Below are 57671 nucleotides of genomic sequence, written 5' to 3' on the forward strand. Positions count from 1 at the left end.
ATAAGCTTTGAGCAAGATATGATCTATTCTACGGTAACTGTTTTAGCAAGATTTCTAGGTTTGTCAGGATCGAAACCTCTTCTAACTGCGAGATGATATGCTGTAAGCTGGTACGGTATCACGTATGGTATTGATGCTGCAATTGTTCTCATTCTAGGCATTGGAAATGTGAAGTCTGAGAGTTTTGATAGCCTGTCATAGTCTCTAGGCTGGATGCTTATGATCATGGCATTTCTAGCTTTCATTTCTTCAACATTACTTATTATAGGATCATGATCTCGGAAGCCGAATACTGTGAAGAATACTGGAAAATCTTTCTCGACCAAGGCTATAGGACCATGCTTACTCTCTCCAGCAGGATAAGCCTCCGCATGAATATAGGCTATCTCTTTAAGCTTAAGAGCACCCTCCATTGATACTGGCATAGAAGCATCTCTTCCAAGCACGTAGGAGCTGGTCTTACTCTCTAGAATCTCCGCAAGCTTCTCAGCCATTCTATCGATCTCTCCAAGACTCTTCTCAATATACTCAGGCGATGAAAGAATCTCTCTGATTAAAAGCTCTCCAATACCTAGCCCCATTCCTCTCGCGATTTCTCCAACAAGATATAATAGTGATGCAACTTGTGTTGTGAAAGTCTTCGTAGCTCCTACACCGATCTCTGGTCCTGCTCTGGTGTATAGTACATAATCAGATTCTCTAGGTATAGCACTCTCGATAACATTAGATATGGCGAGAACCTTTGCACCTCTTTCTTTTGCTATTCTCACAGCCGATAAAGTGTCTATAGTCTCGCCACTCTGACTTATAGCTATTAACAGATCTTCTTCTTTGAAGACTTTCTCGTAGAGAGCTATCTCACTCGCTATGAAAGCTGTTGAGGAGATGCCGAGATAAAGTTTCAGAGCATAGTCTAGCACAAGTCCTGCGTGGTACGAGGATCCAGCTCCTGTTATGAAGATCCTATTAGACTCTCTGAGGATTCTCATGATCTTTGGAATCTGATCTTTTAAACCCGCCAGAGTCTGGAGAATAGCCGTGGGTTGCTCGAATATTTCTTTTAACATGAAATGTCTGAAACCTCCTCTACTAATCATCTCAGGCTGCCATTCCACATATCTGATTCTCTCTGAGATATTCTGAGACCTTCCATAGAAATCCTCGATGTAAACTTCTTCAGGAGATATATAGCCTAGCTCTCCATCTCTGAGAACAATAACTCTGCTAGTATACCCTAGAACCGCGGGTATATCGCTTGCGATCATATTAAACTCGCTGCCTAAGCCTATTATCAGAGGAGAGAGATTTTTCGCGAAATATATTCTCTTATCCCGGCAGTTTATAGATAAAAATGCGTAAGCACCTTTAAGATTTGATACAGTTCTTCTGAGAGCTTCTAACATGTCTCCTGTTTCTTTATAGTGTTTCTCGATAAGATGTGCTATTAGCTCTGTATCTGTATCACTTCTAATCTCATGCCCTTCCTCAGATAGGATCTCTCTCAACTCCTGATAGTTCTGGATAACACCGTTATGCACGACAAGTATGCAACCATCGCAATCACTATGTGGATGTGCATTCTTATCAGAGGGAGGACCATGGGTAGCCCATCTAGTATGACCGAATCCGCAGATACCATCATGCTTGCTGAACTCAAGTTTTTCGTAGAGCTCATCTATCTTCCCCTTAGCTTTTCTAACAATAAGATCTCCTTTCGAGGTTATGAGAGCGTATCCTACAGAGTCATATCCTCTATACTCTAGTCTTTTAAGAATCTCTCCTATGATCTCGCCAAGTCCTCTACCTAGAACTCCTTGTCTAGCCAGAGTAACGCCTATGATCCCGCACACTCTAAGAACCTCTATAATTTAAATGAGGAGGGGGTAAATATATAGGGTTCCTCAGATTATGCTAAGGTGTTTTATATGAGAAGAAACACAAGATACGGGAAAGGATTCGAGGATTATCTAGAGGCAATATACAGGCTTAAGCTGGCTGGTGCTAAGATTACTGTGACTAGTATAAGCAAGGATCTCAATGTCAAACCTTCTTCAGTAGTCGAGCAACTGGAAAAACTCTCCAGAATGAAGCTTATAATATATAGAAAGAGATCTGAGAGAAGACCTATTATAATGCTCACTAAAAGAGGAGAGAGAATTGCTAAGAAGATCTATGATAAGCATAGTGTTCTTAAGAAGTTTCTTATGAACATACTCAAGCTACCAGAAGAAATAGCTGAAATAGATGCATGTTCTATAGAGCACTATCTTCACAGAGAAACTGTAGAGAGACTCTCAAAACTCTACGACTTCATGATTGAAGAGTTCTCAAGAAATCCTACTCTACTAGATAAATTTACCGAAATACTAAAATCCTCGAACAGCGGAAAAACTCTAAAAACTAGTGGGATAAACCCTGAGGCATCTGGTGGAGGTTTGGATCAGTGGAAATACTAGAGATAAGAATACTTCCAAAGATATTTGATCTCATCTCCGCTCTTTAGAAGATCTAGGTTTTCAGATATGAAGATTATTTAAGGGATTATACTAGATAACTTCTTAGAAAGTCTCTCAGGCAGGTCAGAGGTGGTCTTGCTTAAGCTCTAAATCTAAGGTGGATCTTGTTAGAGCAGGTATTGTAACAGTGCTATATGCAGGACTTACTCTGGTTCTTCAGCCTATAAGCTATGGTCCTGTTCAGGTGAGGATCTCTGATGCTCTTAGTATTCTACCGTACATACCCTGGTACGGTTTCAACGCGGTTATAGGTCTTACTCTAGGTACTCTGATAGCTAACATGATCTCTCCCTACGGCTTTTACGACATGATCTTAGGAACTCTAACAAACCTCATATACTCTCTAATAGCATGGGTTCTCGGAAGGATTTTATACCCATCTCTCTGGGGGATGGTGATAGTGGTTTTAGAAGAGATTATTATAACAGCTTTTATGATAGGATACGTGCTTCTCCACATAATATATCAAGTTCCTCTTGAGATAGCATTTCTCGGTGTTCTGATTGGAAGCTGTATTAGTCAAGGTGTTCTAGGTTTTTCGCTTGGATTATTAATTATTAGAAGGGGTAGACAGAGATAATAATAGAATCAAGAGATCTATGGGTGACTCTCGGGGGTAGTGATATTCTCAGAGGTATCAGCTTTAGAACTGAAGAAGGTCTTATAATGCTAATAGGATCCAATGGATCTGGTAAAACAACACTTCTGAAAACACTTGCAGGATTAATAGAGAGTTTCAGAGGATCTCTGAGAATCAATGAGAGAGATATAAGAAGTATGAAGAGAAAAGAGATAGCAAGACTCATAGGCTTCGTATGGCAGAATCCCTACTACGGCTTTATAGAGCCTAGAGTCTATGACGAGATAATCCTGATAACCAGGATTCTAAATGAAAAGAACTATGATAAAGAGATCATAGAAAGACTTGTAGATCCACAGCTCTTCAACAGAGACCCTTTTACTTTGAGCGGTGGTGAAGCTAAGAGAGTTTCTATTGCAAGCATACTTATAATGGATCAGCCTATATGGCTTCTTGACGAGCCTTTCGACTATCTTGATATGAAGGGCGTGATAGATCTGATAGATTTAATAAGAGAAAAAAGACGGAGAAAGATCATCATAATATCATCTGTTAACACAGGATACATAAGATTGATTGAGCCGGATAAGATAATGCTACTTGAGAGAGGAGAGCTAAAGTATTTTGGAGATGCAGAGCATATTGAAGATAAGATCTTAGAGAGTTCTGGTGTTATGTCTAGGAGGATGATATGCGGTGAGTAGAGTTGCTGATGAGATTCTAGGGAGTCATCTGAGGAGAAGCCTTCTTCATAGTAGAAAACTTCTTTCTATTAAGATTCTGTATCTGATAATCTCTATATCATTGTACATGCTTAGATTCATTCCTCTAGAAATTCTAGTTATAGTAGCTAATTCTCTTCTAATAATAATGATCAGAGCATATAGAACTCTTGCTACGGCATCCTTCTCATGGGCTATGCTTTCACTTATAATAATATTAGTAGACATGATCTCAGGCACTATCTCATCTATGGTGTACTTTAACCTCCTCTACAGCTATGCTACTCTCACTACTATACTACTATTCTATCTCACCACACCACCATCTCATCTGAGAGATGTATTTGGTATGAATATCTTCACCCTCTCATACTCTCTTCTAAGAAGTTTTCTAAGAGATCTGATAGAGATAATAGATTCATATAGAGTGAGAGGCTTAGAACTAGGAATCTTCAGGATCCATAGATACACACCTCTCCTCTACCAGTCTCTAGAGGTGGCTTTGATTAGAGAAGAGCTTCTAAGAGATTCTTTGAAAGCTCGAGGTTTTGAACACTAGATCCTTCTCTTCACTATGCTAATTAAATCTTTTTCAGGCTGGTTCTCTAAAAGCATTCTCTCGAAATAATCTTTATAGGTATAGAGATCCTCAAGAGGATGAACACCACTTCTAAACCTGCTCCTCTCTCTAGCTACTAGGAGAGTTGTCGACGCGAATACTATACTTGTAAATCTCGTTGTTGCAGGATCTTCAGGTTTTCCACGCATCATGATAAACTCTTCATATAATCCTCGAGAGCCTCTTGCTCTCACGAGAAGTATCGCTATATCTTCTGCATTGATTCTTAATCTTCTCTCTAGAATCTCTGCGGTGATCCTATAGATCTCTATCTCCTCACCTCCTATACTGATTCTCTCCCTATCTAGAAAGCCGAGATTCTTTAATATTCTGAAGGTCTCTATATGACCCGGCCATCTTAATGTTGCTTCGAACATGTTTCTAGCTTTTATATTTCTGAGCATTGTATGAAGTCCATCACTATAGAACCACTCGAGACTTCCTAAACCCTCTATCTCTATGAATCCTATCTGCTCTAGAGGATCTACCTCTATAATACTTCCATCTCTAACTATTTTTGCAGGTCTCATATACTCCTCCAAAAGATCCTCGGCACTCCAGGTTATAGTGTACCCTATAGGAGGTATATTTCTAGATGGTATTCCTCCAACATATATCTCCAGAGACTCTAGACTCTCCACAATATTCTGAGCATATCCTGCCAGCAGATTACTATAACCAGGAGCATATCCTGCATCAGGTATATAGATCCTGCCACAATCTAAGAATGTTCTCTCGAGATCATATGGATCTGATTGTTGATATGATACATCTATGATATCAACACATCTTGAGGCAGCAGATCTCAGCAGCTTATAAGCTTCTCTAGATGGAAGAGCTATCATTAAAAGATCTATTTCACTGAGGTGTCTTGCTATCTCGTTCACGTCTTTAACAGGTATAAATCTTGTATTCTCAAAATCTCTGAGAAGCTCTAATCTGCTGGGATCTCTATCGAATACTATTAATTCTAATCCTCTCATGTATCTCGTTAGAATCTTCAAACTTCTTAGCCCAACTCTCCCAAGACCTGCCAATCCCAGGGCTTTCATAAGAAACCCTCTTATATAACTCCTTCTAAAACTTTAACAGATTAGAAGTATGAAAACTCCTACGAGTTCAATAGCAGATCGTGTTAGTGGCTCTGAGATTCTGAGGATACTCTCTGAAAACCTTATGATAGACTGGAAGCAGTACACAGCACTAGTAGCTAAGAGATTTAGCGATGGCAGTCTATTCCCCATACTAGTAGGAGTTATACTCAGTCAGAACACTAATGATAGAAACTCTATCAAGGCGTACATGCTGTTGAGAGAGAGAATCGGAGTTAAGATCGAGGATATACTTAGAGCCAGCTTAGAAGAAATAGAAGAGCTTATAAAACCTGCAGGTCTTTGGAAGCAGAAGGCTGAAGCCATCAAAAGATCAGCGGAGGTAATAAGAGATCTAGGTGGTGAAGAATTTCTAGCAAGAGAAGATCCTGAGAAGATTCGAATGAAGCTTCTCGAGATCAAAGGAGTAGGAAAGAAAACAGTAGATGTATTTCTATCGGTAGCAAGAAGAGCACCATACTTCGCAGTAGATACCCATGCCATGAGAATAGCACTGAGATGGGGGCTTGTGAAGAGAAGAAACTATGATGAAGCTTCAAAAGCTCTCAGAGAATATTTCGGGTCAGATAACGCGGAGAAGGCACACCAACTACTCATAGCACTTGGTAGAAGATATTGTAGAGCGAGAAAGCCTTTATGTAGTGAGTGCTTTCTAAAGAGTATATGCCCTAGCTCACCGTATTCGTATAAATAGCTTTCTCGACGAGAAAGGATCTCATGATGATTTCAACTTCTTATCTAAAGATCTGTTTTTCAAAAATAATAGAATTCAAGAACTCTAGAGACAGTCTTAACCGTATAGAAGTAAGGAATCGAGGTTTATCTGAGAAATAGTTTTACATGGTGACTATAGGTGTTCTTCTCTCTTTCTCTCCTTCCTCGGAGGAGACAGAACCCAGTCTTAGAGACATCAGAGGTGTTATCTTACCCTCTTTAAGCATTCCAGCTGCCAGCTCTCTAAAGCTTGAGGTATGCGTTATGTCTAGTTCTATAAGCTTCACAGCTATATCATAGGTAGCCTTCCAAACCTGCTCCAGACTCGGCTTGTCAAGACTTGAGAGTATGACAGGATCCTGAAGCCATTGATCGAATGCTCTTAGAGTTCTTATCATGTGCTGGAATACAGCTCTTGTTGCGAGTACTATCTGAAGTCTGTCTCCTCCTGCTGCGATCTCCTCATTTAATTGTTTGAATGCATCTAGTGTTCTCTTCTGCATCTTAACCCATTCATCTAGGTTAGCTAGTAACATTTGAGCCATACGCAGTGCCTCAGTATTATACTGTGATTAGAACTCTTAAAAGCTCATATGAAATCTCTGTAAAAGACTTTTATAAATAGTTCTGAGAAAGGTAGAAGATTGAGATCAGGATCTCTTCTCCGATCCTATACGAGAACCATCTAACTCTGCTCGCTTGAGAGATTATATGGAAGTCCTCTTAATACCACTTCCTCGGGGATCTGATCCTTATATTTCTTTAGAAACTCTATATCATCTTTCTTCTTCCTATACTCATCTGGAAGCATTCTAGGTATCTCACCTATGATAGGATACCATCTACCACATTTGCTACATATTAGAATTCCCTCGGCAACCTCATATCTGAAGCACTCTTCGCAGGGAGGTTCTACACCTTCTTTTTTGAATTCCTTAATCTCTCTAGAGGTAAACGAGCACCAGAGCTCGCAGAGAGGTTTTCTACCTTTGAAATCTCTCTTGTAAGTATTTCTGCTGAATACTATAAGCTTTAAGGGAAAGTTCTTACACATAGGACATGCTAGAAGGTCTAGAAGTCTGTACTTCATAATCTATCCACCACGGATTTTATCTCGCCTAGTATTCTCTCAGCAGTCTCTCTCGACAGAGCCTCGATCATTATCCTTAGCACGGGTTCTGTACCTGAAGCTCTCACTAGAAACCAGTAGTCTCTTCCTATAACCTTGACTCCGTCAACCGTTATCTGTCTCTCCCCGGAGTACATTCTCTTAAGCTCTTCAACCACCTTCTCGGTCTTAGCAGGATTTGTCGGAGACTTGGTTTTTATAACATATGTCTTGGGAAGCTCTGACATAAGCTCGTCTAATCCTCTTTTCTCAAAAGCCATGTACTCTAGCATTAGAGCTGTTTTAGCTCCTCCATCTCTAACATACTGATGCTCTGGATATATGAATCCTGTGTTCTCTTCAAATCCGCACAAGCCTCCTCCCAGTCTGAGAAGTTCTCTAGCAATAACTACAGATCCTACTCTTGTCCATACTACTTCAACTCCATATGGTTTGAGAAGATCTTCTACAAGCATAGATGAGGAAACAGCTGTCACAACCCTCTTAGGCATCTTACTCCTTCTATTAAGAAGTATATGCTTCGAGAGTAGGATAGCATCTCTATCGCCCCAGTAAGCCTCTCCAAATCTATCTACAAACATAGCTCTATCAGCATCACCATCGAAGGCTACACCTAGATCTGCTTTCAACTCTCTAGTGACACTCCTCAGATCCGTTATAGTGTCTGGGGTAGGCTCATAAAGTCTCCAAGGAATTGGAGAGGGGTCTGCATTAATTGTGAAAACCTTGACGCCGAGTCTTCTAAGTATTTCTGGAGTTGTAGCAAGCCCAGAACTATTGGCAGGATCCACTACAACCTTATAATTCATAGAGCGGATCCTGTCTCTATCCACGAGTTCTACTACTTTCTCCACATAGTACTCGTTGACATAGTCATCTCTAGCCATGCTATACTGAACCTCGGTCCAGGGTATTTTTCTGAAGCTCATTTCATAGAATATCTTCTCAATCTCCTCTTCAACTTCTCTAGGAGCTTCGACACCATCGCTCATAACAAGTTTCATACCCACATATTCTGGAGGATTATGACTTGCTGTAACCATCACACCAGCATCATAACCTCTATCTCTCACATTAATCTGTAGAGCTGGTGTAGGTGTTATACCTGTTCCATAAACCTTAACACCTGAGGCGATGAGACCTGCTGCAGCTGCTAGGTATATTGTTTCTGAACCCGCTCTACCATCTCTTCCTATTAGAACTCTGGATCCTTTCTTCAGATAGCTTCCTATAGCCATTGCAAGTCTCATAGCCATGAAAGGATCCATTTCAGCGTTAAATACACCTCTCACTCCATCAGTTCCGAACAATCTCTTCATAGAGCATCCACAATATTTTATAGTTCTTCTTTTAAAAACAGGATTTGGTGTAGGTGTTTAACATATTGAAGCCTTTAGTATGGTTTGACGCTCTCACACCTAAACAGCTTCTTATAGGAGAATCTCTTAGAAGATTTCTAGAGAGATACGGTATAGAACTTCTACTAACAGCGAGAGATTACGATGCTATAAAAGGTCTTTCAGAGGCTCTGAGGATTAATGTAATTCTCTTCGGAGGCTATGGAGAGGATCTCTATGAAAAGCTTTTCTATGAAGGCGAGAGAATCTCCAGATCTGCTCAAATCCTCTCAGAATTCAGAGAGAGAGTTCTAGGAGGAGTTTCATATCCGAACCCTGTAGAAGCTAGAGTATTATACGGGATCGGCAGAGATCTTATAGTTCTCTCAGACAGTCCTCACGCGAGACATCCTCATAGGCTAAGTCTTCCCCTGGCATCTTATCTAGTCTTCTCAGAGTGCATTCCTATAGAATCTTGGAAAGAACACCTCCATCCAGGATTAAGTTTAGAACCTTACAAAGGTTTTGATGAGCTAAGCTGGTTTGAAGAACTTTCCGAAGCATTTTCAAAGAACTTCATAGAAAATCTAGATCTTGAGGAGAGGAATTATATTGTTCTAAGACCTGAGGAGTTTAAAGCCTCATACTATGAATGGGGTTCTAAGAAAGATCTCTGGCTTAAAATATGTGAGAAGATCTTATCCAGAGGTTTTAAAGCTGTTATACTACCCAGATACAAGGATCAGAGAGAATTCTTCGAGAGAAATCTCAGAGATCAGATCTCTAGAGGTTTAATCGTGATACCAGAACCCAGACAAGCTATAGGACCAGCTCTGATCAGGTATTCTGCCGCTGTTTTAACAGGAGGAGGCACCATGGCTAGAGAAGCAGCTCTACAAGGGGTTCCCGGGATCACAACCTTCCCCCTACGCATGGATGTGGATAGATGTGTTGAGAAGCTTAATCTACCTCTCAGATATATCTCAGAACCTGAAGAGATCCTGAGATTCATAGATCTTATATCAAGAGATCCCGACGCGATGAGAGTAGATGTTAGAGAAGCTTTAAAAGATATGAAATCTCCTCTCCCCAGGATCCATGATATCCTGAAGAGAATTAGAGAGAGAATGGGATTATAGGAAGCTCACATATGCTAACTAATTCTAATGAGAAGGTTCTGCTCCGATAATATTTTATCTTGTTCTCCAACATTATAAGTCTTCAGAGGTATTCCGAAACCTATTGTTCTCGTGTTTCATATAACAAGATCTATATATTGCTAGCAAACTCTATCTCTCGCAAGATCATGTGTATATAGATGTGTATAGGAATTAAACCTCTAGAATCCTAGAAGTCTGTCTAGGTATAATGCTATAAATAATATGGCTAGATAAGGACTTAGAAATTTAAATGTTTTTCTAATAGACTTCTTATCAGCTTCTCTCAGGTGTGAGCTCATGATTCTTAGGAGAAGTGATGTCATTATAATAGATGTTATAAGTGTGATCCAGAGTCTGAAGCCGTTTGCTACAAACATTACTATTACAACTCCGAGGATTAGAGAGATCATGAGCATAGAAGCTTTTACAGATGTTTTAAAACCTTTTACAACAGGTAGCGTAGGTATTCCCGCTCTTATGTAATCCTCTATATAGTAGGAGCTTATATACCATATATGGGGAGAACTCCATAGAGCTACTATGAGGAGAAGCCCTATAGAGTTTATATCAGGATAATTAGCATATGCTAGATATCCTCCGAAAGCAGGCATGCCACCTGCAAAACCTCCTAAAACAACACTAAGCCAGCTCTTTCTTTTCATGATAAGCGTGTACACTCCTATATCGATGAGGAAGCCTAGAACTCCTGCTATGAAGAACCATGGTGATATTATCCAGGCGATTAAAAGACCTGCTACTAGAGCTACTCCTGATATAACCGAAGCTTCTCTCTTGCTAATCATATTAGAGGGTATAACCCTATTTCGAGTTCTCATCATTATAGCATCTATATCCGCGTCCAGAACCATGTTGAATCCTGTGGTGCCTCCTACTGTGAGAAAGAGAGATAGTATTATGAGAAGAAGAGTAGGTAGATTTAAATTGTATACCGCAGCTATGAGGTATCCTAATACTCCGACGAAAATTAGAAGAGATGATTGCTTGAGTTTGAAGAGATCATAGATTATGTATATGTAATTCTTTTCATGTCTCGCTATAGAGCTTGATTCCATCATATGTGACTACCTCAGATTAAACTGCTAATGAAGCTATTATAAGTTCTATGTCTTCAAATGAGAAGAGATATAAGTTCTATCTTCAATGCTATCTTCAAATTCACTTATATCTTCTTATTATCTCGTCAGCCAGCTTGGCTGCTCCATCTGGAAACTCTCTAGGGATCTTTTTTCTGCATTCTTCAATTCTCTCAACAAGGATCTCTGATTCGATTCTATCCTCATAGCATACTCCAAGTTTCTCTGCGAGTATTCTAGCATCTTCAGCACCTGCGGTAAGTCTCCAGCCAGGGTTAGGGATTATTATAACAGGTTTTCTATAGGTTAGAGCTGCATCGATCACTGTCTTCCCAAGATGAGATACTACTATTGAAGCTTTCGCTATCCACTTATTTATATCAGGATCGAAATCAAAGACTATCCAATCTCTTCTACTTCTATATATGCTGGGATCTACTCTGCCTGTTTGCAGAACTACATTCTCTAATTTGGTTTTCATAATCGCATCGAAAAGATCTTTAAACCCATATGTTCCTGCAGTAACCACTATAAAACCCTCATCCCTGATCTCGTGCTCAGGCTTCTCATATAGAGGGCCGAAGAAGGTTCCTCTCGGGAGTATCCTCTTCTGCTCCTCCCATTGGAGGACTGTTATATCTGATATATAAGAGAGATACTTAGCTGAGGAGCTTGGCTTAGTGAATCTAACAGAGCTTTCTATGTTGATCACGGGAATCCTATGAATCTTACTAGCTATAGCTATGGGAACGCTATGGTTAGAACCTGAACTTATAAAAACATCTATATCACCAAGTTTTCTAATACTCTCTATAAAAGCTCGAGGAATATTTACAGCAAGCTTTATAAAACTCTCGTTAGGACCTCTAGCTTTTCTGATCTCAACAACTTCTCCATATCTCTCAACCTTACTTCTACTCCATCTATCTCCTGTAGGAATATAGAATATGAGCTCAGATCTTCCTGCAAGCCTCTGAGCTAAGGATACAGCATAACCCGTGTGACCTCCACCGCTCGCGGAAATACCGATCCTCATTTCAACCCCGTGGATATTCTCCACAGGAGGATAATAATTGAAGATTTAGAGGATTAGAATCTCTAGGTATGCGGGTAGGCTTGCATGATGATATAAGCTATTTGAAGTAGTAGAATCAAGTAGATCATATAATCTGTGTAGGTGAGCTTAGCAGATTTATACCTGGGTTTTCTCAGGGATAATCCTCTAACTTCTGCAGATATGCCAGCCCATAAAGCTCTCTCTATGCCTACACTTAATAATGGTATGATCAATGAGAGAGTATCTCTGGGTAGTATAGGAGTTCTTCTAAAACCTCTCTCAACTCTTGAAAGCGAGATCTCATCTAGATCTTTTTTCATCAGCTGGTAGAGTCTGAGAGCATAGAATACTGAGAATACAATCCCTTTAGGAAGTCTCAGATCTCTCTCGAGATCTTTTATAACACTCCTCGGATCTGCTAGCGAGAGGAAGAAGAGAGTTGCTCCAGAGATCATTCCCAACCTCAGGCTTATAGATGCTATAGCATTCAAAGCATTTTCCCTGATCACAATTAGAGGACTTAGATCTATTATGATTCTTCCTGTATTAGCTACTAGAAGAGAGTTTAGAGAGAGCCCTATCATGCCTAAGAAGAAGAGAAGTATTATAAGCCTGAACTTTCTAAAACCAGGTATAAAACCTATGAGCATGTTAAGAAAACCTGGTAGAAGCATTTCCCTTAGATCTCTTACTACAAATGCTAGAAGAGACACTGCGAGAGCGTATATAAAAAGTGTTGTCGAGAGAGGTCTTCTCAAAATCATTTTCCAGCTCCTCTCAAAAGTTCTAAAGCTTTGAAGCAGTCTATCTCCTCTATCTTCCTTTGAAGAGGATTTATGAGTAAAACTCTATCCGCTAGATCTCTTATAATCCTATAATCATGAGTTGATATGATTACCAACCTCCCTTCTCTTCTAAGATTCAAGAGAAGATCTCTAAGTCTCCTATAGAGATCCGGATCAATGCCTGCAGTAGGCTCATCTAGAAGAAGGATCTCTCTATCATATAGGAAGCTTATAAGAAGTGAGAGAGCTTTTCTCTGCCCATGACTAAGCTTAAAAGGACTCTCTCTATAAAATTCCTCATACCAAGGAAATATTCTGAGATAATTTTCATCAGATCTCATAGGAGTTCTTCTGATAGCTGAAAGCTCTTTCTCAACGCTATTAGAGATGAAAAGATAATCAGGCTGTTGCGGCGTGTAAAAAATACTTCTAAGAAGATCTTTTCTCTCAGCTATTCTACTTTCTAGATATATAGAGCCTTCCAAAGGCTTAAGCCATCCGATTATTGTTTTCATAAGTGTCGTCTTACCAGACCCGTTCGGACCTATCAAAGCTATGATCTCTCCCCTGTAGAACTCTAGATCTATGTCTTCTAGAAGTACTTTATCTCTATAGCCTATAGAAAGATTTCTAACTTCGAGTATTTTCTCATTCTTTCTCGTAGCAGAATCTTTATTACAGGATCTGAACTCCTCCATCTCCCTCTCGGGTTCTAGATATCTAGAGAGTTCTCTATCTAGCTCCTCCGATGATATTGAGCTGATGATTCTTCCTCTATCCATGATAAGGATTTTATCTGCTATATTCATGAAGTATTCGGGTTTGTGTTCTATAATTATCGTGGTTCTACCAGATCTTCTGAATTCTTCTGCAAACAATCTAACCTCTTTCACTCCCCAAGGATCTACCGAGGCTGTTGGTTCATCTAATATCACGATCTCCGGGTCATGTATTAAAGCTGATGCAAATGTAATCCTTCTCTTCTCACCGCTCGATAGATTCTCGATCTCTTCAAAAGCTTTCTCATACAAGCTAAGCCTCCTAAGCATATTACCAACTCTGCTCTCAATCTCATCAGAGCTGAATCCTAGATTTTCTAAGGTGAATGAAAGTTCATCCCATGCGGTGGGCATTGAAATCTGTTTATCAGGGTCTTGAAGCGCTAGTCCTATTCTTCTAGGAACTTCTCTATAATCCTCATAATTTAAAGGATCTAATCCTCCTAAATCTATCAAACCTTCTGTGAATCCTCCTAGAAGATTTTTGAGAACTCCTGTTAGTGAGAGCATCAGGGTTGTCTTGCCAGAACCAGATCTCCCTATAATCAGGATGGTCTCACCATCTCTAATCCAGCCTTCAACTTCTTTCAAAACCTCCTTAGACCTATATCCAGCTCTTAAGATATTGAATCTTATCATTGCCAACACCTTTTAAGCATATTATGATAGATAGTCTATAAGCTTCCTATAGCTGGCTTATAAATGTCTAAAGGTCTTAACAATGTGATGAACATGAAAAACAGGTCTAAACAGTTGAACATGAGATATACCTCGGTAGACTACTCTCTTCTAGGTCTTGTAGCCGTTGTTGCAGGGATTATATTCTATGCAACATGGTTTGTATACGAGTTTGGAAAAATCATTGGAGGACCTATAGTAGCCAGGATCATCTCCTACGGACTCTGGTTTATAGGAGCTCCACTAGCTGCAACACTGATCAGAAAACCTTTCTCCGCATTCTTAGGAGAAACACTTGGAGCATTAGTAGAAACATTGATACCAACAGTAGGAGGATTCACAAATCTAATATATGGAGTTGCTCAAGGTTTCTTCTCTGAAATAGCATACATGATATTCGGCTACAGAAGATGGGGGGCTGTGAATGCTGTTCTAGCTGGTGCTCTGGCAGGGATCCCAGCTGTGATGCTAGATGCGATTTTATTCGGCGAGATAGCTCCTCCGAGTGTGATGATCCTATGGTTGCTGTCAGCCGTAACGAGCGGAGGATTATACGGCTTCATAGCCTATATAGCTGTGTCAAGCATCTACAAGAGATAATATGGTTATTGAAGGTCTTCTCTCAATATGGCTAGCTATAGATCTTTTTCGACTTTTTTAGTTTTTTCCAGAGTATTTAATGGTGGTTTCATGGTTCTTATCTTAGGTGAAGAAGATGTTGTCAAAGTTCTGAGCTTTAAAGATGCTATAGATAGTATAGAAAGAGCTCTTCTACTTCAATCAAGTGGTGAAGCTCAGATTATTCCAAGATCTAGGATTTACATGAAGAGCTCAGTACTTCATGTGATGGCCTCATCATTAGAGCCTTTAGATGTGGCAGGTCTTAAAACCTATCTCTCAACACGTGAGAGAACAGTATTCGTAGTACTTCTATTCTCCATAAGTAGAGGAGAGCTCCTAGCGGTAATAGAAGGAGATATACTAGGGAGAATTAGAACAGGTGCTGCGAGTGCCATAGCTACTAAATATCTTGCCAGAGCAGATTCATCGGTACTTGGTGTAATAGGCTCCGGCAGACAAGCATATACTCAAGCTCTCGCTATATCTCGGGTGAGAGATTTTGATAGAATTCTAGTGGTATCTCAAGATGCTTCTAATGCTGAGAACATGGTTAGAGCACTTAGAGAGAAGGGTTTGAAAGCTTTCAGATCTGATTCTATAGAGAGTGTTTCTCGAGAGAGTGATGTAATATCGACAGCTACTAACTCTAGAAATCCTTTTCTAAAAGCTGAGTGGGTTAAGAAGGGAGCTCATGTAAATCTAGTAGGTTCTAATCATCCTTCAAGATCTGAGGCATACCCAGATCTATTCCTAAGATCCAGGCTTATTGTGACAGACTCTATAGAACAGGCTAAGAGAGAATCAGGAGATCTAATAGAAGCAGTTAAACAAGCCTACATAACCTGGGAGAATATTCACGAACTGTGGGAGGTAGTCTCAGGTAGAGTGAGAAGACAGAGCGATGAGGAGGTGACGATATTTAAATCTCATGGAGTAGCTCTGTGGGATATAGCTGTTGCGAGAATCGTTTACGAGAAAGCTTTGGAGAATGGTTTGGGAAGAGAGGTTGATTTTAAAGGTTTTTGGAGAGATAGATTCTTTTAAATTTTAAAGCCTGAAAAGACATATATATACTCATGTGATGTCAACATCTAGGATTATGAGGTGGTCTCTATGAGCTCGGGTATCACTCATGCAGATCCTAAGAAGAGATGGGTTGATAAGATGATGAAGAGTGCTAAGAGATATCATAAGATATGTCCTTACTACGATAAGAAAACAAACGCTTGTTTCCTGAGACTGGGAGGTAAGTGTGATAGAGATGGAAGGTTTGATGCTTGTCCTGTCTTCATAGAGTTTCTAGAGAAGAAGTATGATTCCATAACAAAGGCTGGGAAACCTCTCCCAGTGGACTTCATGGATCCTCTCATAATATCTCCTTAATCTTACTCAAGGGTGTTTTTAATTGAATCTCTTCAGAATCATTGAATCTGTTAAGAACACACCTAGATTAGGATGGGTTCAGAGAGGTATTTCAGCATCTGATGCCGAGACTATCGCGGCTCATACTCTTGAGAGTGCTATAGTATGCCTGGATCTCGGTGAGCATCTTTTAAAAGAAGATTTTCTCTCTCTTGAAGAGATTAAAAATGCAACTCTCATAGCATTGATCCATGACATACCTGAGGGAGTTATAGGAGATCTCAATAGATATGTCTCCAGGCATATAGGAGATATGAAGAAGAAACTTGAAGATCTTGTTATGGAAGAGATCCAGAATGATATATTGAAAGATCTCTGGAAGAGATATAGTGATATGAGAAGCAGAGAAGCTCTTCTATCTAAACTCTGTGATAAAATATCAACATATGTACAGGCTACGAGATATAGAAGGCTTGGGTATAGAACAGATGATATCATAGATAATGCGAGAATCGAAATCAGAGATCTGGGTATTAAGCTTTGTAAAGAGAACTCGAGATGTATTGATTCTATTGAGAGATACATTTCCACAATAGAAGCACAGATCTAAGGAAAAATAATTTAAGCACTATTCTTTAAAGCCTTCTCTAAAGGGTTTCAATGACAGCGTTAACTGTTAGAAGCATCTATCTAGCTCTTCTATCGGTTCTAGACCTTGTATTTATTCTGATTCTAGTACTCGAGCTGGGAGCAGATCCTAGAATGCTTGGTTTGATAGGCATGCTATGGAGCCTGATCTACGTGATATTCTCTCTAATAGCAGATAAACTAGGAGTCAGAGGTTCTATAACACTGATCTCGGTGGTATCATCACTAGCATTTCTCATATCAGTAGTGATTCTATTTGAATACTCCCGCTACTTATATTATATTGTAGCAGGCTACATGATGCACTCGATAGCAACTGCTATGGGAAGAGTTTCGAATAATATCTCGATAAATGAATCTTACTACTATGAAGAGTGGTCTAGCAAGATATTTGAATCTCAGATCTTCCAAAGATTCGCTTATGCAGGAGTATTATCCATCTTAATCCTAGCAGGTTTAAACATCATCTACTCTATATATCTACTACCCTTCTACATTACACTAGCACTACTCTTCCCATTATCACACGAGTTCAGAGGTTTTGAGAGAAGATATAGCTCTATAGTGTCTACACTTGATACAATAAATCATGCAACAAGATTCACAACAGTGACTCTAGGCAATAGCAGTATCTGGCTAGACTATAAGTCTTTCTCCGCAGTATTCGGAAGATATTCGACCGCTAGATGTCTTCTGTCAGCACTACTCTCCAGCATAGCTATAGAGATTCTAATGCTTCCTATACCTGCTGTGATGAAGAGATTCATGGATCTCAGGGAATTGCTTCTCATATATGTTATAATAGGGTTGCTAGGAGGGATCTCATTAATTCTATTAAAGAATCATGATGCAAATCTTCTCTCCTCAGGTCTTATGAGAATAATAGCATTAGGAATTGTATTCCTCTCCATAGGACTTACACCCAGTATAGCGGGTATAGTACTTCTAGGAGTGGGATTTGCGCTGATCAGTATCTCTAATAATCTCTACGTGACAACTGCTCTGAGCATATACAATACTCTATCCCATGGATTTGGATCGGGGATCTTCATAGCAGTCCTAGAAATAGGAGGGTTGGCAGGAGATCTGCTTTTATGGCTTTATGTAGGAGGGCTGAGCTACGAGGTCATAATGCTGATCTCAGGAGCTTTATTCCTTCTCACACTATTGATTCTCCGCTAGATCTCCAGAAGTTTTTCTACGCGATCTCAGATTAATCTCTCGCGAATCTTCTCCTCCTAAACTGATAAAATTATAGATTCACGCTGTTCTAAACCTACTTATAGCAAAGTTTTCCGCGTATACAAGAGTTCTACTATGATAGATCCTTTCTCCCGCTATAGAACATAGTTATCGGTTATAAGAGGGGGAGAGAATATGAAGGTCTAGTCTTTATCTAATAGTGAATGGTAGAAATGAGAATGCAAGAGATAGGATCTGACGGCTCTAAGCATGGCAAGACCTATAGAGATCTTTTGAGAGGTGTCTTACCTGATGATATTGTGAGCAGACTTCCCAGAAGTTTTGACTTGGTAGGTGATATAGCTCTCATAAAGCTTCCCGAGGATCTCATACCTTACGGACCTCAGGTGTCAGAGGCTATAATGAAGATCCATAGGAATGTTAGAAGTGTCTATGCCAGGAGAAGGGTTTCAGGTGTTTTCAGAATTCACGAGCTTATTCATATAGGTGGTGTAGATATTTCTGAGACTGTGTATACTGAGAATGGTGTTAGATTCTATGTGGATGTTAAGAAGATGTTTGTTAATCCTAGAATGGCTACTGAGAGGCTTAGAATTGCCGGTATAATTGATGAGGGAAGCTCGGTTCTAGATCTATTCTCAGGATATGGAGGCTTCTCGCTGAACATAGCTAGATTGAAGAACGCATATGTGGTAGCTGTAGATCTGAATTCTCATGCTATGGAGGCTTTAAAGAGATCTATTGGAATGAACAAGCTTAAAGGTGTTGTAGATCCTATATGTGGAGAAGCTCTTACAATCATGAAAGGCTTGAGAGAAGATTTCTTCGATGTGATAATACTTGATAACCCTACAGAGGTTCTCAAATATGTGGATGCAGGCATGAGACTTCTTAAGAGAGGAGGGAGAGCCTTCATATACACTCTCTCCGAAGATGAGAGCATTCTCAGAAAAAGACTTTCAGAGCTAGAGATCGATGTTATCGAATGCTTCAGTGTCAGAGAGTACTCGCCGGATCTAAGTATATTCAGGTGTAATGCTATTAAGAGATAGCAGATCTGAGAGTGTTGATTTAAATTATAAAACCCTAAAACCAGATCATTATTCTCAATAGTTTTTCGAGAAGTGATTTTAAATCCCTCTACAATGAAGTATAGAGAGGGGGATTTAATAGTTGAGCTTTAAGAAGTATGTGTATTCCTTTAACGAGGGTGATTGGAGAGATAAGAAGCTTTTAGGAGGCAAGGGATCTTCGCTGGCTCAGATGACTCAAATAGGACTTCCAGTACCTCCTGGATTCACTATAACTACCGAGGCATGTAGAGAGTTTTATGCGAGTAAGAGAGATGAGATAGATGCGTTAGTTAAAGAACTTGAGAAGAATCCGCCGCCAGCCGTAAGAGATGAGATTATAAGGAGAATATGGAGTATCATAGATTCTCTAGATCTGCCTAAAGGTCTTATGGATCAGGTTCTAGAATATATGAGATATGTTGAGAGAGAATCTGGAAAGAAGTTTGGAGATGAAAATGGAATGCCTCTACTGGTATCAGTAAGATCAGGAGCAGCTCTTTCAATGCCAGGTATGATGGATACAGTACTCAATCTAGGACTTAACGATAGAACTGTAGTAGCTCTAGCTAGAGCTACTAATAATGAGTGGTTTGCCTATGATTCTTACAGAAGATTTCTTCAGATGTTCGGGAGAATAGTTCTCGGGATTAATGAGAAGCTATTTGATGAAGCTTATAAAAGTGTTGAGGAGGAGTTCAAGAGAGATGCTGAGACGAGATTTAAAGAAGAGCTCGACGAGATCAAAATCCACTATCCGAAGTACAGTCTTAGACTAGATGCTCAGCCTCCTAGAGATGTGGCTCCAAATCTATGGGCTAGATCTGTTGAATATCTCAAGAAACTTGTTGAAGAGTATAAGAAGATCATCAGAAATAACTGGGGAGATTTTCCAGAGGATCCGTATAAACAGCTGGAGCTAGCTATAAGAGCTGTATTCAGATCCTGGATGAATCCAAGAGCTATCTTCTATAGAATAGCTAACAAGATCACACCGGATATGGCTGATTGTACGGCTGTTAATGTTGTGGCAATGGTATTCGGAAATACTGGGTGGAACTCGGGTACGGGAGTTTACTTCACAAGAGATGTTGCCACTGGAGAGAACAAGCCATATGGAGAGTTTCTACCGAATGCTCAGGGAGAGGATGTTGTAGCAGGTATTAGAGTTCCATACGATCTTGAGGAGCTTAAGAGGTTGATGCCTGAGAACTATGAGAAACTAATACAAGCTGGTAAGAAGCTTGAGGCTTTAAACAAAGATGTGATGGATATAGAGTTCACGATAGAGAATGGCAGATTATACTTTTTACAGAATAGAGCTGCTAAGATGACACCTCTAGCGAGAGTGAGAACAGCTGTTGAGATGGCTAGAGAGGGTATCATAAGTAAGGAGGAAGCTATACTGAAGGTACCTCCTGAAACAGTTCAGAAACTACTCTATCCAACCATAGATCCTAAGGTTAAAGCTACTCCCATAGCAAAAGGACTTGCAGCATCTCCAGGAGCTGTGAGTGGTCAGGTTGTATTCGATCCTGATGATGCTGTTCAGCAGGCTAGAGAAGGTAAGAAGGTTATTCTTGTCAGGGTTGAGACTAAGCCAGATGATGTTCATGGATTCTATGCTGCTGTAGGAATTCTAACCTCAAGAGGTGGAATGACATCTCATGCTGCTGTGGTTGCAAGAGGTATAGGGAAGCCTGCTGTCGTTGGTGCTGAGGCTATACTAATAGATTATGATAAGAAGATCTTCAGAATAGGAGATGTTATTGTTAGAGAAGGTGATTGGATTACCATCGATGGTAGTACGGGCTATGTATATCTAGGTCAGGTTCCTACTATTCTTCCAGAGGTTAGAGGAGAACTTGAGACACTACTTAGATGGGCTGATGAGATTAGAAGGCTTGGTGTGAGAGCTAACGCTGATGTTCCTGAAGATGCTGAGATAGCTAGGAAGTTCGGTGCTGAGGGTATAGGTCTTCTCAGAATCGAGAGGATGTTCAGAAAACCTGAAAGACTTGAAGTTCTTAGAAAGGTGATACTCTCCGAGACTAGGGAGGAGAGGGAGAGGTATATGAGAGAACTGGCTGGGATGATTAAAGGTGATTTCAAGGAGATGCTGAGAATAATGGATGGACTGCCTGTAGTTATAAGACTCATTGATCCTCCGCTTCACGAATTTCTACCATCACCTGAAGAGATTTTAAAACAGATCTACGAGACCAGAGAAGAGCTCAGAGAAGCTGGTAGCAGAGGTGGAGATGTTAAGAATCTAGAGAATAAGATAAGAGAGCTTGAGAATCTCTATAGAAGGGTTACAGTACTTAAAGAGCATAATCCAATGCTAGGGCATAGAGGTGTTAGAGTAGGAGTCACGTATCCAGAGATATACTACTACCTAGCAAGAGCCATGTTAGAGGCTACTGCGGAGCTTATTAAAGAAGGCTATAAACCTCATCTAGAGATAATGATACCTCAGGTTGCTCATGTTAACGAGATAAGATATGTGAAGCAGAAAGCCATAATACCAGCTCTAGAAGATGTTGAGAGAGAATATGGAGTTAAGATCCCTGTGAAGATAGGGACAATGATCGAGACTGTGAGAGCTGCTCTAACAGCTGGAGAGATAGCGAGAGAGGTTGACTTCTTCAGTTTCGGAACAAATGATCTCACTCAAGCAACATTTAGCTTCAGTAGAGATGATGCCGAGAACAAGTTCCTGCCTCAATATCTGGATCTAGAGATCCTGAAGATAAATCCGTTTGAATCAATAGACGTAGATGGAGTAGGAAGACTTGTCGAGATAGGAACTAGAGAAGGTAAGAATGCTAATCCTAATCTTGAGGTAGGTGTGTGCGGAGAGCATGGAGGAGATCCGTCATCTATAGAATTCTTCTTCAGAGCAGGATTAGATTATGTGAGTGCATCGCCTTATAGAGTAGCTGTGGCAAGACTAGCCGCTGCTCAGGCAACTCTCAAGTACTCTAAAGGAGCTGAGGTTAAAAAGCTGGTAGGAGAGTAACGGCTCTTCCTTTTTTCATTAATCAAAACCTGCTTCTCTCATGTTTTCAAGAATCAATTCTTGGATTTATCAGAATCCAGATCATAGTATAATCTAATGGAGAAGGATTTCTTCTGATTTCAATTAGTGGATACTGTGAAAAGGATCTGAGCTGAGTATTCTCTTATTAAAGGTGTGTAAGGTGTGTCATATTAATTTATGTGTAATACTATATATGGAGTGTTTATTGTTATGATCAGATATGCTATTATTCCTCTAGGAGGTCTTGGTACTAGACTTTATCCTCTGACTGTTGAAACTTCTAAAGCTATGATAAGGTTTTTGAATAGACCTCTTATAGAGTTTATAATATACAAGCTCGCCTCTCAGGGTGTTAGAGAGATTTATCTTGGTGTGAGTGGTTACGTGAATTACAGGACTGTATATGATTATCTAGGGGAGGGTTATAGAGTAGCTGGAAAGTATAACATGCCTCAGTCTTTTAGAGTGAGATATCAGCCTCTTGAAGAGAGTGTTGGCAATGCTGATTCTGTTAGAATAGTTCTCGAGTACTATGACATAAGATCGCCTGTTCTAGTTGTTCAGGGTGATACGGTTTTCGACTTAGAACTTGTGGATCTGTGGAGATATCATGTGGATAGAGAATCTTTTATGACAATAGCTTTGAAAGAGATCGAGAAAGTAGAGGATTTGAAAGAGTTTGGAGTTGCTATGATAGAGGATGATGGAAGGATCAGAGGCTTCGTGGAGAAGCCTCAGAAACCTGAAGAGATCCCTAGCAAGCTTGTTAACACAGGGATCTACCTGCTCTCGGAGGAGTTCAGATCATTCATATCATCTCCAAGGATTATGGATATGAGATCTAAGGGTTTAATGGATTTCGGCAGAGATATAATACCTCTACTAATAGCAAGCGGAGCAAGAGTTTATGGCTATAGCAAAGTCTCATACTGGTTTGACATAGGTAATCCTAAGAGATATCTAGAAGCCGTGTACTTCCTTCTAAAAGTTCTCTCTCTAGAAGAACTCGAGGTCACAGAAGTATGGAATGGAGTTAGATTTCAGGGGAAGAGTAGCAGGTCTAAATCTCTACATAGAGAGATTATAAGGAAAGCTGAGGAGAAGAGGATCAAATTAGAGGGAGACATACTTATAGGGAGACATGTCTCGATAGGAGACTGGGTTGCGGTCAGAGATGCTGTCATAGATAACTATACTATTATAAGTGATGGAGCTGTTATAGAAGGATCTGTTATCATGGATAGATCATATATTGGTAGAGGGAGTCATATCATAAATAGCATTATAGGCAGGCATGTTAAGATAGGTAGTAACGTCTTCATAGAGGGTTCTGTCATAGGAGATGATGTTAAGATAGGAGATAACAGCAGAATTATTAAAAGCAAGATATGGCCTCATAGAGAGTTAGATCCCATGATAAGTATGGAGAATATAAGCTTTAAATAATCTGTAATCAAATACTCAGCTAAAGACTTAAAGGTGGTAGATTTGGTTTTAAATCTCGTGATGATGTTTGAAGCTCACCAGCCTTATAGAATTAAGAGTGAAATAGATCTATCTATAGAGGATCCCGATGAGCTAATTGATAGAGAGCTTGATAGACTGATAATAAATAGAGTTGTTGAGAAATGCTATAGTCCAGCACTAGATGTTATCAAGAAAAGTCTTTTAGAAGCCTCCGAAAGATATGGATGGAGATACTCTATAGGCATGAGCATATCAGGAACTCTCATAGAACAACTTGAGGAAACAAATCCTCAGGTTCTTGAGAAGATAAGAGAGCTTGTCTCATTAGATCTTTTAGAGATCGTTGCAGAACCTTACTATCATAGTCTGGCATCAGAACTTAGCAGAGAAGAGTTTGAACATCAGCTGGATTTCTCGAGAGAAGTTTTAAAGGAGAAGCTAGGAAGAGAACCTGTGGGAGCTGTTAATACAGAGCTTATATATAGGGATGAGATTGGATGTTGGATAGCTGAGAAGGGTTTTAGATATACTATTATAGAAGGTTCTGAAAGGATCTTCAGAGAGGATCCTAATCATATTTATTCTGGGGAGTGTGGTCTGAAGATTCTTGCTAGACATTATAGATTGAGTGATGATATAAGCTTTAGATTCAACTTAAGGTCATGGGATCAATATCCTCTCACAGCTGATAAATATGCTGAATGGATCTATAGATCTCCTGGAGATCTCGTGGTAGTATATCTAGACTTCGAAACATTCGGAGAACATCATCCGAAAGAGAGTGGGATATTAGAGTTTTTAGAGTATCTACCTTTAGAACTTGGTAGAAGAGGTGTGAGAATCATAAGCCCCTCCCAAGCTATAGAGCTTTTCCAGCCTGCTGGATATGTGAAGACTGGTGAGACCTCTAGCTGGGCTGATACGTCTAAGGATCTTAGAGCTTGGCTGGGTAATAATCTTCAGCTGGCAGCTTTCAATCTATATAAAGATATAGGAGTTCGCGTTCTAAGATTAGGAGATGAAAAACTTGTTAGAATCTGGAGGATCCTGGGAGAAGCAGATCATTACCACTACATGTATTATGAACCTGGATCGGATTTTCCTGTTCATGATTATTTCTCGTATCATGAGTCTCCTAGAAAAGCTTTTGAAAGCTACTTGAGAGCTCTGCTAGTGCTTTCCATGGCTCTTGAAAGAAAGAGGTTTGAGAAGAGAACTCGTAGAAAGAGTAGGCGAGCTAGTTGATCTGGGGGTTTGATTATGTGGACCCCTCTAAATGTTAAGAGGGTTTGGATCTTCACATTCGAGTTAGAAGATCTAGCGAGAGTAGGAGGTCTAGGATCAGCTGTGAGAAGACATGTCGAGATTCTTGAGAGAGAAGGTTTTGATATCACGATCTTCATGCCTTCACATGGAAGACACCTGTCTAATGATATTAGAGAGAGATATAGGCTAAGATTTGAGGAAAACTTCAGATGCTGCGGATCTAGACGTGGTATTGACGGTAGAGACTACGGGTATTGTCTAGGTGCTTATACTGGGAGAATAAGCTCTGCAAAGCTGGTGCTCTTCATAGGACTCGACCCCTGGACAGGATCTATCATAGATAGATGGGAGATCTATGATAATTCTCCGGAGAAAGTCTCTCTATCAATCAGAGCTCTAAGATGCTGGCTTAACTACTCTAGAGAGAGACCAGACATAATCATAGGAAATGACTGGCATGGCGGTCTCATAGCTTCTGCGGCGAGGATATATCTAGAGGAGGAGAATCTCTCAATACCATACATATACTTCATACATCTACTCTCATCTCAAGCCTTCCCCTATCACTATATATCTTCAGAATGGTCTGGTCTTCCAGATAGACCTATACCTCTCTGGAGGTTCTGGAGACATGAGAAAATCCATATTAGAGATCTGTGGGATAGTCACAGAGGCTCTGTAGAGCTGTTTAACATAGATGTTGCAGATGCTATAGGATCTGTTAGCTATGGTTATATGAATGAGATTCTATCTAGAACTGATTACAGATACTCTCCTAAAGCATGTGTGATCTACAACACGACAGATTGGAATAGCAGAGATGTTGAAAGATATCTAGATACACTCTATGGAGGGCATGATAGATGTGCTCTTAGATGGAGATTCTATCGAGATATGATCAGTAGAGCAGGACCTTGTATAGGTCATATAGAGCCTGACGGCTTTCTAATAGTATCCGGAGGAAGACTCACATGGCAGAAAGGTTTTGATATACTCCTGAAATCTCTAGAGTATCTAGATCCAAGATTTAAGATCTTGATCCTTGGAGTCAGAGTAGGTGATACAAATTACGAGAATTATCTGAAGAGCATTGCAGACAGATTTTTTGGCAGAGCTCTTATAACATGTAACAACATAGAGAAGATAGTGTATGAGACTTTTAATTATCTCGCCAATGTTGTCGTTGTCCCATCAAGATACGAGCCTTTTGGTTTAACCTCTGTAGAAGCTCAAGCTGTTGGAACTCCAGTGGTTATTTCAAGGATCCCAGGTCTTTCAGAAACTATCAGAGATCTCAGATTAAACCCCTCTGGAACAGGTCTAGCCTCAGAACCCGAGGATCCTAGGGATCTAGCCATAGCTATAAAGACTCTGGCTATTATAACACAATCTCTTGACTGCGGATCTAGAGATGCTATAAATGAGATTCCTGAGGTTAGTGTCAGAGATCTTGTCAGAGCTAATCCTTCTATTATCGAGAAAATCAGAGAGAATTGCATAGATAATGTCAATAAAAACTTCCGAATAGAAGTGGTTGAAAACATGTTTAGAGAATGTATAGAAAAAGCAAGACTCTATGCCTACTACAGATCCTTCTCGTACTAGGATTAGGATCTTCTTCTGATAAAATGTAGGACTACACTTAGCACTAGTGCTATAGAGCCTATTAGGATGCCTGCTATGGTGTAGTTATAGTAGTCGCTCACAGCTCTCCTGAGATCACCTAGATCTAAAGATATTTTTGCAACAGCTGCAGATAGATTCTCAGATCTACTTACAGCATCATTGATCTTCTGGGAGTACATATTAACATCAGAACTCAGACGCTCTATAGTATCATTCATGAGAGACAGACTATTGGATAGAGTGCTTCCTATGCTATTTATAAGTGCTGTTATATTTGACACTGTGTTCTGAAGCATCTGATTGCTTCTGACAACATATTTAAGCTCACCCATAGAGCCTGTGAGCCATAGGATCATATTTCTGATAAATCTCGGTCCATCAAATCTGCTTCCATAATATGATGAAGCTATAATAGGAACACCTCCTCCCACAGGTGATGATCCTGATACTACTACTATTGAGTTGTTCAGATCACTCAGAATCTGTGCAGCGATCAAGGGATAGGATCCTTTCTCACCACTCTTATAAGCTCTCCCTCCAATCCCTTCCGGTGGTAGCTTGTACTCTGTTATAATACTATCAGGAGATGAGACAGCAATTATTTTTATATCGCTGTGATTAGCTAGGATCTGCTGATCTAGAGGATGCCATAGATCCTTTGAAACATCTCTGTATGCTATCACGCCAGGTCTGTACATCAGAATATCCTCCACGCCGAATGTTAAGAAGAGAAGATCGGAGCTCGGAGAAACTGTAGCTATGAGTCTGTATGGTGCTCCAGCATTTCTAACAGGATCTTCAATGCTCACATAGTCTAGAGCAAGACTTGAATTTATATATCCTAGAACCTTGTTAACCTCATTAATAACACTCTCACCATCGCCATAATCTCCTGTTCCAGCTATCCAGAGAGCTTTAGAACCTTGAGAAAGATAGTTTCTCAAAGCTTCTAGCTCGCTGTCTGTGAAGACATATCCAGGACTGATCTGGGGTATTATAATCAGATCTACTCCTAAATCAGTTAGAGTCATAATCCTTCCATCAGAGGTTCTAAAACCACTGAGATCCCCGAATAGAAGTGTTGAGAGGATTTTAACAGATGCTGGTAGCATACTTGCTTGACTCTCATTACTCAGCAGAATATACACGCTACCATCATAGATCTCTTTAACCAGTATATCCAACCCGCTAATATTCTGACCATGACTTAGATCTATTAGAACACTATAGCTATAACCCCTCTCATCTCCAGCTCTCACGATGGCGGATATCTCAGATACCGAGGCTATTGATATTAATAATAGTATTAACCCAGCGATCTTTCTATGATCCATTTATCACTTCACCAAATACATTTTGTTGAGGAGTATTTTAAGTTCCTAGGCTTTGAGGAGGTTTTGAAAGTCTTCTGGATGATATGTTCTCTGTCTAAGAGACTCGAGAATTGGAAGAAGAGATAATAAGATATCTTAAGATTAAATATAAACTTACATAAGAGCTGAACTTCTAATAAATTCTTAGGTATTGGGAGCAGTCCAGGGATCGAATATGGATGTGAGGAGGAAAAGGCTTAAAATACTTGTGGATATATGGAGTATGATTTTGGAGAGAAGAGATCTCTCTAGAGAAGAACTTATAGAGATTCTTAGAAGAGAATATGAGAGGAACAATGTAGAACCTTTTAGAGGAGTTTCTAAGTCTCAGGATCTCTATGAGAAGGATCTTATATCGCTCTACCTCGTAGGATTATACGGGCTGGGTTTGGAAAGCGAGATCTCAGATATTATTAGTAGGGTTCTAGAGCCTGAGAAGAAGTACGAGCAAGCATCAGAGATCCTCTTAAAATCTCAGAATATTGAAGAAGCTAGGGAGAATATTATAAATCTCTTCGGAAGGATTCCAGACTCATCTATTTTATCAAAGATCTTTCGTGTCGAGATTTTAAAACACTATCTAGGCTTTATAGAGGAGGATAGAATGGCTCGAATGCTCAGGATCATGTATAGAGCATTTCCGGAGGAGGAGGCTACTGTGAGAAGACTTAGCAAGTTCTATATAGCGTATAAAGTGGCGCAAGCTATTGCAAGAGGCGAGATCAGAGATTGGACTAGTAAGGAGATACTTAAACAAGCTATAGCAGTAGAGTTGGAAGGTATAAGAGGTATTCCAGATGATGATTATATTGCTAAGATAGCTTCAATACTCTTCGGTGTTAAGAAAGATATCTACACATCTATACTGAGAGTTAAGGGTGACAGGATCTCTAGGTAAGTTTTTAATATCTTAGAAGAATAGATTATGAAGGTATGTTAGATTGATAGATACAGAGCTTGAGAAGAAATATGTTGTAAGCAAGAGAGGAAGGAAAATCCTTGTCGAGATAAGAAAGAGGAGAGATGGTAAGAGCATAATAGTTGTCGAGAAAACATTCAAGCATGTCTTCATGAAAGGAGATGAAGAGATGGAATGGAATCAAGAGTTTAAAGATGCTGAAGAGATAGAATACGAGAAGCTTCCAGCAGAGGTGCGAAGAGTATTATCTTCAGTAACAAGATACTGAGGATAAGCTGGAGTGTTCTTAACAAGATCTTTAAAGAAGCTTCGAGAGATAGAGAGTCTTGCGGTCTTTTAGGAGGTCGTATAAGGGATTCAATATATGAAGCTACCCACATGATGTTTATTAAGAATATATCGGAGGATCCTAATACCTTTATAATGGATCCTTTGGAGACTGTCAGAGGATTGAAAGCTTTGGAGGAGCAGGGATTAGAACTTGTAGGGATCTTCCATACCCATCTAGGGTATCCTCCGATCCCTAGTTTCAGAGATCTTGATGGTATGGATGGATGGCCTGTACCATGGCTTATAGTTGATCTTAGGAGTGGAGAGTATAGAGCATGGATTAAAAAAGACGGAAGACTAGATATGATAGGTATAGAACTGATAGTCTGAGATGAAAACAGCTTGAGATCTTCTGCTGAGAATTCTACCAGGATCAGAGCTGTGATAACCGATATAGACGGAACTCTTACACAGAGTTCAGAGAGCTACGTGCTTCACATAGGTGCTGTTGAGATTATAAGAAGAATTGTTAGAGAAGGATATATTGTTGTTCTAGCTAGTGGAAATAGTATTCCCATGGTTCTAGGACTTGCAAGATACATAGGATCTTCTGATATCGTGATAGCTGAGAACGGAGGTGCTATAGCATATGAAAACGAGATCAAATGGCTTTGCAAAGATAGTGAGAGAGATAAACTAGTAGAATTTGAAGATCTTGTGTATAGAGAAGGTGTGTTGAGAGATCGCATTAGAAGAGGTTGGCAGAATGATTTCATGAGATGTAGTAAAGCATTTAAGATCCTGAGAAAGGATGAGAGAGCCGAAGAGATTAAAAGAATAATGATGAGAATAGCTGAAGAGAGAGGGTTCAAGGATCTCTTGATATCATATAGTGGTTTTGCAATCCATGTAAATCCTGTAGGCTGTAGCAAGGCTGAAGCAGCAGAGAAGCTACTTAACCTCTATTCTATCTCATGGGATGAAACTCTAGCTATAGGTGATTCTGAGATAGATCTTGAGATGATCAGGAGAGCCGGCTACGGATGTCTCATAGCTAGCAAATATGAAGAGAATCTCAAGTGGGTTGGATGTACCTCATCTAGGAGAGCTGGCGAGGGATTCATAGAGATCATAGAGAAGATCTTAGGTTTTAAACTGGAGAGCTAGGACTCGAATTAATACAGGATCTTTGGACATAAGAAACTGCTGAAATGAATTGATCTTGTAAGATGATTGAGGATGGCCTCTAGCTATTTGAATAGATCTAGCTTCAGATTCTTCCACCTTCTCTCCTCAGATAAAGTCTTCCACATATCTTCTGCCGTGCTGCATCTAACATTTTGCTCTCTGCATATTCTCATGATCGCTTCCGAAAGATCTCTCCACCAGATATGAGTTTTGGTATTCATTATTCTTCTAATCTCCTCGCTTCCAAGGTTTTTTTCAAGTGCTTTCAATCCTCTTTCTCTCTCTCTGAAGAGATCTATTATAACCTCACTTTTTGTTTCTCTTGCGAGTTCTATTATTCTTCTGATATCCTCAAGTTTGTCATTGATTCTAGGTATTATAGGTCCTATGAAGATCCATGTAGAAATCCCTGAACTAGAGATCTTTCTCAAGGCTCTCTCGATAGCCATAGGATGAGTGGTTTTAGGCTCTATTAATCTCTTCAGATCAGGATCTAGTGTTGTTATGGTGAAGCCTACATCAATTCTATCTCTATAAGTAGTGAGCAGATCTAGATCTCTTAAGATCAAAGGTGATTTGGTCTGTATAGATATTCTAAAGCTGTTGCTTGCTAGAATTTCTATAGATCTCCTGCTAAGCTTATAGAAAGCTTCTATAGGTATGTAAGGGTCTGTTATAGTAGACATTCCCACAACACCTCTCTTCAGGATTCTAACCTCTCTTCTGAGAACATCTATTAGATTGATCTTAACATAAACCACTTCACCCCATCTCTCACCAGCTTCACCTCTAGTCATATCCTGAGCATAGCAGTAGAGACAACCATGCTGGCATCCTATATAGGGGTTGAGACTGTAATCATATTCTGGAAGACCTGATCTAGATAGAGCTTTTTTAACTCTTATCTCTCTAACCACTAGATCTCTCATTTTTACTTCATCTACATCTCTACTTTCTACCTGCATACGAGTCCAGCTTCTTCTCGAGTAGAATCTTAGATATATAAGATCTCTCGATCCATTTTTCTAGAGGTATTCTAAGAACTCCTCGAATCATGTTAAGAGCTTCTCTAAAACTTCCAGCTCTCATAGGTTTTCCACGCATCATCTCTCTAATATTTTCTCTGACAAACCACACTCCTATAGGAAGATCGAATCCTGGATAGATCTCTCTCCAGAGAATTGCAGAAGCCTGTCTACCCATAGAATGAAGAGCTTCTGCTACAGCAAGCCTCGAAGCATAATAGCATCCTCCTATAGAGGGGTAGCTACTTCTACCGCTATGAAGCTCGTAATCTACTTCAATCTCAGGATTCAAACCCCAGGCATTCCATGTTGTTCCGGGAAACCATGCTTCGCCCCATTCAAACATCCATTGCGTAGGAGCTAGTATCCCTATGAATAGATTTCCATGTGTTTTTCTTATGAATATCATGTAGTCTTCTATCAGAGGCATCTCTCTAATTCTCCTTACAAGTTCTTCAGAAATCATGCTGTCAACAGCTGTTATAGCCCATCTTGTTGGCACTATTCTTCTACTTCTTCTACTACCTAGAGCTCCTATACTGAGAATTCTAGAGATCTTATTTACATCAACTCCTGATCTATAGAGGATCTTCACAGCTTCAGAAGCTTTGAGATCCGTATCATAGTAAACCTTACTCACAGATCTATCCATAGAGATGTTTGAATTTATCTCAAACCTTCTCAGATAAGACCAAGGACCTAGAGGAGGTGTGTGTTCTGAGAGAATACCTCCTCTAGGAGGTTTTTCAAAGCTCATGAAAATATCTACGGGTTTTGATGAGAGAGCTAGTTCTTGGATCTCTAGAAGTCTTCTATCAGGATCTCTAGCAGCATCAACATTATAAGATACGCCTCCTCTCACAATTGAAAGTCTTAACGCTAGAAATCTCTCAAGATTCATTCTAAGCCATTTAGAAGGATCTTCCAAATGTGATGTGTCACCTCTGATAGGTGGCGCTGAGGGGTATATCATGATCTTTGGATATCCTACTCTACCCACAAAAACAGTAGGAGGAGAAGAACCTTCTAAAAATTCCGATTCAAGTTTTTGAGAAAGTATAAGATCTCTAGACTTCATAACTAGAATAGGACAGTACCCTCTACCACATAAATATTTTGACCCTCTACATCTGATGCAAAGCTCTGGTGATATTTTCAAAACCTTCTACTCCTAATATATAGAAATCAAATACTCAGTTAAATAATATAGGTAGACCTCTACTCACTCTCATTAAATCTCCTAGGCATATTTTTAAAAGGCTTGAAGAGTATAGTAATAATGGCGGGGCCGGGCAGCGGGGTAGGGCAGCCTGGTAGCCCGCGGGGCTCATAACCCCGAGGTCCGAGGTTCAAATCCTCGCCCCGCTATATTTAATCTGTTTAGATTTTGTTGCTACTTCTTATATTCTAGCTTCGATAATACTGATTTGAGAGAGGAAGCTTGCAATGGATACACTGGTGATGATCATAGCATACTTCTTAACAGGTTTTCTAGGAGGCTTCATAGGATCTATGACAGGTCTTGGAGGAGCTTCTATAGCAACTCCTATACTAAGTACTATTCTTGGTGTTCCTTTAAGACTTTCTATAGCAACTTCTTTCGCTACGATCACGGCTAATAGTATTGCTAGTAGTGCTAGATATATCTTGGAAGGACTTACCAGTATTAGATTAGGAATTCTAATAGCTCTACCAGCTCTTCTAGGAGTGGTAGTAGGAGTTTACACTAATATATCTCTAGATATTCGTATAATATACATCTTATATGGTTTGACTACGATATCTCTTATAATTCTAGGTCATCTTAAGACATGGTTTGGGAGAGTTTTCAGAATAGAAGGGATCTCTATAAAGAGATTAGATCTATTTATTGTAAGAGGTGATTATATTGATAGAAGTGAGAATAGAAATATACATTTCGAAGCTCATAACTATATTCCAGCTATTCCTCTCATGATGTTAAGCGGCTTTATAGGAGGCTTGTTCGGAATCGGCGGAGGAGTTGTCAATGTTATCACAATGGAGATGGTTATGGGGGTGCCGATTAAGGTTGCTGTTGCTACCAGCACTTATGTTATAGGATATATATCTTCTGTGGGAAGTATACTCTACTGGAAGAAAGGTTTTCTAAGTATGGTGATAGCAAGTCTTATGATCCCTGGAATGATCCTAGGTTCAACTCTTGGATCCAGTCTCATGCCTAGGATGAGATCTCAATATGTTAGAATACTTTTCGAAGCAGTAGCATTATTCCTAGCCTTTAGAATGCTTCTGGAGGGGTTAAGCCATTGATGAGAGATTATAGAAGTATCCAAATTAAACTCTATAGATTCGGTATTCTGATATCGCTGGTAATGCTGGTGTCAGGGCTTTCTCTAGCACTATACTTGAATTCAGGAGAAGCTTCTAAGATATTCGATGTAAGTAGTGTAAGAGATCTAGGTATCTCAGGATCTCTGATGATAGCAGGACTTATAGTTCTTCTTACACTGCCTCTTCTCTCTCTAATAGTTCTTGCTATTGAAAGCATTATATCGAGAGATCGAAATAGTTTCATACTCTACATAATCCTAGCAGTTCTAATGATCTTGGTTATAGCAGGGATCTAGAGAATCTATTCAAATACTCTCGAAGCTTTTCCCCCGACATAAGATCTATAAGGAATATCTATAAAGATTAGAGCAGTAGAGATCTAGGTTTTCAGGATCTAGATTTTGATTTCAAGCTCCTCTAGAATTCTTCTTATCTTCTCCTCGTTTTCTAACGGCTCAGGCGTGAGAGGTGGTCTAACATATGGTTTAACAGGTGTACCCAGTATATTCAGTGCTGTCTTTACCGCTGTAGGATATGATGTAGCTATATCATATACACGTGCTAGTTTTAATAACTTCTTATACTCTCTATATGCTCTTTCGATCTCTCCTCGCAACCATGCATCATATACTGCCCTATGTATCTGTGGAGCTAGGTTAGCTAGAGCCATTATACCTCCGTCACCTCCCATCATAAGTACTGGTAGCAGTAGATCGTCTAAGCCTGTTAGAATGGCGAAGTCTTTTCTCGCATTCTTTACTTCGAATATGAGCTCGCGAAGATATGTATAGCTATCATATGTTATCTTAGCTCCTACTATATTGCTATACTCCTTAGCCAGTTCTACGTATAGACTTACAGGTATGTTGATTCCTGTCATGGCAGGTATATTGTATATTATGATCGGTATATCGATCTTCTCTGCTACTCTAGAGAAATGAAGTTTAAGTCTACCACCTGAGATCTTGAAGAAGAATGGAGGTGTTATAATAACTCCATCTACTCCGAGATCCTTGAATAATAATCCGAGTTCTATGGAATGATCAGTATAGTTGCTACTAATACCAGGTAGAACCCATGTTTTTCCTCCTACCTCTTCTATAACGGTTCTCGTTAGATCTATAGATTCTTCTTTTCTCAAATGAACAAACTCTCCAGTCGTAGAATTAGGAAAGATCCCGTGAACACCTTTAGAAACCTGATATCTCACAAGCCATCTCACAGCTTCAAGATCTATCGATAGATCTTCTTTAAAAGGTGTGATGAGAGGAGTTATAACTCCGTAGAATTTCGCTCCAGGCATTATATCACTCATATAGTTATTTCATGTTTATAATAAAAACCATGGTATATCTATGGTACGAGATTCTATAGATCTCGGTTTTACAGGGTATTATGCAGAGCTTTTTATCGAGATATGTTCTAGGGATATGAGACCTCTACAAAGTATCTTCCTCCTTCTCTTAATCTTAGATAAAGTTTTAGATCTCTTCTGTTAAGTATTTCATAGATCCTCTTTATGATATCTATTGCTATGTTTTCTATAGTTGCATTCCCCAGAGGATTTATAATGATTCTTTTTCTCATGTCCTCTGGAAATATAGATATATCATAATCTCTGGGTACTATGATCTTTCTATCATAACTCTCTAGAACTTTTCCAAGGATCTTCTCAAGCTCTCTCAGATCAATTATGTATCCTTTCTCGTTGATAAAACCTTCAACACATAGATCTATATAGTATGTATGTCCATGAGGATGCTCTCTCTCATTAAGAAGGTCTACAACATGGATAAGACTGATCTCTACACTCTGAACACCTACACAGATTCTCATAGAACCATCATTATTTTAGCATTATTAGAGAATAATAAGCGGGTTAGAAATGTCTCTTAAGAAAATACTAGAAGATGAGATCCTTCAGGAGAAGACTGTAGAACTGAGTAAAAGCGATCTAATAGAACTGGTAAACCAGCATCACCTAGCACTATCATGGTGTTCTCGTAGAGATGATATGAGAGAGGTATGTAGAAGATATCTTGAGACTGTCAGAAGTAGTATTAGAGCTCTAGCCTCTCTGAGAATGACTAAAATGCTACAATCCGATAATCCTCCCGCCTCAGATGAAATTCTTAACATAGTTGTTCTGATAAGAGATCTGTATCTTAGATATCTCTACGATCTTCCCATAGATCCTATGGAGAGGATTCCTGTGAGAATTAAAGCTGATATAAGATTAGGAGATAAGGTATTATTAAGAGGAAGAGGATATCTACTACCTCTGGTATTCGGTTTAAAACTTATAATCGCAGGACTTGCAGAGCCAATCATACTACCCCTAGCCTAGGCCTCCACTTCTAACCTTCATAGATCCTGTCTATCAAAAGCACTTCCACGTATTCACCCTCGTCAAAACCCTCCAGATCTTCTGGGATCACGAGAATCCCATTAGCTTTAGTAAGAGTAGAGAGGACACCGGAACCTGTTATAGCTAGAGGTTCTACTAAGATCTCTCCATTCTTCTTGAACACTCTGACTCTTACAAAACTTCTCGTAGAATGAGGATTTGCTATTCTCCTCACGATCCTCCCCCTCACCATAGGTTGAGGTTCTTCGTAGGCATTGTATGCCTTCAATATATATGGTTGTACAAAGAACTGAAAACCTACTAGGGAGGCTACTGGAAAGCCTGAGAACATGAATAGAGGCTTGCCTCTGACCATTGCAAGTCCTATGGTTCTTCCAGGTCTTATTCTAACTCCATGGAATACTATTCTACTATCTTCTATAGAGCTCACAACGTTGGGTACGAGATCTTCTTCTCCAATGCTTGAACCTCCTGTTGTGATCATTATATCAACTTTTTCTAATCCTTCTAAAATCTTCTCCATAATAATACTTCTGTCATCAGGGACAGTCCCAAGATCTATCGGTTCACACCCTGAATCTCTAGCTAGAGCTAGTAGAAGAGGCTTAGAACTGTTAAGAACAAAACCACTCTCAGGATCATAAGAACCCCCAGGCTCTATAACCTCGGATCCCGTGGATAGAACTCCTATTCTAAGCCTCCTGAAAACAGGGACTCTAGTAATATTCTGTGCAGCTAGAGTAGCTATATGCCAAGGTTTGATCCTGGATCCTCTTCTCACAATTATATCTCCTCTTCTGAAATCCTCGCCAGCTCTAGACACATTCTGATAAGATGCTACAGGTTTTAGAACTAGGATACTATCCTCCCTCTCTATAACGTGCTCAGCCATTACAACAGCGTCAGCACCTCTTGGAAGAGGTGCTCCTGTGAAGATCTTCATAGCTTCTCCTGCACCTATCTCGGGAATTTTACTAGGCTTTTCCCCTGCTGTGATTCTTCCTATCAATCTTAGCTCTACAGGATTTGTCTCGGAAGCTCCATAGGTTTCTGAAGATCTCACAGCATACCCGTCAACAGCACTTCTATCAAAAGGAGGTATGTCGTATCGAGCTACTATATCTTTTGAAGCATATCTACCCAGAGAATCTAGTAATTCTACCTCCTCGCTTTCGATCTCTCTGATCGATATATTTTCAAACATGATCTTCAGAGCTTCACCATATGTTATGAGCCTCCTGAACCCCTTCATAGTATCTCTCATAAAATCACCAGAATATGTTCTTATGCTAGAGTATTTATCTTAGATTTGTTTTAGAGAAGATTCTATTCTCTGCTAAATCTCTTCTACACTCAGAATGAGAGATGTATCAGAAACAGGATCTTATAAGATCTTGAGAAATGAGATCTTAATAGCTAGTCGTGAATGAATAGAAGCTGTGCTATTCTCTTGCTGGCTTTCATGATCTTAGCAAATCCAATTCTAATAAGCTGATATATTTGATCTCTTGTTTCTAGTATGCTCTTCTCAACATATCCTCTTCTTCTCTTCATTCTAAGTCCTTCTGGTACATATAGTTCTGAAGGAATCCTCTCTCTACCAATCCACTGAATGATCTGTAGCTTCAGTTTTCTAGCGGTATCAAGATCTCTAGATATGATCTTAGCTCTATAAGTGTTTTCATCGATTCTATTCAGAATCTCTATATTAGCTAGCTCCATAAGTCTTACTCTCTTCAGATCCTCAAGATCTCTTCTCTGAACATATACAAAGAAACCTTTATCATCTCGATCCACGCATAATCTCCTGGATCCAAGACTGCTATTGCTCGGGTGATACGGTATGTCGTTGCAAAGATCTTCTGAAGCATCTTCTAGATATATTTTCACAGGATCTTCTACATAGAAGATCCTCCTACTTATGCTATCAATATTCTTCCTATTAACAGCCGCTATAACATCCCATGAGATAGTTGCATCGCTAGGTTTCACACCTGTTTCAAGTATGATCTCTTTCACAGTCTCAGGAAGGATCCCTCTCTCTCTTAAACTTGCCAGAGTTCCAAACCTAGGATCTGAGAATCCTTTGAATTTACCTGGATATCTCTCGAGCAAGCTCTTAATTTTAGACTTGCTCAGTATAAATCCCTCAAGCTTGATCCTTCCATGAGATATAACTACAGGATATCTCCAGCCCATGTGATTATAGAGGAACATCTGCTTAATAGTATTCTGAGAATGCTCTCTACCTCTGAATATATGAGTCACACCCATAAGATGATCATCTACAGCAGCAGCGAAATTATATGTAGGCCACGCCACATATCTAGATCCTGTTATAGGGTGAGGGTTCTTATCAGTATCTATTATTCTGAAAGCTATCCAATCTATAACGCTAGGATCTGGATGACTTAGATCTGTTTTGATTCTGAGCACTGCTTCACCCTCTGAAAAACCTCCTGATATCATTCTATCGAAGAGTTCTAGGTTCTTGTAAGGATCTGAATCTCTGTAGGGAGAAGGTTTTCTCTCTATCTTAAGTTTTCTAAACTCTTCTCCAGGGAGGAGATCCACGTAAGCTCCGCCTCTCTCAATGATCTTTCTAGCAGTCTCATAATAGATCTCCATTCTAAGACTTTGAATATACTCTTCATCCCACCAAATACCTAGCCATCTGAGATCTTCTTTTATGATCTTATACGCCTCAGGCATAGGTTTTTTAAGTCTTGGATCGGTGTCCTCGAATCTTAGAATCATCTTACCACGATAGATCTCATGAGCATATACGTGAGACAATAGCGCAGGTCTTGCATTCCCTAGATGAAGTACGAAATCAGGGTTTGGAGCGAATCTTGTGACAACATAGTTATCATGTACCTCGGGTAGTTGCGGTAGTGTTTTCTTCTCTTCTCTTCTCATCTGAGGTTCTGCACCTATCTCTTCTAACAGCTTGATCTGCTCTTCAATACTCATAGAATTAACTCTTGAGATGATCTCATTAACCTTAGAAGCGATCTCTCTAGCTCTGGATCTAAGCTCCTGTCTTTCTCCTAGCACCTTATTTATCACAGGACCTGGAGAAGCTTTACCACCATGTTTTACAGCATTTTCTAGAGCGTGTCTAAGTATTATCTTCTCGATCTCATCATATGATGTACTCATCTAATCTCAACTCTATCTAATGATATTTTTTCGGCAAGTATTATAATAACACTGCTATAATCTTCTTCAAGCATGTTCGAGATGTAGATCACAACACCTTCGAGAGGAGATCTATATGTTCTGAACTCGCCTTTTCTAGTTAATATTTGAGCTATCCTAGATCCTTCTTTGATCTCTTCCCCCTCAGAAACCAGGGTTGTTACATATGATCCTTTTAATATGAGAGCTTTAAGAGAAGCACCTGATGGAACTAACAAGCCGTAGCTTGATCTGGGAGGTACTACCACAAATGATCTACTGCTCAGACTTCTCTCAGAATCATAGAAGTACTTGTAAGCTTCTTCATAAGGCTTTTCAACATAGCATTTCGAACATTCTCCACAGCCATGTCCCAAGATCTTAGCATCTTGGTCTAGACAGTAGCAATGCTCGGGATCTCTAACATCCTCGCAAAGGCTTTCGAGAAGTATGTAGGGATATTCAGATACCAATAAAACTACCTCTCTCTATATACGAGTCTTGAAGTGAGATCTCTGATCATGTCAATATACTGAGGATTCTTAGAAGAAGATCCTAGAATATCTAGCATTTTGAAGGCTTTCTCAGCATATATCTTAATAAGCTCCTCAGCTCTTCTAACGCCTCCATATGATATTATAAGATCTCTAGCTCTTAGGAGATCCTCTTGAGAAGAATTCTTATTTCCGATCACATTCAATAGAAATCTCCTATCATTCTCACTAGCTTCTCTAATCGCGTGGATCACCATTATAGTTCTCTTACCCTCCCTAAGATCGTTGAGAACAGGTTTTCCAGTCACCTTAGGATCTCCTAGAAGCCCTATTATATCATCTCTAATCTGAAATGCTATGCCAGCATACTCGGCATAGCTAGTACTATTTTCAAGATCTCTTTCACTAGATTCTCCGAGTAGCACTCCTATGCCTGCTGATGCTATGAATAGAGATGCTGTCTTCCTATAAACCATGTTAATATACTGATCCTCTGAAACTTCTGAGAAGGTTGGTAGAGTAAGATCCAGTGCCTGACCTTCGGCAACTATCTCGGAAGCTCTGTTAAGAAGATCTATTATTCTGACAAGTTTATCAGGTGAGATTCTATCTCTCAATTTAAGAAGAGATCTATAGGCTTTAGCATATAGATAGTCTCCAGCTAGTATAGCCATAGGCTCTCCATAGACAACATGCGTTGTAGGAACACCTCTTCTCATCTCATCTCTATCCATGATATCATCATGAACTAGTGTGAAGTTATGAAGAATCTCTATAGCAGCTCCTGCCAGAGCTGCTGAATCAAGATCTCCTCCGAATGCTCCAGCGAATAGTCCTAGCATGAGAGGTCTGAGCCTCTTCCCCCCAGCTTTAATCAGATGTTTTGAAGCTAGCTCGAGTATTCTGATATCGCATGATATGATCTCCTCTATATGCTTTTCAACCATAGGTATGAATCTTCTGGCGAAGTCTTCATAGTTCAAACTATATCACAATAGATTGTTAGATAAGCTGTTCATAAATGAAGATCTGTTGTCTATATCTTTTTATCTTTATTAATTACATAGGTGGTATAGTGAGCTTCAAAGGATTCTTTAGAATGATCTTAGGAGAGGATTATAAGAATCTAAGTGAAAAAGATCTTTCAGAGATCATTGGAGATCACCTGAGATACCTAGGAGACGGGTATTGCGAGCATGAGAAAAACATGATAATATGCTCTCTAACAGCTCCAGAACTTGATGAGAGTTCTATGATTAGAGATCTGCATAGATTACTCATGATTTTAGAGCGATCAGAAGACAAGCTCTATCTCTATATAGATGCTGGCATCAACAGCATTACTCCACATGAGATCATCAAGAGGATAGAAGGCTTAAGCTCTACAGGAGAGGTTTTTCAGAAGATTCTCGAATATGTTGCTGAGGAATATCAAAGAGCTATTAATAAGATTGGTGAGAGAATTGATCTGGTTGAAGAGTTAATCGAGAGAGAAGAACTTGAAGAAGTGATTCGAGAAACTCATGATATTAGAAGAAATCTTATCATGATGAGAAGACATATGAGAAACTTTCTAGGAATGCTTAGAGAGATATACGGCGACCAGAGGATCTTATCATACCTGCCGAAGCCTCAGAGAGTATTTGAATTAGTAGATGAGATTTCTATAGCGATAGAGATGAGCGAGATATATAGAGAGACTATATCAAGTATTAGAGAGATCCATGCATCACTTCTAGGACTTAAACTTAATGAAGTGGTTAAGAGGCTTACAGCGATAACAGTGGTTCTAATGCTACCAACACTAATAGCATCTATATACGGTATGAACTTTGATACCTCAAAACCTCTAAACATGCCTGAGCTGTCATGGGGTTTTGGATATATCTATGCTCTGTCTCTAATGCTTGTATCATCTATAGTAGGTTATATGGTTCTCAGACTTAAGAAATGGATCTAGTTTTTCAGCTTACTCTCTTAAGATATGAGATCTCATACTTCTCTCCTGCGATCAGTTCGAGCAGTTCTTCAGAGATGAGAGGTTTATCTCCTGCTAGAGGATAGGCGTAGGGTAGCATGATCTCGTGGATCATATTATCTATGGTTCTCTTTATAATTACTCCAAACACTACCGGTATGTCTCTTAATCTTCTTCCTCTCCATATCTCTCTAGCTATGTACACGCTTCCATCTATAGAGAATTGATATACTCCTATATTCCTCTTCAAAGCCTGAGGAAATCTATCTGAGAGAAGCTTCTTAGTTCTTCCAAGAGGAGGATGGGTTCCTAGGATGCCTCCTATCACTACTCCTTCGCAAGATCTAAGATCTTCAGGTTTTAACTCTTCTTCAGCCTGGGGATCTAATATCACAACTTTTGAGACATCCACCACCTCGTAAAATCTCTTCCTAGTACTAGGCAGGCCGGAAATTTCAACTCCTGTGATAAGAAGATCCTCGCCAGCTATAGCATAGCTATGTCTATACTCCGCTAGAATCCATCTACCTACATTTTCTTCTAAATGTTCTATGATGATCTTCATATTATCTCAGCCCAGATATGATATCTAGAATATTAACTTAGGGGTTCAGCTCTTATATAAGTTTATATAAGTTGTTTTCATCGCCTCATATTTCTTCCCCTGCATCGGTCTTGGGATTGCACCACCCTTAGATGTGTTTAGGAGCATCCCTAAACCCCTACATCTTAAGTATCTATGAAATAGGTTTATACATGCGATCAAGTCTCTATCTCCTGTGAATCCGCATTTAGTGCATCTCATTATTCTACCGCTATTATCTTTAACCTGCTTCCGCATCTCGAGCATTTTGATGATGTATTCATCGGGTTAACGTAGCTAACCAACAGTCTTCTCTCGAGAGCTTCATAGCTTATAGTGAATTGTATTTTTCTATAGAACCATAGTGATAGTTTTTTATTGAAATTACTACTTCTGTTGGCTCTATCTAATCTAGCTGTTAGTTTTCTGAGAACAGGTTTCTTACCATTATTCCTCTTACTAGATCTAACAACTGCTTTAGCGTATAAGTAGATCTGCTTAACATGATGTGCTCTAAAACCAAGCTCTCTAAGTTCTGAGTAGAATATCTTGTGTAGGGTTTTTATCGATGGTATCTCATCTAGATTCCAAACTCTGTCTACTACTAGTTGAACTGCATCACGATAGAGGTTAAGGAACTCGGTTAATGCTTTATAGTCATCGCTACTCTCGGGGAGAGCCTTCATCTTAAGAGTCTCAATAAGCTCTCCAACCCTCATCGAGTAGCTCCCGTACTCAGTTACAGATAACAGAATTTGTCAGAATTTATAAAGATTCCTTTTTTTTTCTATACCTGGCGAGAGATAAGATAAAAGAATTCTACTTCGTAAAGTATAGCGTTATAAAGTATAGGAGAAGAGACTACATCCTCTACCTACTAGGAAGAGATAAGAAGATAAAATATCCCCACAGAAAAGAAATATACGTAATAATCACAGAAGAATAAATAAAATAATATAAATCTATGTGAAAACCGAAACAGTTGCGTTAGGCATTTAGGAGAGAAGTTGATCGAAGATCTGTTGCTGGGATGGTAGTACTTGGGATATCTAAGAGATCTTCTCATTACGTAGAGTATCTAAGCCCTAGAGATCTTGTTTGGAAGCGGAATCTCCGAATAATATTTTAAAACCTCCTCTCAGACTATAGATCCTGTAACCTTCTCTCCTGAATTCCTGTGCTAGTACATGGCTTAACTCTCCCCTCTCACATAGAAGTATTATTGGTTTGTCTCTGAATTTTTCTATCATGCTCAGGTCATATATTCTGAAACCTTTGATCTCTTTTCCAACATATTTTCTGGTTATATCTATTAGAACAGCATCTTCTGGGATTCTATCTATCTCGATATCTCCTTGATAGAGTTTTTCAATCTCTTCTCTCCAGTCTCCATATATGTTCACCTCTACTATTTTTTCAGTAGTTCTTCTGAAAATCTCCTGATCTAGCTTGTTAAATTCTTCTAGAAAGGACTTCTCATCTACTTTCACAGGCACATAGGATCCTAGCCAGCATGTTTCTGGAACTCTCTCACATTTTTCATATAATCCGATTTCTCTAGAGATCCTTATTATATCATCTTTGCTTAATCCGATCACGGGTCTTAGAATCATTATATCAAGGTTTTTTGAAGAAGCTATCAGATTAGATATGGTCTGGCTATTAGCTTCCCAAATACTCTCTCCAGTTGCTATAGATTTATACCCGAACTTTTTCGCGATCTCTGAAGCTATTAGATACATAGATCTTTTTAGAGAGATCTGCCAGTAAGCAGGTTTGATTTTTCTTCTTATCTCTCTAATAGTCTCAGCTATATCAGCTATAAATACTCTAGCATTATAACCTATAGACCATCTTCTGAGAAGTTCCTCGGCAACCTCCAGAGATCTCTTCATGGTTTCTAGAGTTCCCATTTTAAAATAAAGCAGATCTACAGGAGATCCTCTTCTCATTAGAAGCCATGCTGAAACCGTTGAATCAAAACCTCCCGAGAATAGAAGAAGAATATTCTCAGAAGATCTCAGTGGAAGACCTCCAAATCCTCTAACTCTCCTACCCGAGGAAGATATGAAAGCTTTCTCACCACGTATCTCCACATAGACCTCTATCTCGGGCTTCTCCAGATCTACTAAACCTCCATATCTTCTGAGAGCCTCTCCAACGATCCTAGCAACATCTATAGAGGTGAAGCTGTGGCTTCCGATTCTTCTAACTCTCACAGCAAATCTCTTTCCAGGTATAATACCACTGAATCTCTCACTGATAAACGAGGAGAGTTCTTCGAGATTCTTGAAATCTATTACATCAACTTCTAAAACCTCGTGGACTCCAAATACTCTGGCAATAGATTCAGAGATATCTGAGCATCCCTCTACAAGGATTCTACCGCTATCAATTTTTCTAACATTTCCGCATTCTCTTACAAGACTCTCTAGATTCTCTATTAGAATCTTCTCAAGAAGTTTTCTTCGAGAACCTTTTAAAGCTATCTCTCCAGAAACTCTTACGAGATACCTGCTCAATATCTACCCAGAAATAATACATCTGCTGAGAAGGTAATAACCTGCAAGCTTCAACATATTTACACAAGATCTATGAAGATCTGTAGGAATCTAGAATGGTAAGAGGTAGAACCAGATTGAAAAACCATGGAGATCTTAAGCTCTCCTCCCGATATATCCTGGCACCTCTAATTAGGTGAGGATGCCTAAAATAACCTCATTGAAGCACTTATGAACATGAATCAAGAGAGATCTACTGTTTAAGAAATGTAGAAATATTCTTTATCTAACTAAGAAGATAGGAAAACATAAGCATTGGAATAATCGTTGGAAGCTGCGGTTGTGGGAGTGGATCTAGTATGAAGATTGAGAAGGCTTTCTTCTTTATAGAAGCACTTACCGGAGGTTTCTACGTCTCTATAACTAGGACAATGTTTATACCGATGCTAGCCTACTACGGCTACCCTCTTGATCAAATATCTTATATTGTGATGGCCTCGGGAGTTCTAGGCATAGCTTTATCCATGCTCATGTATAGATATCCTGAGATTATTTCGAAAAGTCCTAAGCTTCTTCTAGTTCTAACTCATTTTCTAGAGAGAGTTCTATGGTTTTCACTACCATTCCTCCTAGACCAGCCTCTAATCCTCTCCATAGTCTATGGCATGGCTCAGAGTATAACAATTCCCGTAGGTGTTCTTCTAAACTACTCTATGCTAGTTTTATTCCCTGAAGAGAAGGATTTCACAGATCTCACTATTCTCAGAACTGCCGGAGGATCTGCATCTTCGGTTCTAGGTCTTATCATAGGAGTTTATGCGACAGCTTTCATAGAACCTCCCTCGGTATATGAATTCCTCTATTTCATAAGCTTTATGATAGGTATTCTAGGAACTCTCTCTATATCACCACTCAGAGTAGATTCGATCGTTAGTCTTTCTAGAACTTCTGCTAGTGAGATATCGAGAGAAGAAATAGAAATCAGCAAGATCAATACTTTCACAATGCTCTCTCTAATGAATATAGGCGCCAACATACTAGGTATTGCATGGACTCCTCTTCTGAAGAATCTAGGAGCTCCACTCAGCATTCCAGTAGCCTTAGGTCTTGTAGGAAGTATCGGAGGAGTTATAGGACCCTACCTATGGAAGGGTTTTAGAATGTATCTAGTAGCTATGATGATCAACGCTCTAACAGTTCTTCTCATACCTCTGACCACACCTGTATATATTCATCTACTATACTCTTTCATCCTCTCCGCAACATTTGTAGGCGCGAACTTGATCGGTGTCAGCATATACTCTAGATACGTCAGATCTATAGGTATCGTAAGAGCATCAACCTTTCTCACAGCTTCTACAGCTGTTGGAATGCTTATATCATCATTCGTAGGAGTACTAGTGAGAGGAGATATAACTCTAGCTCTTATAATAAGCTCTATAGCTAGATTCCTTGCAGTCTTAGTAGCAGTTCTAGCCATACCAGAGACAGCTCTGATACCTAGAGAGATTGCGGTGGGTTATGCTAGACTTGTCTACTCTACCACACTTCTAGGATACACATTCGCTGTAGAAACTTCGATAAGAACTCTGAAGATCACGCTACAGATAATAGGTATCGTAATCCTCATAGTACTTGTATTCCTTATATACAGGATTGGATTTATTCTCTATAAGGGTGTATAGTATTACAAGCCTCTCTATAATTGGTATAGATCTTGAGGCGATATCTAATACCAGCTCTGTCAGAGGTTTTCTTGAGAATCTCTCGATAGAAATACTCAGAGACCTTCTCATAATTCTACCTCAGATCATTGTATCAGTGATCATAGCTTTCATATTTATAGTTCTCACAAGACCTATTAATAGATTCGTAAGAGGAATACTTAAATGGAGTGGTGTAGAAGAAGCTTATAAGAAGATCTCTCCAGAAACTCCAAGAATACCTCTCTCAGATCTCGCAATAGTAGTGGTAGACATAGGCTTATTCCTATTAGCTTCAACACTGATCCTTAGAATATTCACTCAATATGATCCGACGCTTGTAAGCAGTATCATAGAAACTCTATGGAGATTCGGTAGCTTCATAATAGTAATGCTACTATTTCTAACAGGCTTAGATCTTATCATAAGAATAACTAATTTCGAGAGAAAGACAGAGACTTTATTCTATCTACTAGCATTATTCCTAGGCATAGCTCTTATAATAGATCTAACAAATCTATCTCCATCAATTAAAACAGCTGTATCTCAGGGTATTTCGGTGGGCATTGGAATCTCTATAAGCATTTTCATCATCTGGATCTTCTTTGGAGAATATATTGAAAGATATCTATCTCTAAAAGAGAATAAGAGAAACTCCGAGGATAACTCACACTCGGAATCTCGTAGAGATCTGAGGTAGTGAGTTATATCATTCTGAGATCTGGTTGAAGATCAAGATCTGCGAAGAGGTTTTCAAGTTAATAATATTCCATAAATTATATAGCTTGTGGAGAAAAAGATATGGATTTTAATGCCGGGTTTGTTCTGAACCTGATCTACGGGATCATAATAATAGTTGTGGTAGCAGTATTACTTATCATAGCAAACAGATACCTATTCAAGTTTCTGAGAATAAGATTTAGAAAAAGCATTGTGTTATTCTTCGAGATGGTGATTGCTCTTCTTATAATATCATTTGCCGTGGGAAGTATAGCATCTTTATACGGCTTTCGAGAGGTTTTTATAGTTGTCTTCGGTCTCTTCATATTAGGAGTTCTAGCAATAATAATAGGATCTAGACATGTGCTAGAAGAATACATGAGCGGGGTTCTAGCAATAGAGATCCATGATCTAAGGGTTGGAGACTATATAGAGGTGGATCATGTGAGAGGCTATATAGTAGCTCTTAATGAAACCTCGATAGTGGTAAGAGACATGCATAGAGATCTTGTATACATACCATATACAAAGCTGCTTCACTCACCATTCAAAAGATTCAGAGTAGAGGAAGGACATGAGATCGTGATCCCGATCGTGATACCCTACGTATCAGATCTTGCAGAGCTGAGAAACAGGATCATGGAGAGAGCACGAGAGCTAGGTATTGAGAATGTAAGGATCTCTATTGAGAGTCTGAGTGAGAAGAGTATAAGACTTATAATAAGAGGGATCATAAGAGACCTCAGGAGAGAAGAAGAGATAAGATACTCGATGCTAGATGAGATCTATAGCAGAGCATTCCAGAAGATCAGAGAAAACAGATCTGTGTAGAATCTCTAGATAATACACGAATCGATCTCGCATCATCTCAGATGAAAGAATAAAGCTTCTAATCCTATAGCAAGGTTAAGCTCCTTCAACAGAAAGCTATCACTATTTCTCGGTAGATGGCTGGGAGGCTGGATATAAAAAGCATGAAAAACTATGAACAGCCATCTACCTCTCAACGGCTTTCTTCCTCCCCTGCCCCGCCTGCGGGAGCTCGTCTCCAGCAGTAGTTGGCGATATCTAAACAAGGATGTGGTCTATGTTGAAATCACGAGAAAACATAATAATGCTATAAATTAAAATCCCATGAAATATAACACTTATTACTTGGGTATGTTGTCTTGATCAAAGTACTCACATTGTACTTTACTAGGGATAAACTAACATTTAACCCAAGAAGTCTTGAAAGCGTAGTAAATCAAATTAATGTATCACAAGACATCTACGTAATTTCAGCTGAGCCTATTGATCTTTGGAATTATGGTTTCCACATATCAAACGTTGTCATTCCAACGAAATCAACATGGCCTGTCCCCATTAAAGTAGGATATTCATTTAACGCAGCTTTAGTTAAGATTAACAAGGAAATAGATCGTTATGATTATGTATTCAAAGTTGATGGTGATGTTATCTTACCCAAGGATTATCTAATTAACCTCGCATCTCGTAAGCCTCATGTTGCTGGTATAGGACCTGCTTTGTTAATCTCTACTGCTTTCTTCAAGAAATTATTGAAAAACAAGTATCCTGTAACGTACTGTGATGACGGCTTCATATTTGCACTAGCGATCTCAAAAGGTATGTGGCCGTTACATTATACTGGTAGAGGTGATGTCATAATACCTCCAATTATAACACTCAAGGATAGAGAGTATATTTACGGAGTAGAGTACTATAGATGGGGTTTACCTCTTATATTATTAGTAATACTTCCCATTACGAGAATATACCTTAAAATAACTAAGAAAATGAAGGAGTATCAACGTAAAGACTTAAGAGCATACTTATACAATATAGTAGGCTACGTTCACGCACTTATTCACAATGTAAAGAAGTATGAATTTAGCCGGGAGTATGGGAGAATGAGAATTATACACTTGTACCATAAATTCCGGGCAACTAAGACTGTTGATTTCCATGGGGATTAATTTTTAAGCCTGCGAAGTAAGATATCTATTCCAACGTTCTTTCTCATGGCTTTATCTGGTATTACTAGATACAACAACAAGTCCTTGAGCGTAAAAGAGCCTCCGCTCCAAGTGGAGTAATCAAGCCGCAGATAGTCTAAATAATTAATATCGGCTCTTGGAATAAACTTATCAAACCATTCTTCGATTTTCTTTCTAAAATAATGATCCTTCATGATACCATGTAAAGTTCCAAGCACTGCATATATAGCTACGCGCGGATTTGGTTTTACACTTGTAGAAAGGTTGATCAAGAGTTCGTTCTTCACGAGTCTTCTTTTTATCAATTGTTTAAAGTTCAAAGCATTTACTATTGAGTAAGGGATGCTGTAAATAAACGATAGAAATTCGTGTAAAGCTTTACGGCTACCCGTGAGGGGATTGAGCAGGATGTTATTTCTGAACACGTAATATAGTCTAACACTATTCACTTTCTGCTGAGTTGCAACGTAATGTATTCCCCCGGTCTTTGTTAAAACTACGCTGAAATATCCTCTCTTCGCGTTTTCTAGCCCACATGAGATATCATCCCCACCGATGTAGAAGTAAGGATAGATGGGAGCTGAGTTTGGATTATATAAAGTAAAAGAAGCTGGAACATGCGATGATAGTAAGAACTCGGGTAAATTTTCTTTTTTAAGAATTATACTATTGAACTCCTCTCGTGACATTACAGGTAATATCATGAATGATTGATTAAGAACGTTCACGTAGTTTATGTTGGGTGCTAATAGTTTAGAACGTTCAGCCTCTTCACGTACGAAGTTCATGATTTCATCTAGATCTTGCGCGTGCTTAAGGCTCGGATTTTCCAAGAGGACATCCCTGTCTCCTACTATATGCATTGTTGTTATTGCATGGTACTTGATTTTTAGTGAGTTAAATTTCTCAGCTGTATCTATCATCTCCTTGACTATGTTTGGATAGAGAATAATGAAATCATTATCAATATTTAATATGTATTTAGCACCTCTTTTCTTTTCTAAGAGAAAACCATAAGTTATCGCAAAGCTATTTCCCAGGTCCTTATCAAATCTTTTGCTCTCGAAATTTACAGACATTTCCTTCGATAATCTTGACCCGAGGTTGACCAGTTTCTCGTATGATCCATCAAAAGACGCATTATCTATAAGTAATACCCGGCCATCTATGAAATCACCGAGTCTAGCCAATGTCTTAAAAGCACTATATAAGCTGAGCATTGATATAGGTAAATAGTTATTTGAATTAAAGTTCTGAGTAACAATACTTACTTTTATCTTACTCATCTCAGACCTCCTCCCGCCCTAGAGTGCGAGGTTCTGAGACGGTTTAGAGCTACATTCCCGGCTCTCACCGGATTTAGCTCTGCGCCCGGTCTCAGGCACATTAACCCTACCCCGTGTAGAGCGGGGCTCGGGGGTATGATTCTTATCTTGAGCAGTATGACCATCTCCAGAATAATGCTAAAGATTACAGAGCTTATAAAACCTCACCACACCATCCCAAGGTTGAGTACTACGAGCCTGTTGAATATCTTATCATAATGTTCTGCAAGAAGGGTGGCACAGCACTTAGATATGATAGAATACACGAAGTTTACAATTCTGAAAGCCTCGCCCTTTAGAGTTGTATTCTCTTTTCTCGATTCTCACCTTCGCAACTATTGCCGCATGAAGCTCTTTGACAACCACTGTATCCCCTGGCCTGTGAAGACCTGCGTAGACTGTGTCTTCTGTAGAAGTTTTTAAGCTGTTTTAGCTGCTATAGGTTCCTGAAGATATGTATCTCGAGGTAGGCTCCGTGATGCCTGCTGATATAGCTCTCGATGATCCTGCGAATGGTGAGCAGGTGCTGAGGGAGAAGCCCGTGCTGATAATACCCAAGATAATCTAAAACACTTGAACGAATTCAAGTATGCTACGCGGGTAGCCACCTTTTCATCAGACACGTAAGATATGGTGAGAGAAGTAGTATCAGGGTCTTCGGAGTTATGAGATCCGTTGCAAGCCTCTGTCTAAGCTAGGTTCCTAGTAATGGTTGAAGAGATCTTTGTCTAGGCAGTGTTCTCTCTTCTCTTCATATAAAGATATAGAATGATTCCAATAAAAGCCCATATTCCTATGACTCCTACTGCACTGTATTTTTCTATGAGGTTGAATGCTAATGCCATGATCATTATAGGTGTTCCTATGAGTACTGTTACTGGTACATCTCTGATTCGTGGTGTTGAGAAGCCTCCGTAAAGTACTCCTCTTCTGGAGAGCACTCCCAGTGATATTGCTACTATGAGATAGTTGATTAGAGACCCTATCGCGTATATCTCTAGTATTAGAGAGATCTCTCCAGGTATTATTAGAACTAATGAGATTAGGTATGCTATTACCAGGGATATGTATGGGGTTCTAAATTTAGGATGTACTCTACCAAAGATCTGGTGGGTCATTCTATCTTGAGATAGAATATAGAGGAGTCTTGAGAATGCTACATAACCTGTCAGAGCAGCCATGAGCATTATAAGGATTATATTAACCGCTATTAGAGGAGCTATTAAGAGCGATATATAAGGTGTTCTCTCCGCGATCATGAAGATTGCTAGTGCAGGATTCTCTTGAAGAGATCTATGTGGTATCATGTTCATGAGAAGTATTGAAAGCGATAGACTGTAAAAGGCTCCGATCATTATCACCAGTATTGTGGCTCTAGGTATCTGGATCAAAGGTTTTCGAGCTTCACCAGCTAGCTGACCTATAGAATCTAATCCTGTGAATCCTCTCGATGCCAGAGCTAGAGATAAGAGTAGATCTGGTGGTTGAATTCCCTTCCACATGAATTGAGGAGCCTCGTAAAAGCTCTGATGGAGGAGCATATAGAATATGTTATAGAGAGATAGAAATCCTACGAGGATAATATCTAGGATAGCTATCGACATAGCCACTCTAGCAGATTCTCTGATCCCTATTAGAGTTAAGATGAATAGCACTGTTGAGAGGATTAATGCAACAATGTTCTCGGGTATCTGAGTCATCGCACCATGTATATGATAAAGTTCTAACATGCTTCTCAGATATGTAGCCGCATCAAGAGTTCCATAGCTTATCATTATAATCTGGTCTAGTGAGAGCAGCCATACTGATATGAGAGCTATTAGAGATCCTAGAGAGTATCTCACATATATATAGGATCCTCCTACCTCGGGAAAATGAGATCCCATCTCACCATATATGAGTGCTATGAGAATCATGAGAATCACAGCGTACAAGGCTATAAAGAGAAAACTTCCTCCAGCATATAATGCTATGAATCCTATCATGAGATAGTATGTAGACTGAGAATCGCTGTGCACTAGGGAGTATATATCGAATGTATTAAGATCTCTTTTAAGCCAGTCTCTTCTAAGCTTCATTTCACTTAACCAGTTCAAAAAGATTATCTAGAGGACCTATAACAACTATGTAATCTCCTTCCTGAATAACCTCATCAGGAGCGTTATGAAGATCCTCAGAACCTCTTATGATCATAACACTAACATTATACTTCTCCTCGATCTCTCTAATAGTGCTTCCAAGAATCTTCATATCTCCTGTTACAAAGCTTTCCAGCATTGAGACTCTTCCTCTGATCGGTGTGATCCTATAGAATTTAAGAGAAAGAGTTCTCTGAATCCTTCCAAGAATGCAGCCTGGAACGTTAATCACGCTAAAACCCTCAGCCTCAGCCTCGGAAATCTTCTCACTACTCTTGAGAGCTACAATGATCACGGGAATACCCTGTTCCTTCATATACCTCGCAACCTTGATATTAAGATCCTCGTTAGGAGAAATGAGTATAGATGCTTCTACATAGTTGAACTCTACATCTCTTAAAACCTCTGATAAGATGCTCTCATCAATACTATTCATATCTGGCACAAGCCTGATGTAAACAGGTTTTCTCACGAAGAGCTCTCCCCGCTCCTCAACTGTTATCACGTGAACACTATAACCATTCTCCACAAGCACGTCTACAAGCATTAGAGAGGTGTCATCCATGCTGTCGAGAACTATAGCTTCTCTTCTCAAATCTATCAGCCTACCACTCAGTCTCGATTCTACCAATAAAATGAATTTAAGAGTTCAGATATTTATTTATCTACCTCGCATCATAGAACAAACATTGTTTCAAACACATTAGTGGTGGGGCCGCGGGGATTTGAACCCCGGACCACGAGGGCCCAAGCCTCGCATCCTACCAAGCTAGACTACGGCCCCACCGCATGATATTTTAATGGTAGGGGAGTCTTAAATATTTCGAGAGAAGATCTTGATTATAGGATAGATAGAATCTCGCCAGAGGATCTTGAGATCCTCATTCTAAGATGAAGAAGATCTCTTCTTCATATACTCATCGATTACTTCTTTCAAAGCTCTTCCTCTATGGCTGATCCATATCTTAATATCTTCACCTAGTTCTGCGAATGTTTTATCATAATTCTCTGGAATGAATATAGGGTCGAAGCCAAAGCCTTTAAATCCTCTGATCTCTCTACTGATTCTTCCACGTACTATGCCTGTTGCCAGTCTCAGATTCTTTTCTCCTTTGAATCTATATGCTATCACAGCTTTGAAATAGGCTTCTCTATTGTTCTTCTCCTCTAATAGTTTCAGCACTCCTTCTAATCCTATGGTTTTGTATACGTAGCTTGAGAAAGGTCCTGGAAAGCCTTTGAGAGACTCTATGAAAAGCCCTGAATCTTCTCTCATAATAATATCCCACTTCTCAGCTTCTCTTATCTGATCTAATGCGTTTTCAAGTGTGTAGAGTGCTATCTTCTCTAACTCTTCTTCTTGTATCTCTATCTTTCTAATGCTATCCGGCATTCCATCTACTATGAATTCTACTCCTGGGTATAGTCTTTCTAGGAGGAGTCTTGTCTCAAGAATCTTGTTAGTGTTATTGGTCAGATTAAGTATTCTAATGATCAAATGCTTCTCCCCTTACTCCATATATCCTCAAAATATCTGATCATGCTCTCTCCAACACTCTGATCATATATCACTACAGAGACTTCATGATTTCTTGTGAGAGCTGACTCAGTCCAGTTATGAGATCCTATGAATACAATGTATCCATCGATTATAACGATCTTGGCATGAGTAGTTTTAGAAGCACTTTCATCAAGCTTTATAGAGATGCTCATGTTCTTAAGAAACGATATAGTCTCGGGATAGCTCTGCATGGTAGTGTCATCGACGATGATCTTCACATCAACACCTCTCCTCTTTAGATCTGCTAGAGTATATAGAAGGATATTCACAGGATCATTATACTGCTTAGGATCGTATTTTATAACGTACATTATAACGTGCACACTCTTATTAGCTCTATCAAGCCACCAACGCAGAGTATCATAGTAGTCTTTATCAGTTAAAACTCTATAGACTCCCGCACCGGAAGATGAAACGTTAACGCTCTGAGAAACATTAGATCTATAATATTCGAACCCTACCTCAAAGCCTGCAAGAAATCCTAAGATGAAAACAACTAAAATAATCACTCCAAAGGATCTTTTCAAAACCATTAAGCTCGCTCCTCATGAATAGAAGAGATTACAGAACCTATATAAATGCTTTAAGAACTATATATTCCTGAATCTATGCATCCTAAACGAAGCTCTAGCCGAAGTCTACAAGGTTGTGAATGCTATCAGATACCAGATGTCATACAGAACACTCGTAGCTGTAGGTGGAAGCTTAGACAGAATATAGAATCTGCTAAACCTTTCAGAGAACAAGCTAGAACTATGGTTAGAGGATCTAAGCAGGAGGTCTCTGACTCCCACCTCTTCTTTCATCTTAAACCACCCGCCTGTGATCACATATGATCACGTGATCTAGAGTATGCCCAGTTTTCCTAGAACGCTGGGGACAGGCATGTATACTATCACAAACTCCAGCCATAATACATGAACTATGATAGAGTTTAAAACTCCGTATCTTAATGCTATGATACCCGTGATCACGCCCACGAAGAAAGCTCCTACTATTAAGACCAGGTTAAGGGTAGGCATGTGAACCAGTGTGTAGTAGAGGGTTGAGATAAGTACTGCTGTAAGATCTCTAATACCGAGCCTATTCTCTATAAAGTATCCCTGTACATAGCCTCTCCAGAAGATCTCTTCCATGAAACCTATGAAGGCTAGAATGATCGGTAGCAGGTTCTTGTAAGCTTTTGCCGAGATCTCTATAGATAGATAAATCGAATCAACATAAGACCATAATCCTAGTAAAATCGATAGATACCCACCTATCAGGAATACAATGTATAGAATAGCAGTTGCGAGTACTGAGGAGATCATAGCTGAAGACAATCTACCTCTCAGCATGATCTTATAGAAAACTCCTCTTACAAGCATTATAACGAGAGATAGAGAACCCATGAAAGCTACAGAGATCGCCATTGATAAAATAAAGATCTCTCTTAACACTATAAATGATACTGGAAAGAGAAATAAAGGTAATATGATTATCATCAGATCTATGACATCATCTCTAGACATTTTAGAAAACCATCTCCTCATCTCCTAAAACAATCTTATAAACTCTCAGTCAAAAACCTTTTGCAAAGGAAACCGAGTTCCACCGAGAAGATCATGAAAGCCTATGAGAAGTAGCGCCGGGGGCGGGATTCGAACCCGCGCGGGGTTTCCCCCACTGGCTCTCCAGGCCAGCCCCTTAGACCGCTCGGGCACCCCGGCCCAATTGAGAGATAGTGTCACAGGATATATATTTTTCCTAGAGAAGAGGGTGAGAAGCTCACCACCTAGGAGACATCTCATCACTCTACTTTGCTACAAAGAGCTAGATGAACTGCGGGCAACTGCTGGGAACGAGCTCTCGTAGGCAGGGCTGGGAAGAAAAAGCCTTTGAGAGGTAGATAGCTGGAAGGTTGAACACAAAAAGCATTAAAAACCTATGATCAGCCATCTATCGAGAAACTGTGTCAATGTCGTGTTCTGAGAGTGGTTGCCCGTGTTATTTGTTTGGGTTTGTTCAGGTGTTTTAGATTATCTTGGGTATTATCAGCACGGGCTTCTCCCTCAGCACCTGCTCACCATTCGCAGGATCATCGAGAGCTATATCAGCAGGCATCACGGAGCCTACCTCGAGATACATATCTTCAGGAACCTATAGCAGCTAAAACAGCTTAAAAACTTCTACAGAAGACACAGTCTTTATTCAGACGATGAATGCGGTATAGTAAGGTTTATAATTTATATATTGATTTAATAGATCGGGTGGTTTAGTCGAGAATCTTCTATATTTATATTTTAGCTGTTATCTTTGTGGTTCTGTTTTTTTCTCTAGCTACTCTCAACACTGTTTCGAGGACTTATGATAGTTGGGCTAGTTATAGGAATCCCTATATCGATGTGCTACAGAGGGTTGAGCCTGTTAATATTTCTGGAGAGCCTGTGGCCAGGCATATAGTATTTATCTTATTTGACGGTTTAAGTGTTGATAATCTTGAGAGTTTAATTAGAGAGTACGATAGCTTAAGAGAGCTCATATCTATGGGAGCCTTCTATCCTCATGGTCTAGCTAATACACCCACATACTCTACCCCTGGGAGAGCATCTATACTTACAGGCTCTCCTCCAGAGGTTAATGGTGTAATCTCTAACTTCTATAACGGGTCTCTGCAGGTTGACAGTATCGCTAGAGTAGCTAAGGATGCTGGGTTTAAGATCTTATGTTCCGGTGATGAATCTATAGAGATGCTATTATCAGGCATCATTGACGAATGCTCAAGAGTTAATATAGGAGGAGGTCATGGAGCTATAGCTTTATCTGAGGGCTTAAGGCTTTTTAATAAATACTCAGATGCAGGATATAGGGTTTTCCTCTGGATCGGCATTAGCGACATCGATGAGATAGGTCATCTTAGTACTGGTAGTAGGAGCTCAGAATATAATGCCACCATAGTTAATATTGCTAGACTCACCCTCAACTTCATAGAATCTATAGCCGGTAAGAATGTCTTAATAGTCATATTAAACGATCATGGCTTTAAAAAAGTAGGACATCACGGAGGTTCAGAGCCTGAGGTTAGGAGGGTTTTCACATTATTTATAGGACCTAAGGTTAAGCCGGGAGTATATAATATCAGCTTTACCCATAACGATATAGCTCCTACAATAGCTATGCTCATGGGCTTGAGAATACCTACGCTATCTATGGGTAGAGTCTTATCCGAAGGCTTCGATATTTCTACCGATAGAGTTGAGGCGTATGCTAAAGCCTCTAGAGAGCAAGCTTTTAGAGTTGTAGCCGCTATGGGAGGAGCTATGGGTGTGGAAATCAGCTCTGCAGCTGATCCTCTAGACTCGTATCTGCTAATCACTAGCAAGCTATACAGTGAGGGTATGATCATGAGACTGGTCCTAGTCTTGTTCCTAGCAGCTATAGCATTAGCAGGCTTATACATGTCTCTAA

57 protein-coding genes and 3 tRNA genes (1 of these 60 running past the window's edge) are annotated in these 57671 nt (G+C 39.5%); 30 read left to right on the plus strand and 30 right to left on the minus strand.

Annotation, left to right across the window (positions count from 1 at the left end; genetic code table 11):
- Positions 1-23 precede the first annotated feature (23 nt).
- Positions 24-1850 (minus strand): glutamine--fructose-6-phosphate transaminase (isomerizing), encoded by a 1827-nt coding sequence (gene glmS / locus QXS89_05190; GenBank protein MEM3831571.1) that lies wholly within the window; start codon positions 1848-1850, stop codon positions 24-26.
- 75 nt (positions 1851-1925) lie between these two features.
- On the opposite strand from glmS, the gene QXS89_05195 reads away from it, so the two are divergent.
- The 4 genes from QXS89_05195 to QXS89_05210 all read left to right on the plus strand — a co-directional run bounded on the left by QXS89_05195 (position 1926) and on the right by QXS89_05210 (position 4377).
- Positions 1926-2456 (plus strand): metal-dependent transcriptional regulator, encoded by a 531-nt coding sequence (locus QXS89_05195; GenBank protein ID MEM3831572.1) that lies wholly within the window; start codon positions 1926-1928, stop codon positions 2454-2456.
- 157 nt (positions 2457-2613) lie between these two features.
- Positions 2614-3096: a QueT transporter family protein gene (locus QXS89_05200; GenBank protein ID MEM3831573.1), complete on the plus strand. Its 483-nt coding sequence runs from the start codon at positions 2614-2616 to the stop codon at positions 3094-3096.
- Positions 3097-3119: 23 nt separating this feature from the next.
- On the plus strand, positions 3120-3800 hold the full coding sequence (locus tag QXS89_05205) for an ABC transporter ATP-binding protein (protein ID MEM3831574.1): 681 nt from the start codon (positions 3120-3122) through the stop codon (positions 3798-3800).
- Entirely contained in the window at positions 3793-4377 is a 585-nt protein-coding gene (locus tag QXS89_05210; GenBank protein ID MEM3831575.1) for a hypothetical protein, read from the plus strand. Before QXS89_05205 ends, QXS89_05210 begins: the two co-directional genes overlap by 8 nt.
- On the opposite strand, the gene QXS89_05215 is transcribed toward QXS89_05210, so the two are convergent.
- Positions 4374-5489 carry a saccharopine dehydrogenase C-terminal domain-containing protein gene (locus QXS89_05215; protein MEM3831576.1) on the minus strand — a complete coding sequence of 372 codons (1116 nt, stop codon included), beginning with the start codon at positions 5487-5489 and terminating at the stop codon, positions 4374-4376. The genes QXS89_05210 and QXS89_05215 overlap by 4 nt on opposite strands.
- A gap of 49 nt (positions 5490-5538) precedes the next feature.
- On the opposite strand from QXS89_05215, the gene nth reads away from it, so the two are divergent.
- Entirely contained in the window at positions 5539-6243 is a 705-nt protein-coding gene (nth, locus tag QXS89_05220) for an endonuclease III (GenBank protein ID MEM3831577.1), read from the plus strand.
- A 142-nt stretch (positions 6244-6385) separates the two neighbouring features.
- Here nth and QXS89_05225 read toward each other — a convergent pair whose 3' ends face one another.
- The 3 genes from QXS89_05225 to glmM all read right to left on the minus strand — a co-directional run bounded on the left by QXS89_05225 (position 6386) and on the right by glmM (position 8711).
- Positions 6386-6808, minus strand: a complete 423-nt coding sequence (locus QXS89_05225; protein MEM3831578.1) for a DUF2153 family protein — start codon at positions 6806-6808, stop codon at positions 6386-6388.
- A 140-nt stretch (positions 6809-6948) separates the two neighbouring features.
- The gene (locus QXS89_05230) at positions 6949-7353 is read right to left on the minus strand and encodes a Trm112 family protein (GenBank protein MEM3831579.1); all 405 of its coding nucleotides are present in this window, start codon (positions 7351-7353) and stop codon (positions 6949-6951) included.
- Positions 7350-8711 carry a phosphoglucosamine mutase gene (gene glmM, locus QXS89_05235; protein ID MEM3831580.1) on the minus strand — a complete coding sequence of 454 codons (1362 nt, stop codon included), beginning with the start codon at positions 8709-8711 and terminating at the stop codon, positions 7350-7352. The genes QXS89_05230 and glmM overlap by 4 nt, the downstream gene beginning before the upstream one ends.
- Before the next feature lie 65 nt (positions 8712-8776).
- Here glmM and QXS89_05240 point away from each other — a divergent pair, with 65 nt between their 5' ends.
- Positions 8777-9868, plus strand: a complete 1092-nt coding sequence (locus QXS89_05240; GenBank protein MEM3831581.1) for a DUF354 domain-containing protein — start codon at positions 8777-8779, stop codon at positions 9866-9868.
- A gap of 200 nt (positions 9869-10068) precedes the next feature.
- On the opposite strand, the gene cyoE is transcribed toward QXS89_05240, so the two are convergent.
- The 4 genes from cyoE to QXS89_05260 form a co-directional block, all read right to left on the minus strand.
- The gene (gene cyoE / locus QXS89_05245; protein ID MEM3831582.1) at positions 10069-10965 is read right to left on the minus strand and encodes a heme o synthase; all 897 of its coding nucleotides are present in this window, start codon (positions 10963-10965) and stop codon (positions 10069-10071) included.
- A 100-nt stretch (positions 10966-11065) separates the two neighbouring features.
- The gene (locus tag QXS89_05250; GenBank protein ID MEM3831583.1) at positions 11066-12019 is read right to left on the minus strand and encodes a glycosyltransferase; all 954 of its coding nucleotides are present in this window, start codon (positions 12017-12019) and stop codon (positions 11066-11068) included.
- 62 nt (positions 12020-12081) lie between these two features.
- Complete coding sequence (locus QXS89_05255) at positions 12082-12804, minus strand: energy-coupling factor transporter transmembrane component T (GenBank protein ID MEM3831584.1); 723 nt, start codon at positions 12802-12804, stop codon at positions 12082-12084.
- Positions 12801-14243, minus strand: coding sequence for an ATP-binding cassette domain-containing protein (locus QXS89_05260; GenBank protein ID MEM3831585.1), 1443 nt, complete (start codon positions 14241-14243; stop codon positions 12801-12803). The genes QXS89_05255 and QXS89_05260 overlap by 4 nt, the downstream gene beginning before the upstream one ends.
- Positions 14244-14306: 63 nt before the next feature.
- On the opposite strand from QXS89_05260, the gene QXS89_05265 reads away from it, so the two are divergent.
- From QXS89_05265 to QXS89_05310, 10 genes are all read left to right on the plus strand, one after another.
- Positions 14307-14882, plus strand: a complete 576-nt coding sequence (locus QXS89_05265; protein MEM3831586.1) for an ECF transporter S component — start codon at positions 14307-14309, stop codon at positions 14880-14882.
- Positions 14883-14972: 90 nt separating this feature from the next.
- Positions 14973-15947 (plus strand): ornithine cyclodeaminase family protein, encoded by a 975-nt coding sequence (locus QXS89_05270; GenBank protein MEM3831587.1) that lies wholly within the window; start codon positions 14973-14975, stop codon positions 15945-15947.
- Positions 15948-16016: 69 nt separating this feature from the next.
- Positions 16017-16286, plus strand: coding sequence for a hypothetical protein (locus QXS89_05275; GenBank protein ID MEM3831588.1), 270 nt, complete (start codon positions 16017-16019; stop codon positions 16284-16286).
- 22 nt (positions 16287-16308) lie between these two features.
- Positions 16309-16875 carry an HD domain-containing protein gene (locus tag QXS89_05280; protein ID MEM3831589.1) on the plus strand — a complete coding sequence of 189 codons (567 nt, stop codon included), beginning with the start codon at positions 16309-16311 and terminating at the stop codon, positions 16873-16875.
- Positions 16876-16925: 50 nt separating this feature from the next.
- Entirely contained in the window at positions 16926-18095 is a 1170-nt protein-coding gene (locus tag QXS89_05285; protein MEM3831590.1) for a hypothetical protein, read from the plus strand.
- 233 nt (positions 18096-18328) lie between these two features.
- Positions 18329-19168, plus strand: a complete 840-nt coding sequence (locus QXS89_05290; GenBank protein MEM3831591.1) for a methyltransferase domain-containing protein — start codon at positions 18329-18331, stop codon at positions 19166-19168.
- A 121-nt stretch (positions 19169-19289) separates the two neighbouring features.
- Complete coding sequence (gene ppdK, locus QXS89_05295) at positions 19290-22208, plus strand: pyruvate, phosphate dikinase (GenBank protein ID MEM3831592.1); 2919 nt, start codon at positions 19290-19292, stop codon at positions 22206-22208.
- Positions 22209-22406: 198 nt separating this feature from the next.
- The gene (locus QXS89_05300; GenBank protein MEM3831593.1) at positions 22407-23675 is read left to right on the plus strand and encodes an NDP-sugar synthase; all 1269 of its coding nucleotides are present in this window, start codon (positions 22407-22409) and stop codon (positions 23673-23675) included.
- A 42-nt stretch (positions 23676-23717) separates the two neighbouring features.
- Positions 23718-24941, plus strand: a complete 1224-nt coding sequence (locus QXS89_05305; GenBank protein MEM3831594.1) for a glycoside hydrolase family 57 protein — start codon at positions 23718-23720, stop codon at positions 24939-24941.
- A gap of 15 nt (positions 24942-24956) precedes the next feature.
- Entirely contained in the window at positions 24957-26567 is a 1611-nt protein-coding gene (locus QXS89_05310; GenBank protein ID MEM3831595.1) for a glycogen/starch synthase, read from the plus strand.
- Between the two features lie 2 nt (positions 26568-26569).
- Here QXS89_05310 and QXS89_05315 read toward each other — a convergent pair whose 3' ends face one another.
- On the minus strand, positions 26570-27922 hold the full coding sequence (locus tag QXS89_05315; GenBank protein MEM3831596.1) for a hypothetical protein: 1353 nt from the start codon (positions 27920-27922) through the stop codon (positions 26570-26572).
- Positions 27923-28136: 214 nt separating this feature from the next.
- Between QXS89_05315 and QXS89_05320 the strand changes: the two genes are divergently transcribed.
- From QXS89_05320 to QXS89_05335, 4 genes are read left to right on the plus strand one after another with little or no spacing between them, the layout of a single operon-like run.
- A complete protein-coding gene (locus QXS89_05320; protein ID MEM3831597.1) occupies positions 28137-28859 on the plus strand; it encodes a DUF2192 domain-containing protein in 723 nt (240 codons plus the stop codon).
- 43 nt (positions 28860-28902) lie between these two features.
- On the plus strand, positions 28903-29148 hold the full coding sequence (locus QXS89_05325) for a hypothetical protein (GenBank protein ID MEM3831598.1): 246 nt from the start codon (positions 28903-28905) through the stop codon (positions 29146-29148).
- 26 nt (positions 29149-29174) lie between these two features.
- Positions 29175-29540 (plus strand): M67 family metallopeptidase, encoded by a 366-nt coding sequence (locus QXS89_05330; protein MEM3831599.1) that lies wholly within the window; start codon positions 29175-29177, stop codon positions 29538-29540.
- A 12-nt stretch (positions 29541-29552) separates the two neighbouring features.
- Positions 29553-30317: a phosphoglycolate phosphatase gene (locus QXS89_05335; GenBank protein MEM3831600.1), complete on the plus strand. Its 765-nt coding sequence runs from the start codon at positions 29553-29555 to the stop codon at positions 30315-30317.
- Between the two features lie 83 nt (positions 30318-30400).
- Here QXS89_05335 and QXS89_05340 read toward each other — a convergent pair whose 3' ends face one another.
- Together QXS89_05340 and QXS89_05345 are read right to left on the minus strand one after the other, a co-directional pair.
- Positions 30401-31303 carry a radical SAM protein gene (locus tag QXS89_05340; GenBank protein ID MEM3831601.1) on the minus strand — a complete coding sequence of 301 codons (903 nt, stop codon included), beginning with the start codon at positions 31301-31303 and terminating at the stop codon, positions 30401-30403.
- Positions 31287-32522 (minus strand): Nre family DNA repair protein, encoded by a 1236-nt coding sequence (locus QXS89_05345; protein ID MEM3831602.1) that lies wholly within the window; start codon positions 32520-32522, stop codon positions 31287-31289. The genes QXS89_05340 and QXS89_05345 overlap by 17 nt, the downstream gene beginning before the upstream one ends.
- A 135-nt stretch (positions 32523-32657) precedes the next feature.
- Between QXS89_05345 and QXS89_05350 the strand changes: the two genes are divergently transcribed.
- From QXS89_05350 to QXS89_05360, 3 genes are all read left to right on the plus strand, one after another.
- Positions 32658-32731, plus strand: a tRNA-Met gene (locus tag QXS89_05350).
- Positions 32732-32809: 78 nt separating this feature from the next.
- The gene (locus QXS89_05355) at positions 32810-33655 is read left to right on the plus strand and encodes a sulfite exporter TauE/SafE family protein (GenBank protein ID MEM3831603.1); all 846 of its coding nucleotides are present in this window, start codon (positions 32810-32812) and stop codon (positions 33653-33655) included.
- Positions 33652-33972 carry a hypothetical protein gene (locus QXS89_05360; GenBank protein MEM3831604.1) on the plus strand — a complete coding sequence of 107 codons (321 nt, stop codon included), beginning with the start codon at positions 33652-33654 and terminating at the stop codon, positions 33970-33972. Before QXS89_05355 ends, QXS89_05360 begins: the two co-directional genes overlap by 4 nt.
- A gap of 98 nt (positions 33973-34070) precedes the next feature.
- Here the strand turns inward: QXS89_05360 and QXS89_05365 are convergent, their stop codons facing one another.
- Positions 34071-34979 carry a dihydrodipicolinate synthase family protein gene (locus tag QXS89_05365; protein MEM3831605.1) on the minus strand — a complete coding sequence of 303 codons (909 nt, stop codon included), beginning with the start codon at positions 34977-34979 and terminating at the stop codon, positions 34071-34073.
- A 119-nt stretch (positions 34980-35098) separates the two neighbouring features.
- Positions 35099-35512 (minus strand): 6-carboxytetrahydropterin synthase, encoded by a 414-nt coding sequence (locus QXS89_05370; GenBank protein ID MEM3831606.1) that lies wholly within the window; start codon positions 35510-35512, stop codon positions 35099-35101.
- Between the two features lie 49 nt (positions 35513-35561).
- Between QXS89_05370 and QXS89_05375 the strand changes: the two genes are divergently transcribed.
- The gene (locus tag QXS89_05375) at positions 35562-36023 is read left to right on the plus strand and encodes a hypothetical protein (GenBank protein MEM3831607.1); all 462 of its coding nucleotides are present in this window, start codon (positions 35562-35564) and stop codon (positions 36021-36023) included.
- Between the two features lie 10 nt (positions 36024-36033).
- On the opposite strand, the gene QXS89_05380 is transcribed toward QXS89_05375, so the two are convergent.
- The 4 genes from QXS89_05380 to QXS89_05395 all read right to left on the minus strand — a co-directional run bounded on the left by QXS89_05380 (position 36034) and on the right by QXS89_05395 (position 40701).
- Positions 36034-37296 (minus strand): molybdopterin molybdotransferase MoeA, encoded by a 1263-nt coding sequence (locus QXS89_05380; protein ID MEM3831608.1) that lies wholly within the window; start codon positions 37294-37296, stop codon positions 36034-36036.
- Between the two features lie 164 nt (positions 37297-37460).
- Positions 37461-39206 carry a glutamate--tRNA ligase gene (locus QXS89_05385; GenBank protein ID MEM3831609.1) on the minus strand — a complete coding sequence of 582 codons (1746 nt, stop codon included), beginning with the start codon at positions 39204-39206 and terminating at the stop codon, positions 37461-37463.
- Positions 39203-39697 carry a DUF2118 domain-containing protein gene (locus tag QXS89_05390; GenBank protein ID MEM3831610.1) on the minus strand — a complete coding sequence of 165 codons (495 nt, stop codon included), beginning with the start codon at positions 39695-39697 and terminating at the stop codon, positions 39203-39205. The genes QXS89_05385 and QXS89_05390 overlap by 4 nt, the downstream gene beginning before the upstream one ends.
- A gap of 5 nt (positions 39698-39702) precedes the next feature.
- Positions 39703-40701, minus strand: coding sequence for a polyprenyl synthetase family protein (locus QXS89_05395; GenBank protein ID MEM3831611.1), 999 nt, complete (start codon positions 40699-40701; stop codon positions 39703-39705).
- 92 nt (positions 40702-40793) lie between these two features.
- On the opposite strand from QXS89_05395, the gene QXS89_05400 reads away from it, so the two are divergent.
- Positions 40794-41678: a magnesium transporter CorA family protein gene (locus QXS89_05400; protein MEM3831612.1), complete on the plus strand. Its 885-nt coding sequence runs from the start codon at positions 40794-40796 to the stop codon at positions 41676-41678.
- Positions 41679-41682: 4 nt separating this feature from the next.
- Here QXS89_05400 and QXS89_05405 read toward each other — a convergent pair whose 3' ends face one another.
- From QXS89_05405 to QXS89_05415, 3 genes are all read right to left on the minus strand, one after another.
- On the minus strand, positions 41683-42261 hold the full coding sequence (locus QXS89_05405) for a hypothetical protein (GenBank protein ID MEM3831613.1): 579 nt from the start codon (positions 42259-42261) through the stop codon (positions 41683-41685).
- A 239-nt stretch (positions 42262-42500) separates the two neighbouring features.
- Positions 42501-42998 (minus strand): zinc ribbon domain-containing protein, encoded by a 498-nt coding sequence (locus tag QXS89_05410; protein ID MEM3831614.1) that lies wholly within the window; start codon positions 42996-42998, stop codon positions 42501-42503.
- A 366-nt stretch (positions 42999-43364) separates the two neighbouring features.
- A complete protein-coding gene (locus QXS89_05415) occupies positions 43365-44801 on the minus strand; it encodes a THUMP domain-containing protein (protein ID MEM3831615.1) in 1437 nt (478 codons plus the stop codon).
- Positions 44802-45139: 338 nt separating this feature from the next.
- On the opposite strand from QXS89_05415, the gene QXS89_05420 reads away from it, so the two are divergent.
- The 4 genes from QXS89_05420 to QXS89_05435 all read left to right on the plus strand — a co-directional run bounded on the left by QXS89_05420 (position 45140) and on the right by QXS89_05435 (position 49179).
- Positions 45140-46465, plus strand: a complete 1326-nt coding sequence (locus QXS89_05420; protein ID MEM3831616.1) for a hypothetical protein — start codon at positions 45140-45142, stop codon at positions 46463-46465.
- Positions 46437-47183, plus strand: a complete 747-nt coding sequence (locus QXS89_05425) for a hypothetical protein (protein MEM3831617.1) — start codon at positions 46437-46439, stop codon at positions 47181-47183. Before QXS89_05420 ends, QXS89_05425 begins: the two co-directional genes overlap by 29 nt.
- Before the next feature lie 101 nt (positions 47184-47284).
- A complete protein-coding gene (locus tag QXS89_05430) occupies positions 47285-48034 on the plus strand; it encodes a mechanosensitive ion channel (protein MEM3831618.1) in 750 nt (249 codons plus the stop codon).
- A gap of 338 nt (positions 48035-48372) precedes the next feature.
- On the plus strand, positions 48373-49179 hold the full coding sequence (locus tag QXS89_05435; protein ID MEM3831619.1) for a hypothetical protein: 807 nt from the start codon (positions 48373-48375) through the stop codon (positions 49177-49179).
- Here the strand turns inward: QXS89_05435 and QXS89_05440 are convergent.
- From QXS89_05440 to QXS89_05480, 9 genes are all read right to left on the minus strand, one after another.
- A complete protein-coding gene (locus QXS89_05440) occupies positions 49176-50486 on the minus strand; it encodes a hypothetical protein (protein MEM3831620.1) in 1311 nt (436 codons plus the stop codon). The genes QXS89_05435 and QXS89_05440 overlap by 4 nt on opposite strands.
- 767 nt (positions 50487-51253) lie before the next feature.
- Positions 51254-52603 carry an APC family permease gene (locus tag QXS89_05445; GenBank protein MEM3831621.1) on the minus strand — a complete coding sequence of 450 codons (1350 nt, stop codon included), beginning with the start codon at positions 52601-52603 and terminating at the stop codon, positions 51254-51256.
- Position 52604: 1 nt separating this feature from the next.
- Positions 52605-53258 (minus strand): TrkA C-terminal domain-containing protein, encoded by a 654-nt coding sequence (locus tag QXS89_05450; GenBank protein ID MEM3831622.1) that lies wholly within the window; start codon positions 53256-53258, stop codon positions 52605-52607.
- A gap of 112 nt (positions 53259-53370) precedes the next feature.
- Positions 53371-53447, minus strand: a tRNA-Pro gene (locus QXS89_05455).
- A gap of 102 nt (positions 53448-53549) precedes the next feature.
- Positions 53550-54161 carry an RdgB/HAM1 family non-canonical purine NTP pyrophosphatase gene (rdgB, locus tag QXS89_05460; protein MEM3831623.1) on the minus strand — a complete coding sequence of 204 codons (612 nt, stop codon included), beginning with the start codon at positions 54159-54161 and terminating at the stop codon, positions 53550-53552.
- On the minus strand, positions 54158-54757 hold the full coding sequence (locus QXS89_05465) for a phospholipase D-like domain-containing protein (GenBank protein ID MEM3831624.1): 600 nt from the start codon (positions 54755-54757) through the stop codon (positions 54158-54160). Before QXS89_05465 ends, rdgB begins: the two co-directional genes overlap by 4 nt.
- Before the next feature lie 105 nt (positions 54758-54862).
- The gene (locus QXS89_05470) at positions 54863-55030 is read right to left on the minus strand and encodes a hypothetical protein (protein MEM3831625.1); all 168 of its coding nucleotides are present in this window, start codon (positions 55028-55030) and stop codon (positions 54863-54865) included.
- A gap of 39 nt (positions 55031-55069) precedes the next feature.
- Positions 55070-55735 (minus strand): lysostaphin resistance A-like protein, encoded by a 666-nt coding sequence (locus QXS89_05475; GenBank protein MEM3831626.1) that lies wholly within the window; start codon positions 55733-55735, stop codon positions 55070-55072.
- A gap of 114 nt (positions 55736-55849) precedes the next feature.
- A tRNA-Ser gene (locus QXS89_05480) sits at positions 55850-55933 on the minus strand.
- A 588-nt stretch (positions 55934-56521) separates the two neighbouring features.
- Here QXS89_05480 and QXS89_05485 point away from each other — a divergent pair.
- Positions 56522-57671: the 5' portion of an alkaline phosphatase family protein gene (locus QXS89_05485; protein ID MEM3831627.1), read on the plus strand. Its footprint extends 515 nt past the window's final position; only the first 1150 of its 1665 coding nucleotides appear in the window; it begins with the start codon at positions 56522-56524; its stop codon lies beyond the right edge, outside the window.

The sequence above is a fragment of the Sulfolobales archaeon genome (genome assembly GCA_038881635.1).
In the GTDB taxonomy this organism is placed as follows: Archaea; Thermoproteota; Thermoprotei_A; order Sulfolobales; family AG1; genus WYEN01.

Excerpts from the sequence above, each read along its gene's own strand:
- glmM (MEM3831580.1), bottom strand. The coding sequence starts at position 8,711 with ATGAAGAGATTGTTCGGAACTGATGGAGTGAGAGGTGTATTTAACGCT.
- QXS89_05290 (MEM3831591.1), top strand. The coding sequence starts at position 18,329 with ATGAGAATGCAAGAGATAGGATCTGACGGCTCTAAGCATGGCAAGACC.
- QXS89_05300 (MEM3831593.1), top strand. The coding sequence starts at position 22,407 with ATGTGTAATACTATATATGGAGTGTTTATTGTTATGATCAGATATGCT.
- QXS89_05230 (MEM3831579.1), bottom strand. The coding sequence starts at position 7,353 with ATGAAGTACAGACTTCTAGACCTTCTAGCATGTCCTATGTGTAAGAAC.
- QXS89_05465 (MEM3831624.1), bottom strand. The coding sequence starts at position 54,757 with ATGGTTTTGAAAAGATCCTTTGGAGTGATTATTTTAGTTGTTTTCATC.
- QXS89_05410 (MEM3831614.1), bottom strand. The coding sequence starts at position 42,998 with ATGAGGGTTGGAGAGCTTATTGAGACTCTTAAGATGAAGGCTCTCCCC.
- QXS89_05270 (MEM3831587.1), top strand. The coding sequence starts at position 14,973 with ATGGTTCTTATCTTAGGTGAAGAAGATGTTGTCAAAGTTCTGAGCTTT.
- QXS89_05370 (MEM3831606.1), bottom strand. The coding sequence starts at position 35,512 with ATGAGAATCTGTGTAGGTGTTCAGAGTGTAGAGATCAGTCTTATCCAT.
- QXS89_05260 (MEM3831585.1), bottom strand. The coding sequence starts at position 14,243 with ATGATAAGATTCAATATCTTAAGAGCTGGATATAGGTCTAAGGAGGTT.
- QXS89_05255 (MEM3831584.1), bottom strand. The coding sequence starts at position 12,804 with ATGATTTTGAGAAGACCTCTCTCGACAACACTTTTTATATACGCTCTC.
- QXS89_05365 (MEM3831605.1), bottom strand. The coding sequence starts at position 34,979 with ATGCCTGGAGCGAAATTCTACGGAGTTATAACTCCTCTCATCACACCT.
- QXS89_05340 (MEM3831601.1), bottom strand. The coding sequence starts at position 31,303 with ATGCAGGTAGAAAGTAGAGATGTAGATGAAGTAAAAATGAGAGATCTA.
- cyoE (MEM3831582.1), bottom strand. The coding sequence starts at position 10,965 with ATGATGGAATCAAGCTCTATAGCGAGACATGAAAAGAATTACATATAC.
- nth (MEM3831577.1), top strand. The coding sequence starts at position 5,539 with ATGAAAACTCCTACGAGTTCAATAGCAGATCGTGTTAGTGGCTCTGAG.
- QXS89_05250 (MEM3831583.1), bottom strand. The coding sequence starts at position 12,019 with ATGAGGATCGGTATTTCCGCGAGCGGTGGAGGTCACACGGGTTATGCT.
- QXS89_05285 (MEM3831590.1), top strand. The coding sequence starts at position 16,926 with ATGACAGCGTTAACTGTTAGAAGCATCTATCTAGCTCTTCTATCGGTT.
- QXS89_05320 (MEM3831597.1), top strand. The coding sequence starts at position 28,137 with ATGGATGTGAGGAGGAAAAGGCTTAAAATACTTGTGGATATATGGAGT.
- QXS89_05225 (MEM3831578.1), bottom strand. The coding sequence starts at position 6,808 with ATGGCTCAAATGTTACTAGCTAACCTAGATGAATGGGTTAAGATGCAG.
- QXS89_05385 (MEM3831609.1), bottom strand. The coding sequence starts at position 39,206 with ATGAGTACATCATATGATGAGATCGAGAAGATAATACTTAGACACGCT.
- QXS89_05265 (MEM3831586.1), top strand. The coding sequence starts at position 14,307 with ATGTCTAAAGGTCTTAACAATGTGATGAACATGAAAAACAGGTCTAAA.
- QXS89_05420 (MEM3831616.1), top strand. The coding sequence starts at position 45,140 with ATGAAGATTGAGAAGGCTTTCTTCTTTATAGAAGCACTTACCGGAGGT.
- QXS89_05440 (MEM3831620.1), bottom strand. The coding sequence starts at position 50,486 with ATGAGTAAGATAAAAGTAAGTATTGTTACTCAGAACTTTAATTCAAAT.
- QXS89_05430 (MEM3831618.1), top strand. The coding sequence starts at position 47,285 with ATGGATTTTAATGCCGGGTTTGTTCTGAACCTGATCTACGGGATCATA.
- QXS89_05215 (MEM3831576.1), bottom strand. The coding sequence starts at position 5,489 with ATGAAAGCCCTGGGATTGGCAGGTCTTGGGAGAGTTGGGCTAAGAAGT.
- QXS89_05475 (MEM3831626.1), bottom strand. The coding sequence starts at position 55,735 with ATGTCTAGAGATGATGTCATAGATCTGATGATAATCATATTACCTTTA.
- QXS89_05355 (MEM3831603.1), top strand. The coding sequence starts at position 32,810 with ATGGATACACTGGTGATGATCATAGCATACTTCTTAACAGGTTTTCTA.
- QXS89_05310 (MEM3831595.1), top strand. The coding sequence starts at position 24,957 with ATGTGGACCCCTCTAAATGTTAAGAGGGTTTGGATCTTCACATTCGAG.
- QXS89_05195 (MEM3831572.1), top strand. The coding sequence starts at position 1,926 with ATGAGAAGAAACACAAGATACGGGAAAGGATTCGAGGATTATCTAGAG.
- QXS89_05275 (MEM3831588.1), top strand. The coding sequence starts at position 16,017 with ATGAGCTCGGGTATCACTCATGCAGATCCTAAGAAGAGATGGGTTGAT.
- QXS89_05315 (MEM3831596.1), bottom strand. The coding sequence starts at position 27,922 with ATGGATCATAGAAAGATCGCTGGGTTAATACTATTATTAATATCAATA.
- QXS89_05470 (MEM3831625.1), bottom strand. The coding sequence starts at position 55,030 with ATGAAAGAAGAGGTGGGAGTCAGAGACCTCCTGCTTAGATCCTCTAAC.
- QXS89_05445 (MEM3831621.1), bottom strand. The coding sequence starts at position 52,603 with ATGAAGCTTAGAAGAGACTGGCTTAAAAGAGATCTTAATACATTCGAT.
- QXS89_05375 (MEM3831607.1), top strand. The coding sequence starts at position 35,562 with ATGTCTCTTAAGAAAATACTAGAAGATGAGATCCTTCAGGAGAAGACT.
- QXS89_05405 (MEM3831613.1), bottom strand. The coding sequence starts at position 42,261 with ATGAAGATCATCATAGAACATTTAGAAGAAAATGTAGGTAGATGGATT.
- QXS89_05380 (MEM3831608.1), bottom strand. The coding sequence starts at position 37,296 with ATGAAGGGGTTCAGGAGGCTCATAACATATGGTGAAGCTCTGAAGATC.